53 protein-coding genes (2 of these 53 running past the window's edge) are annotated in these 56841 nt (G+C 66.4%); 35 read left to right on the top strand and 18 right to left on the bottom strand.

From position 1 onward, the window contains the following. On the bottom strand, positions 1-265 hold the start of the coding sequence (locus AB0F44_RS17175; protein WP_357357389.1) for a 3-hydroxyacyl-CoA dehydrogenase. It extends 1211 nt beyond the left edge of the window; the window shows 265 of its 1476 coding nt (coding positions 1-265); it begins with the start codon at positions 263-265; the stop codon falls past the left edge of the window. 154 nt (positions 266-419) lie between these two features. Between AB0F44_RS17175 and AB0F44_RS17170 the strand changes: the two genes are divergently transcribed. The 7 genes from AB0F44_RS17170 (at position 420) to AB0F44_RS17140 (ending at position 7842) form a co-directional block, all read left to right on the top strand. Then, entirely contained in the window at positions 420-1190 is a 771-nt protein-coding gene (locus tag AB0F44_RS17170) for an enoyl-CoA hydratase-related protein (RefSeq protein WP_357357387.1), read from the top strand. Beyond that, positions 1187-2122, top strand: coding sequence for an acyl-CoA dehydrogenase family protein (locus AB0F44_RS17165; RefSeq protein ID WP_357357385.1), 936 nt, complete (start codon positions 1187-1189; stop codon positions 2120-2122). Before AB0F44_RS17170 ends, AB0F44_RS17165 begins: the two co-directional genes overlap by 4 nt. Before the next feature lie 73 nt (positions 2123-2195). Next, a complete protein-coding gene (locus tag AB0F44_RS17160) occupies positions 2196-3401 on the top strand; it encodes a CoA transferase (RefSeq protein WP_357357384.1) in 1206 nt (401 codons plus the stop codon). Next, positions 3389-4168 carry an enoyl-CoA hydratase/isomerase family protein gene (locus tag AB0F44_RS17155; protein WP_357357382.1) on the top strand — a complete coding sequence of 260 codons (780 nt, stop codon included), beginning with the start codon at positions 3389-3391 and terminating at the stop codon, positions 4166-4168. The genes AB0F44_RS17160 and AB0F44_RS17155 overlap by 13 nt, the downstream gene beginning before the upstream one ends. Beyond that, the gene (locus AB0F44_RS17150; protein WP_357357380.1) at positions 4165-5343 is read left to right on the top strand and encodes an acyl-CoA dehydrogenase family protein; all 1179 of its coding nucleotides are present in this window, start codon (positions 4165-4167) and stop codon (positions 5341-5343) included. The genes AB0F44_RS17155 and AB0F44_RS17150 overlap by 4 nt, the downstream gene beginning before the upstream one ends. Beyond that, positions 5340-6551, top strand: a complete 1212-nt coding sequence (locus tag AB0F44_RS17145; RefSeq protein ID WP_357357379.1) for a CoA transferase — start codon at positions 5340-5342, stop codon at positions 6549-6551. The genes AB0F44_RS17150 and AB0F44_RS17145 overlap by 4 nt, the downstream gene beginning before the upstream one ends. Positions 6552-6612: 61 nt before the next feature. Then, on the top strand, positions 6613-7842 hold the full coding sequence (locus tag AB0F44_RS17140; protein ID WP_357357377.1) for an MFS transporter: 1230 nt from the start codon (positions 6613-6615) through the stop codon (positions 7840-7842). Positions 7843-7870: 28 nt separating this feature from the next. Here the strand turns inward: AB0F44_RS17140 and AB0F44_RS17135 are convergent, their stop codons facing one another. After that, positions 7871-8593, bottom strand: a complete 723-nt coding sequence (locus tag AB0F44_RS17135; protein ID WP_357357375.1) for a FadR/GntR family transcriptional regulator — start codon at positions 8591-8593, stop codon at positions 7871-7873. A gap of 194 nt (positions 8594-8787) precedes the next feature. Here AB0F44_RS17135 and AB0F44_RS17130 point away from each other — a divergent pair, with 194 nt between their 5' ends. Both AB0F44_RS17130 and AB0F44_RS17125 read left to right on the top strand, forming a co-directional pair. Next, the gene (locus AB0F44_RS17130; RefSeq protein ID WP_357357373.1) at positions 8788-9783 is read left to right on the top strand and encodes an acyl dehydratase; all 996 of its coding nucleotides are present in this window, start codon (positions 8788-8790) and stop codon (positions 9781-9783) included. Further along, positions 9780-10631 (top strand): CoA ester lyase, encoded by an 852-nt coding sequence (locus AB0F44_RS17125; RefSeq protein ID WP_357357371.1) that lies wholly within the window; start codon positions 9780-9782, stop codon positions 10629-10631. The genes AB0F44_RS17130 and AB0F44_RS17125 overlap by 4 nt, the downstream gene beginning before the upstream one ends. Here AB0F44_RS17125 and AB0F44_RS17120 read toward each other — a convergent pair whose 3' ends face one another. Then, a complete protein-coding gene (locus AB0F44_RS17120) occupies positions 10632-11396 on the bottom strand; it encodes a helix-turn-helix transcriptional regulator (protein WP_357357369.1) in 765 nt (254 codons plus the stop codon). Between the two features lie 230 nt (positions 11397-11626). Between AB0F44_RS17120 and AB0F44_RS17115 the strand changes: the two genes are divergently transcribed. From AB0F44_RS17115 to AB0F44_RS17040, 16 genes are all read left to right on the top strand, one after another. Further along, positions 11627-12382 carry an SDR family oxidoreductase gene (locus AB0F44_RS17115; RefSeq protein WP_357357368.1) on the top strand — a complete coding sequence of 252 codons (756 nt, stop codon included), beginning with the start codon at positions 11627-11629 and terminating at the stop codon, positions 12380-12382. A gap of 69 nt (positions 12383-12451) precedes the next feature. Then, positions 12452-13597, top strand: coding sequence for a substrate-binding domain-containing protein (locus AB0F44_RS17110; protein ID WP_357357366.1), 1146 nt, complete (start codon positions 12452-12454; stop codon positions 13595-13597). A gap of 23 nt (positions 13598-13620) precedes the next feature. Further along, positions 13621-15105 carry a sugar ABC transporter ATP-binding protein gene (locus tag AB0F44_RS17105; protein ID WP_357357364.1) on the top strand — a complete coding sequence of 495 codons (1485 nt, stop codon included), beginning with the start codon at positions 13621-13623 and terminating at the stop codon, positions 15103-15105. A 13-nt stretch (positions 15106-15118) separates the two neighbouring features. Continuing rightward, positions 15119-16156: an ABC transporter permease gene (locus AB0F44_RS17100; RefSeq protein ID WP_357357362.1), complete on the top strand. Its 1038-nt coding sequence runs from the start codon at positions 15119-15121 to the stop codon at positions 16154-16156. A 42-nt stretch (positions 16157-16198) separates the two neighbouring features. Then, a complete protein-coding gene (locus AB0F44_RS17095) occupies positions 16199-16981 on the top strand; it encodes an N-acyl homoserine lactonase family protein (RefSeq protein WP_357357360.1) in 783 nt (260 codons plus the stop codon). Between the two features lie 50 nt (positions 16982-17031). After that, the gene (locus AB0F44_RS17090) at positions 17032-18516 is read left to right on the top strand and encodes an aldehyde dehydrogenase family protein (protein ID WP_357357358.1); all 1485 of its coding nucleotides are present in this window, start codon (positions 17032-17034) and stop codon (positions 18514-18516) included. A 38-nt stretch (positions 18517-18554) separates the two neighbouring features. Next, positions 18555-19937, top strand: a complete 1383-nt coding sequence (locus AB0F44_RS17085) for an MFS transporter (RefSeq protein WP_357357356.1) — start codon at positions 18555-18557, stop codon at positions 19935-19937. Then, the gene (locus AB0F44_RS17080; protein ID WP_357357354.1) at positions 19934-21082 is read left to right on the top strand and encodes an SMP-30/gluconolactonase/LRE family protein; all 1149 of its coding nucleotides are present in this window, start codon (positions 19934-19936) and stop codon (positions 21080-21082) included. Before AB0F44_RS17085 ends, AB0F44_RS17080 begins: the two co-directional genes overlap by 4 nt. Before the next feature lie 228 nt (positions 21083-21310). Further along, positions 21311-22687, top strand: coding sequence for an MFS transporter (locus tag AB0F44_RS17075; protein ID WP_357357352.1), 1377 nt, complete (start codon positions 21311-21313; stop codon positions 22685-22687). Then, positions 22681-24219 (top strand): aldehyde dehydrogenase, encoded by a 1539-nt coding sequence (locus AB0F44_RS17070; RefSeq protein ID WP_357357350.1) that lies wholly within the window; start codon positions 22681-22683, stop codon positions 24217-24219. Before AB0F44_RS17075 ends, AB0F44_RS17070 begins: the two co-directional genes overlap by 7 nt. A 17-nt stretch (positions 24220-24236) precedes the next feature. Beyond that, entirely contained in the window at positions 24237-24941 is a 705-nt protein-coding gene (locus tag AB0F44_RS17065; RefSeq protein WP_357357348.1) for an SDR family NAD(P)-dependent oxidoreductase, read from the top strand. Positions 24942-25175: 234 nt separating this feature from the next. Continuing rightward, positions 25176-26231, top strand: coding sequence for an extracellular solute-binding protein (locus AB0F44_RS17060; protein WP_357357346.1), 1056 nt, complete (start codon positions 25176-25178; stop codon positions 26229-26231). A 72-nt stretch (positions 26232-26303) separates the two neighbouring features. Next, entirely contained in the window at positions 26304-28019 is a 1716-nt protein-coding gene (locus AB0F44_RS17055; protein WP_357357344.1) for an iron ABC transporter permease, read from the top strand. Positions 28020-28049: 30 nt separating this feature from the next. Beyond that, positions 28050-29267 (top strand): ABC transporter ATP-binding protein, encoded by a 1218-nt coding sequence (locus AB0F44_RS17050; protein WP_357357342.1) that lies wholly within the window; start codon positions 28050-28052, stop codon positions 29265-29267. Positions 29268-29324: 57 nt separating this feature from the next. Beyond that, positions 29325-30782, top strand: a complete 1458-nt coding sequence (locus AB0F44_RS17045; protein ID WP_357357340.1) for an aldehyde dehydrogenase — start codon at positions 29325-29327, stop codon at positions 30780-30782. A gap of 94 nt (positions 30783-30876) precedes the next feature. Further along, positions 30877-32295 carry an MmgE/PrpD family protein gene (locus tag AB0F44_RS17040; protein WP_357357338.1) on the top strand — a complete coding sequence of 473 codons (1419 nt, stop codon included), beginning with the start codon at positions 30877-30879 and terminating at the stop codon, positions 32293-32295. Between the two features lie 85 nt (positions 32296-32380). Here the strand turns inward: AB0F44_RS17040 and AB0F44_RS17035 are convergent, their stop codons facing one another. Both AB0F44_RS17035 and AB0F44_RS17030 read right to left on the bottom strand, forming a co-directional pair. Then, positions 32381-33355 carry an NAD(P)-dependent oxidoreductase gene (locus tag AB0F44_RS17035; RefSeq protein WP_357357337.1) on the bottom strand — a complete coding sequence of 325 codons (975 nt, stop codon included), beginning with the start codon at positions 33353-33355 and terminating at the stop codon, positions 32381-32383. A 36-nt stretch (positions 33356-33391) separates the two neighbouring features. Further along, on the bottom strand, positions 33392-34774 hold the full coding sequence (locus AB0F44_RS17030) for an MmgE/PrpD family protein (protein WP_357357335.1): 1383 nt from the start codon (positions 34772-34774) through the stop codon (positions 33392-33394). Between the two features lie 240 nt (positions 34775-35014). Here AB0F44_RS17030 and AB0F44_RS17025 point away from each other — a divergent pair, with 240 nt between their 5' ends. From AB0F44_RS17025 to AB0F44_RS17005, 5 genes are all read left to right on the top strand, one after another. Next, complete coding sequence (locus tag AB0F44_RS17025; protein WP_357357333.1) at positions 35015-35905, top strand: NAD(P)-dependent oxidoreductase; 891 nt, start codon at positions 35015-35017, stop codon at positions 35903-35905. Between the two features lie 32 nt (positions 35906-35937). Next, positions 35938-36705 (top strand): SDR family oxidoreductase, encoded by a 768-nt coding sequence (locus AB0F44_RS17020; protein ID WP_357357331.1) that lies wholly within the window; start codon positions 35938-35940, stop codon positions 36703-36705. A 69-nt stretch (positions 36706-36774) separates the two neighbouring features. Then, a complete protein-coding gene (locus tag AB0F44_RS17015) occupies positions 36775-38136 on the top strand; it encodes an MFS transporter (RefSeq protein WP_357357329.1) in 1362 nt (453 codons plus the stop codon). A gap of 28 nt (positions 38137-38164) precedes the next feature. Then, positions 38165-39175 carry an alcohol dehydrogenase catalytic domain-containing protein gene (locus AB0F44_RS17010; protein WP_357357327.1) on the top strand — a complete coding sequence of 337 codons (1011 nt, stop codon included), beginning with the start codon at positions 38165-38167 and terminating at the stop codon, positions 39173-39175. A gap of 56 nt (positions 39176-39231) precedes the next feature. Continuing rightward, positions 39232-40818, top strand: coding sequence for an AMP-binding protein (locus AB0F44_RS17005; RefSeq protein ID WP_357357325.1), 1587 nt, complete (start codon positions 39232-39234; stop codon positions 40816-40818). 27 nt (positions 40819-40845) lie between these two features. On the opposite strand, the gene AB0F44_RS17000 is transcribed toward AB0F44_RS17005, so the two are convergent. From AB0F44_RS17000 to AB0F44_RS16975, 6 genes are all read right to left on the bottom strand, one after another. Beyond that, positions 40846-41340, bottom strand: a complete 495-nt coding sequence (locus AB0F44_RS17000; RefSeq protein ID WP_357357323.1) for a hypothetical protein — start codon at positions 41338-41340, stop codon at positions 40846-40848. Then, positions 41340-42044, bottom strand: a complete 705-nt coding sequence (locus tag AB0F44_RS16995; protein WP_357357322.1) for a DUF6152 family protein — start codon at positions 42042-42044, stop codon at positions 41340-41342. Before AB0F44_RS16995 ends, AB0F44_RS17000 begins: the two co-directional genes overlap by 1 nt. A gap of 123 nt (positions 42045-42167) precedes the next feature. Continuing rightward, positions 42168-42716, bottom strand: a complete 549-nt coding sequence (locus AB0F44_RS16990) for a cyclophilin-like fold protein (RefSeq protein ID WP_357357320.1) — start codon at positions 42714-42716, stop codon at positions 42168-42170. A 24-nt stretch (positions 42717-42740) separates the two neighbouring features. Beyond that, entirely contained in the window at positions 42741-43685 is a 945-nt protein-coding gene (locus tag AB0F44_RS16985) for an SDR family NAD(P)-dependent oxidoreductase (protein WP_357357318.1), read from the bottom strand. Between the two features lie 56 nt (positions 43686-43741). Next, positions 43742-44803, bottom strand: a complete 1062-nt coding sequence (locus AB0F44_RS16980) for an alpha/beta fold hydrolase (protein WP_357357316.1) — start codon at positions 44801-44803, stop codon at positions 43742-43744. A gap of 8 nt (positions 44804-44811) precedes the next feature. After that, positions 44812-45312, bottom strand: a complete 501-nt coding sequence (locus AB0F44_RS16975) for a lipocalin-like domain-containing protein (protein WP_357357314.1) — start codon at positions 45310-45312, stop codon at positions 44812-44814. Positions 45313-45614: 302 nt separating this feature from the next. Between AB0F44_RS16975 and AB0F44_RS16970 the strand changes: the two genes are divergently transcribed. Then, on the top strand, positions 45615-46844 hold the full coding sequence (locus tag AB0F44_RS16970) for an MFS transporter (RefSeq protein WP_357357312.1): 1230 nt from the start codon (positions 45615-45617) through the stop codon (positions 46842-46844). 51 nt (positions 46845-46895) lie between these two features. On the opposite strand, the gene AB0F44_RS16965 is transcribed toward AB0F44_RS16970, so the two are convergent. The 4 genes from AB0F44_RS16965 to AB0F44_RS16950 are packed head-to-tail and all read right to left on the bottom strand — an operon-like array spanning position 46896 to position 51242. Beyond that, the gene (locus AB0F44_RS16965; protein ID WP_357357310.1) at positions 46896-47906 is read right to left on the bottom strand and encodes an NAD(P)-dependent alcohol dehydrogenase; all 1011 of its coding nucleotides are present in this window, start codon (positions 47904-47906) and stop codon (positions 46896-46898) included. Positions 47907-47959: 53 nt separating this feature from the next. Next, a complete protein-coding gene (locus AB0F44_RS16960; protein WP_357357308.1) occupies positions 47960-48859 on the bottom strand; it encodes a carbohydrate ABC transporter permease in 900 nt (299 codons plus the stop codon). Further along, positions 48856-49776, bottom strand: a complete 921-nt coding sequence (locus AB0F44_RS16955) for a sugar ABC transporter permease (protein WP_357357307.1) — start codon at positions 49774-49776, stop codon at positions 48856-48858. The genes AB0F44_RS16960 and AB0F44_RS16955 overlap by 4 nt, the downstream gene beginning before the upstream one ends. Beyond that, entirely contained in the window at positions 49773-51242 is a 1470-nt protein-coding gene (locus tag AB0F44_RS16950) for an extracellular solute-binding protein (protein ID WP_357357305.1), read from the bottom strand. The genes AB0F44_RS16955 and AB0F44_RS16950 overlap by 4 nt, the downstream gene beginning before the upstream one ends. Before the next feature lie 190 nt (positions 51243-51432). Here AB0F44_RS16950 and AB0F44_RS16945 point away from each other — a divergent pair, with 190 nt between their 5' ends. The 3 genes from AB0F44_RS16945 to AB0F44_RS16935 all read left to right on the top strand — a co-directional run bounded on the left by AB0F44_RS16945 (position 51433) and on the right by AB0F44_RS16935 (position 53302). After that, on the top strand, positions 51433-52329 hold the full coding sequence (locus AB0F44_RS16945) for an AraC family transcriptional regulator (RefSeq protein ID WP_357357303.1): 897 nt from the start codon (positions 51433-51435) through the stop codon (positions 52327-52329). 209 nt (positions 52330-52538) lie between these two features. Next, on the top strand, positions 52539-52697 hold the full coding sequence (locus tag AB0F44_RS16940; RefSeq protein ID WP_357357301.1) for a hypothetical protein: 159 nt from the start codon (positions 52539-52541) through the stop codon (positions 52695-52697). After that, positions 52697-53302 carry a CGNR zinc finger domain-containing protein gene (locus AB0F44_RS16935; RefSeq protein ID WP_357357300.1) on the top strand — a complete coding sequence of 202 codons (606 nt, stop codon included), beginning with the start codon at positions 52697-52699 and terminating at the stop codon, positions 53300-53302. The genes AB0F44_RS16940 and AB0F44_RS16935 overlap by 1 nt, the downstream gene beginning before the upstream one ends. A gap of 79 nt (positions 53303-53381) precedes the next feature. Here AB0F44_RS16935 and AB0F44_RS16930 read toward each other — a convergent pair whose 3' ends face one another. Continuing rightward, positions 53382-54158: an SDR family oxidoreductase gene (locus AB0F44_RS16930; protein WP_357357298.1), complete on the bottom strand. Its 777-nt coding sequence runs from the start codon at positions 54156-54158 to the stop codon at positions 53382-53384. A 102-nt stretch (positions 54159-54260) separates the two neighbouring features. Beyond that, positions 54261-55055 carry an enoyl-CoA hydratase/isomerase family protein gene (locus AB0F44_RS16925; RefSeq protein WP_357357296.1) on the bottom strand — a complete coding sequence of 265 codons (795 nt, stop codon included), beginning with the start codon at positions 55053-55055 and terminating at the stop codon, positions 54261-54263. A 311-nt stretch (positions 55056-55366) separates the two neighbouring features. Between AB0F44_RS16925 and AB0F44_RS16920 the strand changes: the two genes are divergently transcribed. Then, on the top strand, positions 55367-56155 hold the full coding sequence (locus AB0F44_RS16920; protein ID WP_357357294.1) for an enoyl-CoA hydratase/isomerase family protein: 789 nt from the start codon (positions 55367-55369) through the stop codon (positions 56153-56155). Between the two features lie 118 nt (positions 56156-56273). On the opposite strand, the gene AB0F44_RS16915 is transcribed toward AB0F44_RS16920, so the two are convergent. Next, positions 56274-56841: the 3' portion of an enoyl-CoA hydratase/isomerase family protein gene (locus tag AB0F44_RS16915; protein ID WP_357357292.1), read on the bottom strand. It continues 230 nt past the right edge of the window; 568 of the gene's 798 nt are visible here — the last part of the coding sequence; the start codon falls outside the window, past its right edge — the gene reads right to left on this strand; the stop codon is at positions 56274-56276.

The following is a 56841-nucleotide window of genomic DNA, read 5'->3' as shown; positions in this document are numbered from 1 at the left end:
CCAGCACCGCCTCGATCACCAGCGTGTCCGAGTCTGGTGGGGTGGCCTCGATGGAGGTGAAGGTTCCGAGGTGTTCGCCCAATGCGGCGGCAAGTTCGGGCCGGCGTCGCGCGAGTCGCTTCGAGATCTCCTGTCGTGCTGCGTGGAGTTGATCCTCCTGGGGGTCGACCAAGCTGACGCGATGCCCGGCAGCCAGGGCGATCTGGGCGATTCCGCGCCCCATCGTCCCGGCACCGACCACGCAGATCGGGATGGTTGTCGTCATGCTCTCGCTCCTCGCCGTGGCGCTCGCCCGATCTCCGGTTGAGCTCTGCTCGGGTGCTTGCCCGTATGTGTAAGACAATGTACGTTGTTGTCAACTAATTGCCAATCGGATTGGTTCGCCACGACGGTTCGGCCCGAGTGTTGATGGAGAGCGGATGAACTACGAAGACATCGTCGTCACTGTCGAGGACGGAGTGGCGACGATCGTGATCAACCGGCCCGAGAACGCGAACAAGCTCCGGTTCCAGACGGCGCGTGAACTTCTCGATGCGTTCCGCATGGTCCGGGAGACGCCAGCGATCGATGTCGCCGTCCTGACTGGCGCTGGGGAGAAGTTCTTCTGCATCGGCGGGGAGCACGAGGAGCTGGAGTCGCTCGACTACTCCAGTGTCATGCCGGTGATCGATCTCTACGAGTTCATCGACACCATGCCGAAGCCGGTGATCGCCGCGGTCAACGGCTTTGCGGTCGGCGGTGGCAATGTCCTGCACGTCGTCTGTGACCTGACAGTCGCAGCACCGCACGCGGTGTTCCGGCAGGTTGGCCCGATGGTCGGCAGCTTCGACGCCGGCTACGGCACGTGGTATCTCGAGGAGACGATCGGCCGGCGCCGGGCGAAGGAGATGTGGTACCTCAACCGCAAGTACTCCGCTGATCAGGCTCTCACCATGGGCCTGGTGAACGATGTCGCCGACGATCCGGTCGCCCATGCACTGGAGCTCGCGCAGACGCTGCGCCTGCGTGGGCCGTTCGCGTTGAGCGCGCTGAAGACGGCGTTCTCCGGGCGCCACACGGGAGTGGCGGGCCAGGCTCGCCTCGCCCACGACCTGCTGCTCACGGCGTATCGGAGCACCCAGGAGGCCGATGAGATGTCGAAGTCGTTCGAGGAGCGTCGCGAGCCCGACCGGTCGAGGTTCAACCAGTGAACTCGTCCAGCAGTGAACTCGACAGCTTCCTGGACGTCGTCGCGAAGGTGGCTGCCTCGGTGGCCGACGCGCCGGGTCCGCTTGCCGACTCCCGCAGCGCGCTGGCCGGTGCCGGCCTGCTGGACCTCGGGCGCGACACAGCTGATGAGCCCGATGCTCTTCACTGGCTGACTCACACCGTCCGAGTCGCCGCCGAGTCGTCGCCGTCACTGGCGTACGTCCTGGCCGCCCGCTACGCCGCCGATCTGGTCCACGGCTCACTCGGCGAGGCATCCGAACCCGCGTTCGCACTTGCAGTGCCCCCGTCGGCGCCGGTCGTTCCCACGGCGCTCGGGCCGCGGCATGTGGTCGTGCTCGACGCCGATGCCGGAGAGGCGAGAACGATGGCCTGGGAGGACGTGGCCGACTCGGCCGACGCATCGCCACGAACCGGCCTACGACTCGCCGGGCTGGTCACGTTGAATGTTCCTGAAGCCGCCGCTGGGGAACCACTGGCCTCCCCGGAGGCACTGGGGCACTGGGACCTGCTCACCAGCGCAGTCCTCATCGGGACTGCCCGCCGAGCGGTTCGCGAATCCGAGACCTACGTCGTGGAACGGCACCAGTTCGGTGTGCCGATCGGTTCGTTCGCGGGCCTACGTGCACTCGTCGCCGACATGGATCTCAAGGTCAAGGGTGCCCGGGCCCTCTTGGACGCCGCCCTTGACCGCGGATCGACCGAGACCGTGTCGGCTACGGCGGGTCGGGCAGCGGTCGAGACCTGCATCGCGGCCATCCAGGCACATGGCGGTTACGGCTACATCGATGAGTATCCGCTCGCCGAACTTCTGCGCGACGCGATCAGCGTCCAGGCACGGGCGGGCGGGCGCCGTCTGCACATCGCTCGCGTCGCCGCGCGCGCCCTGGGCCCTCGCGACGGGTCGCCGTCATGACCGCGGGCCATCAGTGGCCTCACCCCGAGCACGCGTGGCGCTGCTCGACCGAGAACCGAAGGACGGACAAGACATGAACACAGGCACGGGACCACTCGACGGGGTGCGTGTCGTCGACATCGCCTCCTCGTACGCAGCGCCGACCATGTCCATGTACCTCGGCGACATGGGGGCCGACGTCGTCAAGATCGAGCCGCCGCGAGGCGATGACGCGCGCGGCTGGGGACCGCCGTTCCTCAACGGGGAGGCGGCATGGTTCCTGTCCGTCAACAGGAACAAACGCAGTCTGTGCGTCGACATCCGCGATGAAGAGGGTCGTGAGGTGCTGTTCAAGCTCCTCGAGACCGCGGACGTGTTCGTTGAGAACCTCAACCCGGCAAAGCTCGAGAAGCATGGTCTCGGCCTCGATGAGCTTCGACGTCGCTTCCCCCATCTGGTGATCTGCGCGTTCTCAGGCTTCGGACTGGACGGTCCAGACGCCGCGCTCCCTGGATATGACCTGATCGCCCAGGCTCGGTCCGGACTCATGAGCGTGACCGGCGTGGACGGCGTCCCGCAGCGAGTCAGCACGGCGCTCTCCGACGTAGCAGCCGGCACTGTCGGGGCCTTCGCCGTGGCCGCCGCTCTGGTGCGCCAGCAGCGGACCGGCGTCGGCGAGATCGTCGACGTCTCGTTGCTGGAAGCAGACCTCGCCTTCATGTCTCCGCGCGTGGCGAGCTTCCTCGCCGGCGACCCCGAGCCAAGCCCGTGCGCCGGCACCGACTCTGTCGTTGCGATCTACCAGTCCATGCGCACCGCGGACCGCCCGATCGTCGTCGCGATCGGCAATGACCGTCATTGGCAACGATCATGTGCCGCGCTCGGCCTCGCCCATCTCGCGGAGCGCGAGGATCTGGCCACGAATGCGGGACGACGGGCCAAGCGGGAGGAAGTGGTCGGTGCGTTCCAGGAGCGTTTCGAGACGATGCCCTCAGACGAGGCGTTGAAGGTCCTCCAGGACGTGGGCGTGCCTTGTGCCCCGATCAAGTCGCTCTCCGAGGTGGTCTCCGATCCGCAGGTGCAGGCGCGTCGGTCGATCGTCGACTACGAGCACCCCGTGGCAGGTGTGTTCCGAGGCGTGGGGGCGCCCTGGCGGCTCTCCACCGACCCCGAGGATCGTCAAGCCCGGCTCCCTGCCCCGATGCGCGGTGAGCACGGTCGCGACATTCTGAATGACATCGGCCTCGCTAGCGAGGACATCGCACGGTTGAAGGAGAGCCAGGTCGTATGGGTGCCCTGATCGAAATCACACAGGACGGACGAGTGCTCACGCTCGAGCTCAACCGTCCGAAGCAGATGAATGCCCTCAACTCGGAGGTGCTGCGGCTCCTCCTCGGCGCGTTCGAGGACATCCAGGACGACTCCTCGGTGGGGTGCGTCGTGATCCGCGGGGCGGGAGAGCGTGCCTTCAGTGCCGGGGCCGATCTCGACGAGATCCGGGGCCTCCGCGTAGAGGAGGCGCAAGCGTTTATCCAGACAGGTCATCGAACGATGTCAGCGATCGCGTCGTCCTCCGTCCCGGTGATCGCGGAGGTCGATGGATTCGCACTGGGCGGCGGTTTCGAGATGATGCTTGCGTGCCACCTCGTCATCGCTTCGGGCCGTAGCCGGTTCGGGCTCCCCGAGGCGCGGATCGGCTGCATTCCTGGCTTCGGGGGGACCCAGCGTCTGGTTGCCTCGGTCGGAAGGCCGGCCGCCATGCATCTCATGCTGAGCGGGGAGCCCATCGACGCGGCCCGTGCCTGGCAGATCGGGCTGCTTTCGGTGCCACCTCTGGAACCCGGCGAACTGCCGCAGGAGACAGGACGTCTGGCGTCTCTGATCGCTTCCGGCAGCCGGACCGGTCTCGCCAACATCCTCGACGCGGCACGGCCTGCCTTCGCCCCGGCGGCACTCGCGCAGGAAGCCGCCTTGGCGGCGATCTCCATCGCGTCTCGTGACGGTCAGGAAGGCATCACCTCCTTCGCCGAGCGCCGCGACCCCGACTTCCACAAGGAGAAGCCATGAACACGCCATGGGCCACGGTCGACGCGGACGTGATCGAGCGCGTCGACGAGGTGATCGGGCGAACGATTCGTCCGATGGCGGCCGACGTCGATGGCGCCTCGGTCTTCCCTGCCGACGCTGTGGCTGATCTGGCGGCTTCGGGGCTGGGCGTGATGCTCATGCCGGCCGAGCTGGGCGGCACCGCCACCAGCACCTCGACGTACGCCGAGGCGATGATGCGCATCGCTGCGGAGTGCGGAGCGACATCGACGGTCTACATGACCCAGATGCACTGCGCCCATCCGATCCATCTGCAGGGCAGCAAACCGCAGATCGAGAGCTGGCTGCCGCGGATCTGCGATGGGTCGGCGATCGGCGCCATCGCGCTGACGGAGCCCAGCGCGGGTTCCGACGTGGGAGCGATGAGGACGGTTGCTCGACGGGACGGCGACGCGTACGTGGTCAATGGGGAGAAGACATTCATCTCCAACGGAGACCGGGCCGATGTCATCGTGCTGTTCGCGACGGTGGATCCGGCCCAGGGCAAGCGCGGCGTGACGGCGTTCCTCCTGGAGACGGCGGGCCTCGAGGGGTTCGAGGCAGGGCTGCCGATGAAGAAGCTCGGTCAGAAGGGTGCGACGACGGTCACACTGGCCTTTCAGGACTGCCGCATTCCGGCGAGCGCACGGATGGGCGCCGAGGGGGAGGGCTACCCACTTCTGCTCCGATCCGTGGTCAGATCACGGATCAGCGCTGCGGCGCAGGGAGTCGGGTTCGCCACGGGAGCCTTCGATGCCACCGTCGCCTGGGCGGCCGAGCGCGACATGCTCTCGTCTCGCACCGCCGCGGCCCAGGACCTTCAGTTCGAGCTGGCGAGGCTACGCGGTGAGATCACGGCGGCGAGGGCCATGCTGCTCTCCGTCTGTGACCTGGTGGACGCCAGGGGCGACGACGAGCCGGTGGCCGAGGTCTCGCTGGTCAAGATGCACTGCACGGCTCTCGGGACGACGGTGGCGGCCGCGTGTGTCGAGCTGCTCGGTCCTGACGGTGACCTGGTCGCAGCCGGTGCCGAGCGTAGGCTGCGCGACGCCAAGATCGCCGAGATCTATGACGGGACCAACCAGATCCAGAGCATGCTGGTCGCTCGGGACATCAGACAGTCCGTGACCGCCGCCGCGGCCCCAAGGGCGACGTGACGGGAACGAGCGCGGCGCCGTTGAGGGGCGTACGGGTCGTCGAGGCCGCCACCTTCGTAGCAGGGCCCTTCGCCGGAATGGTGATGAGCCAGCTGGGGGCTGACGTCATTCGCGTCGATCCGCCGGGCGGCGGCAGCGACTTCGGCCGGTGGCCGCTGGCCGCAACCGGTGCCAGCCTGTTCTGGGCGAACCTGAACCGGGCCAAGCGGTCCGTCACGATCGATCATCGCCAACCCGAGGGACGTGAGCTGCTCCTCGAGCTCATCTGTGCCCCAGGTCCGGCCGGAGGCGTGTTCGTCGACAACATGGTCGGCGGCCGGAGAATCAAGAACGAGGACCTCGCCGCCCGCCGCGCCGACGTCATCCACGTCCACATCGAGGGACGCCGTGACGGCAAGCCTGCAGTCGACTACTCGATCAACGCCGAGGTCGGCGTGCCGCTGATGACCGGCCCGAGCGACGCCGCCGTCCCGATCAACCATGTGCTGCCGGCGTGGGACCTGGTCACCGGGATGCTGGCGACCACGGCGGTGTCGGCCGCGTTGCTCCAGCGGGATCGCACCGGAGAGGGATCGTACGTCGAGGTGGCCCTTGCCGACGTAGCGCTCGCCGGCGTCGCCGGGATGGGCTGGGTGGCAGAGGCCGGGGAGAGTGGATCGGCCCGGGATCGCATGGGCAACCACATGTTCGGCTCCTTCGGGGTCGATTTCGAGACCTCTGACAGACGCCGGGTCATGGTGGTCGCGCTGACGGAGGGGCAGTGGAAGTCGCTGCGGAAGGTGACCGGAACCGAGGCCGTCTTCGAGGCGCTGGAGAACACGGTCGGTGCCGACCTGGACAACGAGGGTGACCGGTTCCGGCTCCGCGAGACGATCGCGTCGATCCTGCGCCCGTGGTTCGCCTCGCGTGACTACGCGACCGTCAAGGGGCTGCTCGACGAGGCCAAGGTGCTGTGGAGTCCCTATCGCGACATGGCCGAGGTGGTCGAGGCAGAGCTCAGCGATCCCGCGTCGATCATCGAGGAGATCGAGCAACCCGGGGTTGGTCCGATGCTCAGCGCAGCGTCTCCCTGGCGCTGGGGTGGCGAGCAGACGAGGCCGACCCCTGCGCCTTCGATGTCGGCCGATACGGACGATGTCCTGAGCGAGTTGCTGGGGCTGTCTCAGCGCGACCTGGGCCGACTGCGCGACGCACGGATCATCGGCTGACTACTTCGAGAAGACAGGGGACTGATCCCGCAGTGAGGGTCGAGACGACGAGAACGCCGGTATGAGCGGCTGGTTTCCACGGCTGCTGGTGGTGACGGCGACCACCATGATCGTCGTCTTCATGCTGCGCCCCCTGCTCACCTACCAGGCGCTAGCGGTCGGAGCCTCGACCGCGCAGCTGGGACTGGTCGTCGCGTCGTTCTCCGTCGTCTCGCTGGCGGCATCGATTCCGATCGGACGGGGCATCGACCGGCGGGGCGAGCGCGGCTATCTCCTCGTGGGCGCCGCCCTCATCGCACTGACCGTGCTGTTGCTGGCCGCTGCGTCCGAGCTGTGGGTCATCGTCGTCGGTAGCGCCGCGATCGGTCTCGGCCAGCTCCTGGCGATGATCGCCTGCCAGACGATCATCGCCAACGGCCGCGACGAAGTGAGGCGGGACGCTCGCTTCGCCACCTTCACCCTCGTCACTTCCTCGACCCAGTTCGCCGCTCCGGCCATCGCCGGCTTCCTGATCGCTGACAGCGTCGGAGGCGAAAGGGGCTCGGGGATGAACCTGACCGGGGTCTATCTCCTGATCGCCACCGTTGCGTTCGTCGGAGTGGCGGCTGCGGGCACACTCTTGTGGCGTCCCGGCGCGTTGTCGGTTCGGCCCCAGCACTTCGGCAAGGCGGCTCCCGGAGCAATCCGTGAGGTGGTCGGCGAGCGAAGCGTCGTCGTTGCGCTCGTCGTGGGCTTCGCGGTGCTCTCAGCCGCGGATCTGCTCGTCGCGTTCATGCCTGCCTACGGCGAGGAAAATGGCGTGGCACCGCAGATCGTAGGCATGCTGATCGCAGCCCACGGTCTCGCCTCCGTGGTCGTACGCATCTTCCTGATGCCGCTGCTACGTCGATACACCCGGCGCGCGCTGCTCACAGTGTGCTTGGTCTTGGCAGCGCTCAGTCTCGCCTGGGTGCCCTTTGTCACCTGGATGCCCGGGTTGTTCCTGCTCATGTTCCTGAGCGGAGCCGGAATCGGCCTCTGCCAACCGATCGCGATCGGCTGGGTGGCCGGTGCGGTGAGGCCTGAGGTGCGCGGCACGGCGATGAGCGTGCGGATGGCCGGCAATCGCCTGGGGCAGACTCTGGTCCCACTCGGGGTGGCCGCGCTGGCTGGCGCCGCGGGTGTTGCCGCGGCGTTCGTGGGGCCGGCCGCGCTTCTCCTCGGGGCTGGCGGGCTGGTCTTCTGGGCCCGCGCCGAGGAGAACCGGAACGTCGTGTCTGGCGAGCCCGCGGTGCCCCCTGAAGAGCGATGAGACGGATAGAACCGCCGATGTCTGGTGCTCAGTGAGGCAACGAGTACTGAAGTACGAAGTCGAGGTGCTCACGCATGGCCTCACCGCTGCGCTCGGGATCGCCCGACTCGATGGCGGCGACGATCTCGATGTGCTGCCGCACCGTCTTCTGGGCGACCTCAGGGGTCACGTCGAGGAACTGCGCCGGATGCGTGGCGTCATGGACGGAGGCGATGAACGCGGCCAGCAAGCGGTTGCCGGATGCGTAGCCGATCGCGGTGTGGAACCGGAGGTCGTACTCGGGGATGTCGGGGTCGTCGATCGTGGTGGACTTCTGCTGCGCGACCACGGCCTTCATCGCGGCCAGGTCGGCATCGCTTCGGTTCTTGGCAGCCTGCTCGGCAGCCGGGATCTCCAGGACGCGACGCACCTGAGTGATCTCCGCGATGTCGAGGGCTCCTATCCGGACGATGGTGTCCATCGACTCGCTCAACATCTGACTCAGTGAGTCGGGAGTGACCGTGTTGACGAAGCTCCCGCCGGCGACGCCCGGGATCTTGCGGATCAGGCCAGAGCTGACGAGCGCGCCGAGTGCTTCACGAACCGTCGGTCGACTCACGCCGAACTGTGAAGCCAGTTCGGTCTCAGGCGGGAGCTTCGCCCCCTGGGCGAAGTGCCCGTCGAGGATCGCATCGCGAAGCTGCTGCTCGACCTGGTCCCGTGGCCGCATGACCTGTCGTGCCTTGAATTCCTTGCTGTTCGCTGACGCCATCCCGTTCCCCTGTCCCTCGGCAACTTGCCACGGCGGCCTGTCTGCCGCCGAGACAATTGTCCTACATTCTGTCCTCGTCAGCCGTGTGCGGGGCTGTGTCGAGGTCCATATCTCGGAGATTCCCCCGATTAGGTGAATATTACTGCACCATTGGAACAGTCTGACAATGTTCAACGTGGTCGAGGAGGAGTCAAGTGCGCGACATACGCCGGACGACGGCGAGGAGCCCGTACTTCGATGAGCTGGAGGTCGGCCAGGAGTTCGTGACGGCACCGCCGGTGACGTTGACCTCGGGCCTCCAGGCAACGCATGGGGCGATCGTCGGGAACCGGGTCCGATTGACATTGGACCACCACCTGGCCACCGAAGTCGCTGGAGCGCCTGTCGCCGGCCCGGCACTCGTGTGGGACGTGTCGATCGGCCAGTCGACGGTGGCCACACAGCACGTCCGCGCCAATCTCTTCTACCGCGGCCTGTGGTTCTCGCGACAGCCTCGGATCGGCGAGACACTGCACACGACGACCACAGTGGAGGCGCTGCGGGAGAACTCCCGCCGACGGGACCGTGAGCCCACGGGCCTCGCGGTGCTCCGGATCACGACCGTCGACCAGCTTCAGCGGACCGTTCTGGACTATCGGCGCTGCGCGATGCTGTTGTTGTCGCCTGGGGTGGGGCCGACCGGTCGCGACGACGAGATCGAAGTCCCTCAGTCCCGTCCCGACGCCGCCGGTCTCTTCGAGTCCGTCGCCGACTGGGACCTCGGTGCACTCGCTGGATTGCCCAGCATGTCTGTACACGCCGGCCAGCGCTTCGACGTGCTGGGAGGGGACGTGGTCTCGAGCGCCCCGGAGCTCGCCCGGCTCACCGGAAACCTGGCCCGGGTCCACCACGACGCCGGTGCCGCCGGCGGAGATCGCCTGGTGTACGGCGGCCACACGATCGGTCTCGCCTTCCATCACGTCTGTCAGGCAATGCCCGGCGTCGTCACCGTCGCCGGGTGGCACGCCTGCGACCACCTGGCTCCAGTGCACGAAGGTGATGTCCTCACCTCGTCGCTGACGGTCGAAACAGTCGATTCCCACCCATCGGGCATGTCCGCCCTGGGCCTGCAGGTCACGACATCGCGGATGGCACCCAGTGGGGAACAGGAAGCAGTTCTCTCCTGGAGTCCGGTGGTGATCGCCGCATGAGTGCCCAGCACCTCATCGAGTCGGCACGAACCTTCCTGTTCGTCCCGGCGACGCGGCCCGACCGCTTCGTCCGCGCTCACGAGTCCGGTGCCGACGTCGTGATCCTCGACCTCGAGGACGCGGTTGCGCCGGACGAGAAGCCGGCGGCGCTGGACGCGGCACTGCGTTGGCTCGCCGGCGCCGATCCGCGGCCGACGACCATGGTCCGGATCAACGGGTCGGACACCGTGTGGCACGACGCCGAGGTGGCGGCACTGGCCGGCACCGGTGCCCCGCTGCTGCTGCCGAAGGCGGAGTCGGCCGAGCAGGTCGAGGATCTACATGCCCGAGCGGGCAGCGCACCGGTGGTCCCGCTCATCGAGACCCCGGGAGGCGTGATCGAGGCGACGTCGGTCGCCGGTGCGGCCGGAGTGGTGCGTCTGGCGCTCGGCCACCTGGACCTGGCGGCGGTGCTGGGAGTCGATCCCGACTCCTATGAGGCCTTCCGTTGTACGCGGTCACAGCTCGTGCTGGCCAGTGCGCATGCGGGGCTTCCCGCGCCGGTGGACGGAGTCACCACTGCGCTCGACGATGAGGAGCGGCTCGTTCGAGACGTACGCCATGCGGTGACGCTGGGTTTCGGCGGCAAGCTCTGCATCCACCCGCGGCAGGTGGGCGTCGTGCACGACGCGCTCCGTCCGGCGGACGACGAGGTCGCCTGGGCCAGGCGAGTGGTCGGTGCCGCGGCGGGCGGGGGAGCGGTCAGCCTCGATGGTCGGATGGTCGACCCGCCGGTGGTCGCGCGAGCGCACAGAGTTCTCCTGCGGGCGCGTGTCGACCCGAACACTGGTGATGGGTCCGGTTGCTGACTATGCGAGTGGGCCCTGCTGGTTGATCACCAGCTGTGCGAGCCGAGACAGGCCCGCCGATGAAGCCGAGCCGGGCTCGGCGGCGTAAGTCACCATGGTGAGCCCGGGGTCGGCTGCGATGTTCATTGCCTCGAGGGCGAGCAGCAGCGTGCCGACGTCGGGGTGTTCGATGAGCGTGGTCTCGGCAGGGGACTCTCGGACATTGTGTGCCGCCCAGAGTCTCCGGAACGTATCGCTGCCTTCGGCGAGCCGATCGATGAGTTGGTTGACACCCTCGTCGTCGGGGTTGCGGCCGAGCTCTGCTCGTAACAGCGCCATCATTCCCTGCGCCACTGCGGACCATTCTGGAAAGAACACTGGCGCCCGCTCGTCCAGGAAGCAGAAGACCGCAAGGTTCGGCGGCTCGTCGGCGCGGTCGAATGCCGGCGCGTACAAGACGCGGCCCATGGCGTTCGAGACCAGAACGTCCAGCTTGGCGTTGCGTACGTAGGCCGGACACGGGCTCATCGCGTCGAGCATCCAGGTGAGCGCCGGCCGCACGACGACGCTCTCTGCGTGCGTCTGTCGATCTGCTGTCTCTCCCCTGGCGGCGCGGGCCAGGTCGTGGAGATGGGCGCGCTCTGCCGGGTCGAGCTGGAGTGCTCGTGCGATCGCGTCGAGAACCGGTGCGGAAGCCGTCTTGAGGCGTCCCTTCTCGAGTCGCGTGTAGTAGTCGACGCTGATTCCGGCGAGGAGCGCCACCTCCTCGCGTCGGAGTCCGGACACCCTTCGCCGGGTGCTCGTGGCGTTCAGGCCGCTGCTCTGAAGACTCAATCGGGCGCGCCGGCTCTGGAGGAACTCTCTGGCTTCGGTCCGCAGGTCCACCTGCTAAGAGTAAGGCCTTTTCCGTCGGGTTACAGCGGGGTTACGACATACCCTGGAAAAGTTTGACCTTTCGCAAATAGCCAAGGGGAACGAGACTTCCGTCACACGCAGTCGAGAGAACGGTTGAAGACATGGGAAGTCTCCAGGGCAGGTCGATCATCGTGACCGGCGCAAGCAGCGGGATGGGCGCGGCCACCGTCAAGCGAGCATTCGCGGAGGGCGCGTCGATCGTCGCAGCCGACCTCAACAAGGCGGGCCTCGACATCCTCGCGGAAGAGCTCGGCGACCCGTCACGGGTGCTGACGGTACCGACGGACGTGACCGATCCGGAGCAGACCGAGGCGCTGGCCGATGCTGCGGTGGAGCGCTTCGGCACTCCGTACGGCCTGGTCAACTCTGCGGGCATCACGTGCGTCGGATCGGTGCTCGATGTCGACCCCGACGACTGGCGGCGCGTCATGGCCGTCAATGTCGATGGGACGTTGAACACGACCCGCGCGGTCGCGCGACGGATGGTCGACGCCGGGGCACCCGGAGCGGTCGTCAACTTCTCCTCAGGCGCAGGCGTCCGTGGCGTCGCCAACCGGGTCGGCTACGTCGCATCGAAGTTCGCGGTCACAGGCATGACGTACACGATGGCACTCGATCTGGCGCCGCTCGGCATTCGGGTCAACGCCGTCGCGCCGGGGATGGTCCGGACGCCGTTCACCGCTTACATGCTCGACGACGAGGAGAGCGCCCGCCGGATCAACGCGGCACAGCCCATCGGCCGCGTCGGCGAACCGCACGAGATCGCGAACGCCGTGGTGTTCCTCCTGACCGACGAGGCCAGCTTTGCCGTCGGGTCCGTGGTGTCGATCGACGGCGGCCAGACGGCCGGCATCTGAGGCTTCCGGGAGCCAGCGCATTTCATTGGGGCCGCAGCTCGGACGGCGAGTTCATGAGAGAGGACGAACATGAGGTCACATCGTAAAAACACCGCGACGATCGCGGTCGCCGTCGGCGCGCTGGTCTTCACCGCTTGTGGAACCGCCTCGACGGGGGCGTCGTCGGGAGATGCTCTGAACGACGCCGAGCTCGCCTCGCATCAGAAGGTCGTCGACGAAGCGACGGCGCCGGTGACGGAGTGGGACGGCCCGGCGTCGGCGCCAGCTCCGGTCAAGGACAAGGAGATCGCGGTGATCGAGTGCGCTGCAGTCGTCTCGGGCTGCGTACGCCAGGCGGAGGGAATCAAGCAGGCGGGCGAGCTGCTCGGCTGGAGCGTCTCGGTCTATGACGGCAAGGGTGACCCCGTCGAGTGGAACAGGGCCGCCACCCAGGCGATCAACAGTGGTGTCGACGCGATCATCCTGGCCGCGGCCGACCCGGTGCCGATGAAGTCCTCTCTGGACCTCGCGGCTGAGAAGGGAATTCCCGTCGGCACCACCGGTGTCGGGATCGCCGCAGGGGGCGGCGTCGCGTTCGACGTCGGCGCCGACTACGGCTACTGGGGCGAGGCCCTGGGTAGCTGGATCGTGGCCGACTCGCGGGGTTCGGCGAAGGTTCTCCAGACGGTGGACAAGGAGTTCGCGAGCCAGGGCGACATCCAGACCGAGATGAACCGCGTCATCGACTCATGTGCCGGGTGTGAGGTTGTGGCAACGGAGCAGTTCGTGGTGACGGATATCGGCAACGGCCTGGGCCAGCGGATCGCGAACACTTTGCAGCGAAACCCCGACATCACGTACGTCAACGGTGCCTTCGACTCCGCGGCCGCCGACATGATCCCCGCCATGAAGGCGATCGGGCTCGGTGACCGGGTGAAGGTCGTGGCGAGCGTGGGTGCCACCCAGAATCTCGGGTTCGTCGCGAGTGGCGACATGCAGAAGGTGGACGTCGTCCAGGACGACCTCTACCTCGGGTTCGCCGCGGTGGACCAGCTCAACCGACTTCTCGCCGGTCAGCCCCTGTGGAAAACGCCCGGCGAGACCAACGAGAAGCTTCTCTATGCGCAGGGAGCGCCGAGCAAGCTCCTGACCGAGGAGAACGTCGGCGATCCCGAGAAGCCGTGGGTGGCGGAGAACGACTATGTCGCTCAGTACATGAAGATCTGGGGCGTGTGATGGTGGCGGGGACCCGGTTGGCGGTGCGTGATCTCACCGTGTCGTACGGGGCGCATCAGGTCGTACGCCAGATCTCGTTCGATGTCGCGGCCGGCTCCACATCGGCGCTTCTGGGCGCCAACGGGTCGGGAAAGTCCACCACCGTCAAGGCGCTGACCGGGATCAACAGAGCGGGCGAAGGCTCCTGTGTCAGCTTGAACGGCGACACGATCAAGGCACGGGACCTCACTCCGCGCGAAACGCGCCGAAGGGGGATCCGGGTCGTCCATCAGGAGGCTCCGCTCATCGCGAACCTGACGGTCGCGGAGATGATGGCGCACCACACCGGGTTTCCTGTGACCGCAGGGATCGTCAAACGGCGTGAGCTGATCCGCGACGCTGCGGAGACCCTTGGGGAGTTCGACGTCCACGTCGATCCGAACCGATTGTGTGGCGAGCTCGACGCCGGCGACCGGGCACTCGTGTCGCTTGCCATCTCCATGGCCGGCATCCCGGTCGACTCGGCACTGCTGATACTCGACGAAGCCACGGCCTCACTCAGTTCCGCCGACGCCGATCGACTGTTGCGCCGTGTGCACGACGCGACGCAGCGCGGTCTCTCGGTGCTGATGGTGACGCACCGGCTCTCTGAGGTGTCCTCCTATGCCGACGAGACACTGGTCCTGCGCGACGGCCACATCGCCCGCACCTTCGTCCGCGAGGACTTCTCGGAGGACGAGGCGATCGCCGCGATGGTCGGGGTCAAGCACATCGAGGGCGAGGTCGACCGCCACGGCGCACATGCTGCCACGAGGATGCCGGCAGACGCCGACCTTCGGGTGGAAGGCCTCTCGGGACGCCAGGTGCGCGGGGCGACATTCGGCTGCGCGGCCGGAGAGATCCTGGGTGTCACCGGTCGCAACGGGGCAGGCGCCTCCGAGCTGCTTCGCCTCGTGGGGGGCGTCGCGCAGGCGACGGCTGGTCGCGTCACGATCGGCGGCGCGGAGCTCGAGCGCGGTTCCCCGCGCAGCGCCATCTTGGAAGGCGTCTACTTCCTGTCCTCGGACCGGATCAACGAGGGTGGGGTTCCGCTGATGACAGTCGGCGAGAACATGCTCCTCCCGCGGGTGGAGCGTTATGGGCTGGGTCGGCGCCAGGCACGGGCCGATGTCGACCGGCTCATGGAGGAGCTGGCGGTGAGTCCCGACGACCCGACGGTGCCCTTCGGCAGCCTGAGTGGCGGAAACCAGCAGAAGGTCCTGCTCTCACGCTGGTTGTTGATGTCGCCCCGCGTGATGCTCTTGGATGACCCCACCGCAGGCGTGGACCCGAAGACCCGAGAGGTCATCTTCGGCCAGCTCAAGGCACTCGCGGATCGAGGAGTCTGCATCGTCATCCGCTCGAGCGAGCCTGAGCACCTCGCCCGACTGTGCGACCGCGTCCTGGTGATCCGGGACGGACACATCGCAATGCAGCTCGACGGAGACGATCTGACGTTGGAGGAAGTAACTCATGCAACTTTCGCGTGAATCATCGAGCCCCGTGGGGGCCACCACGACCGCGGCCGGGATCCCCGACGCGACGGCGGTGCCTACACAGGGTGCCGGGTCCAGGACGAAGCTTCTTTCCGGCCTGCTTCAGCGTCACAGCATCCTGCTGCTCATCGTTGTCCTGATCATCGTTTTCTCCGTCCTCGCCCCGGATACGTTTCCGACCGTCGCCAACTTCCAAGGACTGGCGCTGCAGAACTCGGTCGCCACTCTGCTCGCCCTGTCCGTGCTGATGGTGGTCGTGATCGGCGAGTTCGACCTTTCGGTCGGCTACACCTTGGGACTCGCGGCGATTCTCGCAGCCAAGCTCTCGAGCGAGCTCGGGATGAGTGTTGGGATGACGCTCCTCATCACCATCGGAATGGGCACACTCGTCGGCTTGGCCTCGGGGCTCCTCGTCGCTCGGCTCAAGGTGGTGTCCCTGATTGCGACCTTGGGCGTGGGTCTCGCGGTGAGCGGAATCACGGTGGGGGTGAGCGGGGGGCAGACGATCTCGATGAACATCCCGCCGTTCTTCTCGGATCTGGTTCAGACCAGGATCCTGGGCGTGGCGTCGGCCGTCTGGATCGTCATGGCAGTCGCAGCAGTCATCTACATCGCACTGACGAGAACCCCGGCCGGCAGCAAGATCTACGCGACCGGAGGCTCCGAGCGCGTCGCAGAGATGGTGGGTATCCGGGTCCCGTTGCTCAAATGTGCGATGTTCGCCCTCGCCGGCGCGACAGCGGCACTAGCCGGGATCCTGCAGTTGGGCCTTGCTGGAGCGGCGAACCCATCGTTCGGTGCCAACCTCCTGCTGCCGGCGTTCGCGGCCGTCTTCCTCGGTTCCACGACCGTTCGCCCAGGCATCTTCAACGTCGTGGGAACGCTCTTGGCGGTGACGCTGCTGGCCGTGGGCTTCTCCGGGCTGAGCCTTCTCGGCGCACCGTTCTGGCTGCAGCCGGTGTTCAACGGGGGCGCGCTCATCGTGGGAGTAATCCTGTCGAAGCTGGTCGCGTCGGCGCACGGCCAACGCAGTCCCCGGCGCTAGTCCCTCACGGACGTATTCAGGGAAGGAGAGCAGCCGCGCATGATGACCACGTTCGAAGTCCACACTCTTCGGCTGGGCACGATCCGAGCCGACAAGAGCGGGACGGTCTATGGACATCCGGAGGGGACCGTTCTCGATGTCCCGATATGGGCCGCCGCGATCGAGGGTGGCGGCCGCAGGATCCTGGTCGACACCGGGATCCGCGATGCCGACAAGTGGTCGCGGATCCAGCCCCACACGATCGCTCCGGAGGAGACGATCGACGCGGCGTTGGCAACGCTCGGCTGGCGCCGGCGCGACGTCGACATCGTGATCAACTCGCATCTTCACTACGACCACGCCGAGAACAACCTCGCGTTCCCGCAGGCGCAGTTCTACGTGTCCGACGAGGAATGGCGCTGGGCGTCTGACCCGAGCAGCGAGCAAGCGTGGGCCTATGACATCGAGTGGACCGGCGACGACGTCACCTTCATGAACTACTGCCTCGTCCAGCGTGACCACTACGACGTCATGCCGGGACTGCGGATCATCCAGACGCCGGGGCATACGCCCGGCCACCAGTCCATCCTGGTCAACACCGAGGAAGGCGTTCTCTGCGTGACGGGTGACGCCGCCTGCATGATGGACAACTTCACGCTACCGACCCCACCCGGAACGCATGTCGGATCGGCCGTCTCGCTGGCGTCGCTGAAGAAGATCTCGAATCTCTCCGACCGCGTGCTCATGAATCACGACCCCGAGCTGTCCAGCTATCAGAGCTCCGGGTTTCCGGTCGCTCCCGAGATGGGCGCTCCGAAGCCCGTCGGCAAGACAACACACCACTGAAACACAAGCCCCGAGGCGGGATCACCCGATCTCGGGGGAGGAGGAAGATCATGACAAACATCGACGGTCGACACCGTATTGGCTACATCTCCGCGCGAGGCAACATCGTCCCGGACAAGGGGGAGTACCTGCCTCTCGAGAACCCGGCGACGGGCGAACAGATCGGGGAGGCGCTCGAGGTGGATGCGGGGACGCTTGGCGAGATCATCGCCGATGCGCGGGCGACGTACGAGAAGACCTGGCGCAAGGTCGCTCCCGACGTACGCGGCGCGATGATGTTCCGATGGGCCAACCTGATCGAGCAGCGCCGTGACGAGCTCGCCGAGCTCGAGATCACCGACGTCGGTCACCTGCGGAAGGAAGCACTGGGTGACATCGACACCAGCGTGCGCCTGATCCGCTACTACGCCGGGATGGCCGACAAGATCCAGGGCAACACCTACTCCCAGTTCCCCGACCGGATCGCCTACGGAGTGCCGGAGCCATACGGCGTCGTGGGCGCCATCACCCCCTTCAACGCGAACGCGGTCATGGTGGGCCTCAAGGCGGCTCCGGCGATGGTGGCCGGCAACTGCATGGTGCTCAAGGTTCCCGAGACCTCGCCGTTGCTGATGTTCAAGCTGATCGAACTGGCTGTCGAGGCGGGGATCCCGCCGGGCGTCCTCAGTGTCGTCACGGGCCGCGGCCACGTCGTGGGGCCGATGCTGATGGACAACCGCGGGATCGCAATGATCTCGTTCACCGGCAGCGTGGGCGCGGGGCGGTCTGTCATCAAGCAGTCGGCGGAGAACATCATGCCGGTGGTCCTGGAGTTGGGCGGCAAGAGCCCGGTCATCCTGCTGGACGACGCCAACCTCGACTTCGCCGTCCCGTCCGCCGTCCACTCGAACTTCGTGAAGAGCGGTCAGAGCTGCGTGGCCGGCTCGCGCATCCTGGTGCACAGCTCGATCTATGACGAGGTGTGCGCGCGGGTTGCGAAGTTCGCGAGTGAGATCCGCGTCGGGCTGCCCACCGACCCCGAGTCCCAGATGAGCACGCTCATCAGCAAGCCCCAGCGCGACCACGTCGACGCCCTGGTGTCATCGGCGGTATCCGCCGGCGCCACTCGTCTGGCCGGTGGTGCCCCCGCCGACTGGGCGCCGCTCGACGGCGGCGCCTTCTACCAGCCGACGGTGCTCGCCGACGTGGAGGACGACAACCCGGCAGCCATGCAGGAGGCGTTCGGTCCGATGGCGAGCCTGCTCAGGTTCGACACCGTCGACGAAGCGCTCGCCCGTGCGAACGCGTCCGACTTCGGTCTCAGCGCCCAGGTGTGGGGCAACGACGCGATGGCCTTGCAGCACCTGGTCCAGAACATCGAGGCCGGCGCCGTCTGGGTGAACACCTACCGAGCAGCACACCCGACGCTGCCGCTCGGCGGCATGAAGCACAGCGGCTACGGGGTCGAGTACGGCTTCGAAGCCGTACTCGCCTACACGAGGCCGAAGTCCGTCATGTGGGACCTCACGACCGAGCGCACGCTTCCGTACGCCTGACGTCCAACCCCATCCCATCGCGTTCAGAGAGAATCGCCATGACCAACCAGACGAACGACAAGCCGGGAACGCCCCCAATCGGGGGAAGCCCGAGTAATGGCAACGAGGTCACCTCGGACGTCCCCATGATCAGGGTCGCGGTTGCGAGCCTGATGGGGACCGTCATCGAGTTCTACGACTTCCTGATCTTCGCCGCCGCGGCGGCCCTGGTCTTCGGCCACGTCTTCTTTCCGGCTCTTGGCGAAGCCGCCGGAACCGCTGCCGCCTTCGGCACCCTGGGCGTCGCCTTCATCGCACGTCCCATCGGCGCGGTCCTGTTCGGCCACGTCGGTGATCGCCTGGGCCGCAAGCGAACCCTGATCGTCACCATGCTCGTCATGGGATTCGCCACCGTGGCGATCGGACTGTTGCCGACCCCGGCCACCATCGGAGCGGCCGCGCCGATCCTGCTCGTGACCCTACGTCTGTGCCAAGGCCTCGCGGCGGGAGGTGAGTGGGCCGGGGCGGTTCTCTTCACCTCTGAGCACGCGCCGGCGGGCAAGCGCGGCTTCTGGTCCATGTTCACCAACCTCGGCGGTGCCATCGCGAGCCTCCTTGCGCTTGGCACGTTCTTCATCGCGGACCTCGCCATGAGCGATGCCGACTTCCGGTCGTACGGGTGGCGCATTCCGTTCCTGCTCAGCGCCCTGCTTCTCCTCTTCGGGCTCTGGATCCGGCTGAAGACGAACGAGACGCCCGTATTCGAGCAGGATCGTGCTCGCCGCGAGAAGACGGAGCTCCCTGTCATCGAGGCCATCCGGCGTCAGTGGCGCGAGATCCTGCTCGGCGGTGGAGCTCTGCTCATGCCGTTCGCGCTGTACTACATGGGTGCGTCGTACCTGGTGAACTACGGTACGTCGGCCCTCGACCTCGGCTCGTCGTCGGTGCTGGGCGCCGCCGTGGTCGGCGGGCTTACCCTGGCTGCCGGGGTGGTCGCCGGTGGTGCTTTGTCCGACCGCATCGGTCGACGCCGGGTGATCCTCACGGCCAGCTGTGTCGCTGTCGGCTGGTGCCTGGTGCTGTTCCCCCTACTCGACACGCGGTCGCTCCTCATCTTCTGGGTGGGACTCTGTATCAGCACGCTGATCTCTGGATTCGCCTACGGAGTGGCGGGGTCGTACCTCTCGGAGCTCTTCGAGACGCGCTACCGATACACGGCCGCGGCGATCGCCTACAGCCTGGGAGCGATCTTCGGAGGCGCGCTGCCTCCGCTCGTCGCGGCTCCGGTCACCTCGACGGAGGCCCTTGGCAGCTACGGGATGTCGCTCCTGCTCGCCTTGCTGTGCCTGGTGAGTGCCACCTGCACGTTCGTGGTCAAGGACACCAGCAAGCGCGATCTCACCAACATCACCGCGGTGGTGGTCGCCGGGAGCCGCCCATGACGAACCCCCCCCGACCCCGGGGCACGCCGCCGTTAAATCCTGTTTACCTATTGACGTCGGCACGGAAGGTCAATAGTTTGACAAATAGCAATGGTGTTCATTGGGTGACAATTAGTGAGGTGCTCGTCGAGGCCGGCAGCAGCGAGCTCCGTCGCCGCCAGCGTGAACCGATGACCGTCCATGGACGCCATGTCGGGCTTGTTGATGCCACGCCGAGCAGATTGAGGAAAACGATGAACGCTCCCGCACGCACGGTCATGCCAGACCTGACCTTCACAGAGGGGGCGCGGTGGCGTGACGGCCGTCTGTGGTTCTCGGATCTGTACACGTACCAGGTGCTGTCGTGCCTCGGGGACGGCAGCGACCTTCGGGTCGAGGCGACTGTTCCGCATCAGCCGTCCGGACTGGGCTGGCTTGCCGACGGGCGTCTGCTGGTGGTCTCGATGATGGATCGCACATTGATGCGCCGCGAGCACGACGGGACGATGGTGGTCCATGCCGACCTCGCGCAGCACGCCGCAGGATATCTCGGTGATCTCGTTGCCGATGACCATGGCCGTGCCTACCTCGGCAACTTCGGATTCGACATCTACGCCGATGAGCCCATGGCTCCGACGTCGATTCATCGGGTGGACCCCGACGGCACCATCACCGAGGTGGCCAGGGACGTGTGGTTCCCCAATGGGTGCGCGATCACTCCGGAGGGCTCCCTGCTGGTCAACGAGACGTTCGGGAACCGGATCACGGCCTTCGACCTCACCGAGGGTGGTGATCTGGTCAACCGTCGGGTGTGGGCGCAGTTTGGTCCGCTGCCCACCTCGACCCGGCCTGACGAGGCCCTGAAGGAGGTCGCCGTCGCTCCCGACGGCTGCTGCCTCGACGCCGAGGGCGGTCTGTGGATCGCCGACATCAGGAACAAGCGGGCGGTACGTGTCGTGGAGGGCGGTGCCATCACGGACGAGGTGCGACCCGGCGAGAACACGAATGTCTTCGCCGTCGCCCTGGGCGGCGAAGACGGTCGCACACTCTTCCTCTGCGCGGCCCCTGACTTCGACGTCGAGACTCGCCAGAGCACTCGTGCCGCGAGCGTGATGGCGGTACGCGTCAGAGTGTCCGCTTGGCCCGACCTCCACGTTGCGCCGTAGAGCGAGGGGCTTGGCGCCCCTCGTCGCCCTGTCGCCGGTCGGGCCCGTGATCGCCGGCGCAACGGTCGGTCGCACTCGTCATAGTTCAGTCAGATAATTGTCCACTTGCCATTGTTCGTTTACGTCGTATAGATGCTCGGGGTCACATCAGTGACGGCATGACGCCTCAGATGATGCCGGTCTGACGCACCGAGTTCGGTGCGACGCCGCCAATCCGAGGAGAATGTGATGACGACAGGTTCACCCCCGCACAGCCGTTCGCAGTCGAGCGGGCGAGGATCATCGCAACAGGTCAAGGCCGTCGCGAGCGGGTCTCTGGGCAACGCGCTCGAGTATTTCGACTTCGCCATCTACGGTGCGCTCGCTGCGACGATCTTCCCGAAGCTCTTCTTCGGTGGGATGGGCGAGACCGGCGCTCTGCTGGCTTCGTTCGCGACGTTCGGAGTGGGCTTCGTGGCGCGCCCTGTGGGCGCACTGGTTCTCGGGCACCTCGGCGACAAGTTCGGTCGCAGGCCGATCCTCTTCGCCACCCTGGTCATGATGGGCGGAGCATCGATACTGATCGGTCTTCTGCCCACGGATCAGGGGATCAGTATCGCTGTCGTGTTGGTGCTGTTGCGCGCGATCCAAGGCTTCTCGCTAGGTGGTGAGGTCACCGGGAACAAGCTCATCGTGATGGAGCATTGCGATGCGACGCGTCGCGGCTTCTTCGGATCCATCATGACCATCGGCTCGCCCATCAGTCAGGTCCTCGCCAACCTGACGATCGTGGTACTGAGCGCAACCCTGACCGACACCCAGTTCGAGAGCTGGGGATGGCGCCTGCCGTTCCTCGGCAGCATCGTCATCGTGGCCGTCGCGTTCTTCATCAGGCTGCGGGTCTCGGAGACGCCCGCCTTCGAAGCGAGTGCGAAGGAGGGTCGCTCCGCGCCGGATGCCGAGTCGAAGGGGTGGCGAGTGCTTCTGACTCATCCGCGCCAGGTCGCGCTGCTCACCATGGCTTGGGCAGGAACCACGCTCAGCTTCTACCTCGTCGCCGTCTACGGCCTGAGCTTCCTGACGTCATCGACCATCGGGATGTCGTCTCAGGCTGCGTTCCTGATTCTCATGATCGCCCACGCCGTCTCTGTCGTCGCGGCCCTGCTCGGAGGCCTCACCTGCGACCGGATCGGGCGAAAGCGGGTCTGGTATCTCGGGCTGACTGGCTGTTTCGTCGGCGTCGCACTGTTCTTCGGCGTCGCAAGCTCGAGCCCGATCACCATGGGGCTGATAGTGACGCTCATCCTGTCGTCCATCCAGTTTCTCAGCGGGGCTGAGCCGGCTCTGTTCGCAGAGCAGTTCCCGACGAATGTCAGGTTCTCCGGGGCGGCGCTTTCTTACACGATCACGAACCTTCTCTTCTCCTCGCCGGCGCCGTTCATCGCCGCGGCGCTTGCGGCCGTCGGTGGCACGTCACTGGTCGCGTTCGCGAGCTTGATCGTGATCGTGTTCTCGGCGGTCGCCGTATCCAAGCTCGAAGAGGGAGGCGGGCGCGACCTCGCCGCCTTGGGCCATCCGGGCAGGGAATCAGCCGTGCTGGAGGGGGCGGATGCCGAGAGATGGTGAGTGGCCGTAGCAAGACAGAACCAAGAGATCAGATCGTAGATGGGATTCAGATGACGAAGTACCGCCTGATGATCGATGGAGCGTGGGACGAGCCCGAGGGTGGCGAGTGGCTTGCCTCGACTGACCCGTACAGCGGGGAGGAGTGGGCGCAGATTCCTCGAGGGAGTGTCGGTGACGTCGATCGTGCAGTTACCGCGGCGAAGCGGTCGATGACGACCGGCCCCTGGTCGAGTCTCAGTGCGTCCGGACGTGGCCGCGTACTCAGGAACATCGGTGACGCCATCGCGGCGAACAAGGACCGGCTGACTGACATTGAGGTGCGCGACAACGGCAAGCTGCTCGCAGAGGTCCAGGGGCAGCTGACCGCCGTCGCTGAGGCCTGGTACTACTACGCGGGCCTTGCCGACAAGATCCAGGGGACCACGATCCCGCTGGAAAAGCCTGACTCCTTCGCGTTCACTACGCGGGAACCGGTCGGCGTCGTGGCGGCGCTCACTGCCTGGAACTCGCCGCTCTGGTTCGCCACCGTGAAGTCCGCTCCCGCAATGGCTGCAGGGTGCGCCGTTGTGGTGAAGCCGTCGGAGTACGCCTCGATCAGCACACTGGCGCTCGCCGAGATCATGGTGGAAGCAGGTCTGCCGGCCGGGGTCTTCAACGTTGTGACCGGCCTCGGGCCGGAGGCTGGCTCCGCTCTGGTGGATCATCCCGACGTCTCCAAGATCGCCTTCACCGGCTCGGAAGGAACCGGGCTCGCGATTTACGCGCAGGCGGCCCGGACTGGAAAGCGCGTGGCATTGGAACTGGGAGGCAAGTCGCCGAACATCGTGTTCGAGGACGCTGACCTGGACCTCGCGGCCACCGGAGTGATCTCGGGAATCTTCGGCGCCGCGGGACAGATGTGCGCCGCCGGTTCGCGGCTGCTCGTACAGCGCTCGGTCAAGGAGGTGTTCCTGGCCAAGTTGGTCGAACTGGCCGGCGACATTCGACTCGGAGACCCGCGGGACCGGAGCACGAACGTCGGGCCGATCGCTACCGCGCCCCAGTATCAGAAGGTGTTGAGCTATCTCGACGTGGCGCGGGCCGACGGTGCTCGTTGTGTGCTGGGTGGCGGTCCCGCGACTGCTAGTGGCCTGTCCGGGGGCCAGTTCGTCGAGCCGACGATCTTCGTTGACGTGACCAACGATATGAGGATCGCGCGCGAAGAGGTCTTCGGTCCGATTCTGTCGGTCATGGACTTCGAGGAGGAGACCGACGCCGTGCAGCTGGCGAACGACAGCGAGTACGGGCTGGTGGCCGGGGTGTGGACCACCAATGTCGGTCGCGCCATGCGCATGTCGAAGGCCCTGCGGGTCGGCACCGTGTGGGTCAACACCTATCGGACGTACAGCTACATGGTCCCGTTCGGTGGGGTGAAGCGCTCGGGCATCGGGCGCGAGCACGGTCTCGACGGGATCGAGGAGTTCCTCGAGACCAAGAGCACGGTGATCGCCACCAACGAGACGGCGCCCTCCAACCCCTTCGTGATGCGATGACGGCGGCGAGACAAGGCATGGGGGGTCGGCGGATCCTGGTCACCGGCGCTGCGGCGGGGATCGGGCGGTGCACGGCGAAGCTCCTCGCCGAGGACGGGGCAACGCTAGGGCTCCTCGATCGCGACGAGGAAGCGCTGGAGGAGGTGGCGCGTGACACCGGCGGCGCTGCGCTCGAGGTCGACATCACGGACGAGCAGGCTGTCCGTCGGCGCGTCCAGGACTTCGGGGCGTCCGGTGGCATCGACGGCCTCGTCAACGCCGCCGGGATCATGTTCCGGGGCGCTGCAGCCGACGTGCCGGCGGCGGAATGGCGTCGCGTGCTCGACGTCAACCTGACTGGAACCTACATCGTCGCGCGAAGCTCTCTTCCCTGGCTCTCGCGAGAGGGTGGCGCTTCGATCGTGAACATCGCCTCGGCACAGGGACTGCTTCCGAACGCGCCCGGCTACTCCGCGTACGCAGCATCGAAGGGTGGCGTCATCGCGCTGTCGAAGGCACTGGCCGCGGAGCTCGCGCCAGCGGTTCGAGTCAACGTGATCTGCCCCGGGATGGTCGACACTGCGATGGCTGATGGGCATCGTGGCAACGTCGAGAACTACGCGTTGAAGAGGCTCGCTGACCCGATCGAGATCGCGCACACCATCCGGTTCCTGCTGTCCTCGGACTCCTCCTACATCACGGGAGCGGCGTTGGCGACCGACGGCGGGCGCACATTCCACTGACCTCCGCGGGCGCGGTCTGAGCAGTTCGCAGGAGAGGACCTGGTTGTAGGGAAAACTCCTCAGTGCTATCAGTCAGACAGTTGTCACGCTGGACAATCGAAGGTACGTTGTAACCACTGTGCTCGGGGTCACATTCGATTGTTAGGAGACACCATGGCCTGGAAGAAGAGTCGTGCACGACGCAGGGCAGGACGACCGACCTTGGTATGTGCGGTGGTCGCCAGCCTTAGCGTCATGGCTGCAGGCTGCGCCGGTTTCGGTGGCGGCGGAGGTGGCGAGGTCAGCGCGGACGTATCGGACACGCAGAAGGCTCTCTACCAGGATGCGGTTGATGCCGGTGGCGAGCTCAGCGTCTTCGTCGGCACCTCAAGCAACACCGAGCTCGACCAGCTGGTCGAGCTCTTCAACGAGGAGTTCCCGGGGATCAACGTCAGCTACGTCTCGGGCACGGGCGACGAGGTCTCTGAGCGCGTGCTGACCGAGAAGCGTTCCGGCCTGTCGAACGCAGACGTCCTGCTGCTCGCCGGTATGTCGGCGTTCGAGCGGATCAACGACGAGGGCTACATCGAGAAGTTCACTCCTGAGGACGTCGAGCTCTTCACCCAGGACAAGTCGGCCTACATCCCCGATGCGGTCTACTCCTTCAGCGACCTGGTCAGCGGCGCGTGTTACAACCCGGACAACGTCTCCGAGGAGGAGGCGGCTCTGCTCAAGACCTACGAGGGCTGGACCGACCCAACGTGGAAGGGGCGCGCGGCGGTTGTCAATGTCGACGGTTTCGGCTACCGCTTCGCGATGACGGAGTGGGTCTATGGGGACAAGTCGCTGGGGAAGCCCTGGCTCGAAGACCTCGCGGCTCTGGACCCCACCGTCTACAACAGCGGAAACGTCGCCGTGCCGCAGACCATCGCCGGCGAGTACGACGTCGTGTACAACGTGATCACGAGCTACGGAGCCCGCGCCCATGCTGGTGGCGAGCCGCTCGAGTGCGTGACCGCAGAGTACGCGCCGTTCTACACCTTCGGTTCCGCGCTGGTGACGGAAGCACCGAACTCGGCCGCCGGAAAGGTCTTCCTCAACTGGCTCTACTCGGAGTCAGGGCAGTCGGCGATCCAGGAGACGCTGGCATGGACTGCTCGGCGGGAAGGGTTCGACACCCCGGTCAGCGACGCCCCTTGGTGGCAGGACTCCAAGGACCCGCGCCTCGTGGAGGAAGACGTCGTCGAGAAGAACTACGACGATCTCTACCAGACCTTCAACGACGTCATGGGTGCCGCCGAGGAGAAGTGAGCCAGTCGGTGGCGCCAGGGCGATCCTCCTGGCGCCACCGACCAGCCAGTCTCCCACTCGCGAAGGAACGAGATGTCTGCATCAACACCCACACTCATCGACAGGGTCCGCGGAAAGTCGGACGTCACACTGTCGACTCCCGTATACATCGTCACGCTCGCCTTGATCGTGCTTCCGCTCGGCTACCTGGTTTATGCCGCGCTCCAGACCGACTCGCCAGGTTCGCCTACGTCCGAGTTCACCTGGGACAACATCACGACGGTGGCGACCACCGCGTCGTATTGGACCGCTCTGCGCAACTCGCTCTGGCTGGGCTTCCTCGTCAGTCTCTTCTCCGTGATCCTGGGTGTCTCGTTCGCCTGGATCCTGGGGCGGACCGACGTTCCGTTCCGCGGCCCGCTCTCGGTGCTCGTCTCGCTCCCCATCTTCCTGTCGCCCTTCGCGGGTGGCGTGGCCTGGGTGCTGCTGGGGTCGAAGAAGTCGGGCCTCATCAACGGATTCCTGACCAAGTGGTTCGGTGAAGGCGCCGGGATCGTGAACATCATGAGCTTCTCGGGATTGGTCTTCGTGATGGTGCTTGCGTTCGCGCCGCTTGCCTACCTGTTCACGCTCGGGCCGATGCTCAACATGGACGGCAGCCTCGAAGAGGCCTCGCGCGTGGGTGGGGCCTCGGTGTTTCGCACGATGCGCAAGATCACGCTTCCTGTGGTCCTTCCGGGAATCCTTTCGGCGGCCCTGATGGTGTTCGTCCTGGCGGCGGAGATGTTCAGCATCCCCGGCCTCATCGGAACCGCGGCCGGCTACCGGACGCTGCCGTTCTTCATCTACCAGAACACGACCGCCGCGCCCCCGAACTGGGGCGGTGCGGCGGCCGCCGGACTCGCGCTCCTGCTCATCATGCTGGTCGGCACGCTGTTGCAGGCGCGGGCAACTAAGACCAGTTCGCGGTTCGTCACCATTAGCGGCAAGGGGGCGCGCCCCGTCACCCTCAAGCTGGGGCGTTGGCGGTGGGTGGCGTTCCTGATCCCTGCCTTGTACGTCCTTGTCGGGGTCGTTCTCCCAGCTGCCGCGCTGCTCCTGACCACCTTCTTGCAGTACTACACGCCGAATCTCTCCTGGGATCTCTTCACCCTGCAGAACTGGGAGACCACGCTGGCGTCGCCGCGGTTCCAGATCGCGGTCCAGAACACCATCTTCGTCGGCTCGGCGACCCCCACCATCGCGGTGGTGATCGCGTTCGCGCTGTCCTACATCCGTAACCGGACCCACGCGCCGTTCCGGGCCACGATGGAGGCGGTCGGCATGCTGCCCGTGGCCATCCCCGGCATCGTCTTCGGGGTCGGGGTCCTGTGGGCGTACGTCGGCAGCCCGGTCTACGGCACCGTGTGGCTGCTGCTGATCGCGTACTGCGCCAGGTTCCTGCCCCACGCCCTTCGCGTCATCTCATCGGGCATCGTCCAGGTCGACAAGGGGCTCGAGGAGGCATCTCGCGTGGCCGGCGCCGGCGTCACCAAGACGATGCGGTCGATCACGATCCCGCTCCTCAAGCCGACCGTCCTGTCGGGGTGGTTGCTCCTCCTCATCTACTGCACCCGCGAGCTGAACGTCGCGATCATGACCTACACCAGCAAGTCGGTCGTTGTACCGGTCCTGATGTGGAACGAGATGAGCGCCGGGGCGTACCAGAAGGCCGCAGCGCTCGCGATCATCGAGTCCACTCTCATCCTCGCGGCGGTGACCATCGCGGCGCTGGTCTTCCGAGTCAACCTGTTCCCGCGCGGCAAGTAACGTGTTCCCCGCTTCTGAGAGGCAAAGCTGATGTCCAACATAACCATTGATGACGTCGTCAAGGACTACGGCACCTTCGTAGCGCTGCGCGGCATCTCGCTCCACGTCGAGGAAGGCGAGTTCGTCTCCCTTCTCGGACCCAGCGGATGTGGCAAGACCAGCCTGCTCCGATCCCTCGCCGGGCTTGAGGACATCCAAGGTGGAAGCATCACCATCGGTGAGAAGGTGCTGTCCCGTGAGGGCTACACGGTGCCGCCCGAGCGCCGTAACGTGGGGCTGATCTTCCAGTCCTACGCCCTGTGGCCGCACATGAGCGTGTTCAAGAACATCGCGTACGGCCTTAGCCTGCGCAAGTGGGACAAGAAGCGCATCAAGGCGCGTGTCGCCGAGGTCCTGGGCGTGGTGGGCCTCGAGGGTCTCGAGGACCGGTTACCCGCCCAGCTCAGCGGCGGCCAGATGCAGCGCGTGGCGGTGGCCCGCAGCCTGGCGGCGGCACCTGGGGTCCTGCTCTTCGACGAACCCCTCAGCAACCTGGACGCCAAGCTTCGCGAGACCATGCGCTTCGAGCTGCGACGGATCCAGAAGAGCGTAGGAACAACGGCTGTCTACGTCACCCACGACCAAGCTGAGGCCATGGTCATCTCGGACCGCATCGTCTTGATGAACGGTGGTCAGATCGTTCAGCAGGGCACCGCTCGGGAACTGTACGAGACCCCGGAGTCGGAGTTCGCGGCCAAGTTCGTCGGGTTCAGCAACCTACTGCCGGCTCGCATCGAGTCCGTTGGCGCGACCGGAGGAATCTCGACATACCGACTCGACTCCAAGGACTCCCAGCTGGTCGCTGGTCGTGTTCGGCACGGGCTTGCAACCGGTGAGCAGGTGATGCTGTCGGTCCGGCCGGAGTGCATCCGAATCAAGCGCCTGTCCGAGGTCGACTCCAACGACTCCGTTGTGGCGCTGCCGTCCAGGATCCGCGACATCGTGTACGCCGGAAACCTGTGTGACGTCTTCTTGACAGTCGGTGAGTTCAAGGCTCGTGCCCAGGTCCTTCCCACTGAGATCGAGGGCTTCTCCCCGGGAGAGGAAGTCTGTGCCGTGTTCGACAGCCGCAGCGTGTGGCCGGTGCCCCGCGATGTGTCCGCTGAGGATCTGGACGACACCCTGCCGGCGCCGGCGGCCGCCGTTGCCAGCGACGAGGCGGCCAGTGCAGCGCCGGGTTTGGAGACGACCGTGCTCGGGCAGAAGTAATTCGCGGGTGGTGTTCTCGAACCTCACACGCAGACAACGCATCAGAGAGAAGGAAGCATGGTTTGGCAAGGCCGTTCGGATCTGTTCATCGATGGGACCTGGGTCTCAGGTTCGGGGGAGGCGCTGGACGTCGTCTCCCCAACGACGGAGGAGGTGCTCGCCCGCTTCAAGGCGGGGTCGCCTGCCGACATCGATGCGGCCGTGACCGCGGCTCGGCGTGCGTTCGATGACGGCCCCTGGGCGCGGACCTCGCTCGAGGAGCGCGTCGCCCTGATCATCGAGCTGCGTCGGCTGCTCCAGGAAGAGCAGGAATCCAGTGCGCAGCTCATGACCGACGAGATGGGCTGCCCGATCACTCAGTCGCGCACCATCCTGGCAGGTGCACCCCTCGACATCATCGATGCCTATCTCGACGTCGCTCGCGACTTCCCGTTCCAGGAGATCCGCAGCGCACGGACGGGCAGGGCGCTCGTGTCCCATGAGCCGGTCGGCGTGGTCGCAGCGATCGTCCCCTGGAACTCGCCACTGGGGATCAGCGTCCAGAAGGTGGTGCCGGCGCTCCTCGCCGGATGCACCGTGGTGCTCAAGCCCGCACCCCAGACGGCGCTCACCGGTTTCCTCTTCGCGGAGCTCATCGAGCGTGCGGGCTTTCCCCCTGGCGTGGTCAACGTCGTGCCGGCCGATCGTGAGGCGAGCGAGGCCCTGGTCGTGCACCCCGGCGTCGACAAGGTCACCTTCACCGGTTCGACGGCCGCAGGCCGTCGCATCGCCTCGCTGTGCGGGCATGACCTGCGCAGGGTGAGTCTCGAGCTCGGCGGCAAGTCAGCGGCGCTCGTGCTCGACGACGCGGACCTGGACCAGACGGTCGAGGCCCTACGGATGGGTGCGTTCCGCAACAGCGGACAGGTGTGCACCCTCAAGACCCGCGTCCTGGTTCCCGAGCGTCATCGAGACGAGCTCGTTGGCCGTCTCGAGGCGATGGTGGCGTCCCTGTCGGTCGGGGATCCGCACGACGAGGAGACCCAGATCGGCCCCATGGTCACCGAAGCGCAGCTGCGTCGCGTCGAGGGGTATATCGCCGCCGGATGCGAGCAAGGAGCCAAGCTCGTCACCGGGGGTGGACGTCCGGCCGGTCAGCCGCGGGGCTGGTTCGTCGAGCCGACTCTCTTCAGCGATGTCGGTCCGAACATGTCGATCGCCCGGGAGGAGATCTTCGGGCCGGTTCTCTCCGTGCTCAGCTACGCCGACGAGCGTGACGCCGTCGCCATCGCCAACGACACCTCCTACGGCCTGAGCGGCGCCGTGTTCTCCACCGACGTCGAGCGCGGGCTCACCATCGCCCGGCAGCTGCGTACGGGAGCCGTCGAGCTGAACGGCTCCGCAATCGGGCTCGGTGCTCCGTTCGGCGGGTTCAAGGAGAGCGGTCTCGGGCGAGAGAACGGCCCGGAGGGGCTCTCGGCCTACACCGAGATGCGCTCCATCGGGCTGGCGCCCGATGTGGAGATCGCTCTGTGAGCAAGCGGTCCTGTAGTGCGCTGGCCCCACCGGGAGCGCCTGTCAACGTATGTGCACGCCGGTTCCACGTCGGCCGAAAGAAAGAAGACATTTGATGACCGCCACCCAGCCACTCACCGAGATCGCGGACTCGGTGGTCCGTGACTTCACCTCGTTCGTCACCCAGGTGAGCTACGCGGACATCCCCGAGACTGCTCGCGCGGCGGCGAAGCGCTGTCTCCTCGACGCGATCGGATGCGGTGTCGCAGGAGCGCAGACCGACGTCGTACGGGCGCTGCGAACCGTTGCGACGACGGCGACTAGCACGCGTCCGGCCACGCTGTTTGGTACGTCGATCCAGACGACCCCCGAGATGGCGGCATTCGTGAACGGGTCGGCCATCCGATGCCTCGACTTCAACGACGACTACTTCGGCACTGACGAATCGAACGCCCATGGAGACACCGGCCCGCACCCGAGCGACAACATCGGGGGAGTGCTGGCCGCCGCCCAGATCGCCGGTGCCACCGGCGCAGAGACGATCCTCGGCCTCGTGATCGCCTACGAGGTCTGCGGCCAGCTGGTCGACGAGGTCGTGATCCGCGGCAACGGCTGGGACCACCCGACCTTCCACAGCATCGCCACCGCCGCTGCGGCCTCCAGGCTCCTCGGCCTCTCGTCCGAGCAGGTGGCCAATGCGCTGCGCCTGGCCGTCGTTCCCAACATCTGCCTCTACCAGTCTCGGGTCGGTTCGATCTCGAACTGGAAGGGCTTGGCAGGCCCCAACGGGAGTCGCAACGGCCTCTTCGCCGCTCTGTTGGCAGAGGCGGGAGTCACCGGACCGGAGATGGCCTTCGAGGGCTCCCGCGGGTTCATGCGCCAGCTTGATCACCAGTTCTCCCTCGGCCCGTTCGGTGGACCGGATCATCAGTTCCGGATCGAGAACACCTATTTCAAGCACCTACCGCTGCGCTACGAAATGCAGCTGCCGGTGCAGATGGCCATCGAGGTGCGCGAGACGATCGACCCGCTCCAGATCGCGGCGATGAAGGTCTACATGGAGAGCAAGTCGGTCGTCACGCGGGAGTCGGAGCCGGCGATCTGGAAGCCGACGAACCGCGAGACCGCGGATCACAGCGGTCCGTACCTGATCGCTGCGGCGCTGCTTGATGGCAAAATCACGCACGAGACGTTCGAGCCCACTCGATTTCAGGCCGAGGACGTGCTGGGAGTGACCGACACGATCGAGCTCATCGAGGACCCGGGCTACACCGCCAGCTTTCCGTGGAAGATGGCCTGCCGCTTCGAGATCCAGCTGAAGGACGGCAAAGAGGTGGTCCTCGAGGGAGTGAACCCCAAGGGCCATCCTCTGAGGCCGATGAGCGAGGAGGAGTTCGCGGGCAAGTTCTTCGGTCAGACGCAGTCGCTGTTGGGGCAGCAGCAGGCGGACGAGCTCTTGCGGGTCATCGGCCGCCTCGAGGCCGAGTCCTCCCTGGACCGGATCTTCGCGCTCACGGCGCCGCGCACGCCCTAGGCCGAGCTCCAACGGATCCCCGGCGAAATCAGAAGCGGTCCGAGTCGCCCCACGAGGGATGACTCGGACCGCTCCGTCGTTCACATCACTTCTGCTCGCGGTACCAGTCGATGACGGCGCGAAGCCCCTCATCATGTGTGGTCTCGGGGGTGAAACCCAGCACTTCCCGCATGCGATCCTGGCTCACCCGCTGGTAGCGGGTGCGCTCACCGCGCCAATCGATCTGTGACGGGTCGTGCCCGTAGAGCTCGATCAGCCGGCGACAGAACTGCTGGGTCGTCACTGGTGCTCCGACCACGTTGACCGCCAGATTGGCCTGCTCGGCGGTGAGGGACGCCAGGATCGCCTTGGCCACGTCGTCCACGTACACGAACGAGTGGATCGAGTCAGGGGTCCAAGCCAGTGACGGCCGCTCGCCGGCGTCGAGGGCCTGGAGGATGTCGATCGACATGGACCCGTTCGAACCGGGACTCACCCGCGGGCCGTAGATCGGGCCGATCCGCAAGGCGAGGTACGACGGCCCCCCGAGCCCGGTGAATGCCTCCAGGTAGGCCTCGCTCGCCAGTTTCGTCGCGGCGTACATGTTGATGCCGCGGCACACCCACGGTTGGTCCTCGCTGAACGGGGCGGCATCGGGGTTGTCGTAGGGACCGTAGAGCGTGTTGGTGGATCCGAAGACGAACCGCGAGTGACCGTGCCGCGTCGCGAGTGTGAGCAGGTCATAGGTCGTGCCCACGTTCACGTCGTGCGCGTCCTTGGGGCGAGCCGCGGCCGCTTGGGTGCGTACGGCCGCCATGTGGACGATCGCATCGGCCTCACCGACGATCGGATCGAGGGCTTCGACGTCTCGCAGGTCCGCGGCACGGAACTCGACGTTCGGGAGTCGAGAGATCTCCTCGGACCGGGCGTTCTGAGCTACGTCGAGCGCGATGACTCGGTGGTCGGTCGTCTCGGATAGGAGTTCTACGACCCTTGAGCCGACGAAACCTGCACCGCCGGTGACCAAGACGGTCAGCGGTCGGGCATCCGACGCCGTGTCGGGTGATGGGGCGGGTGACATTCTGGATCCCTTCATAGGTGGCGAGGTCAGGTGCGGCTAGACGCGGCGAACGATCGCGGCGACATCTGGGACCGACTCGAGGTCCCGGACGAGGTCGATCACGGACTCCACGTTCGCTGGGGTGGGCGGGTGCGCGGCGACCCCCGCGCACTCTCGGAACTTCTGGGCAAGCTGGTCCCAGGTGGTCGGCGCCTGCGGGCTACCCGGATAGCCCGAGCCTTCCCGTTGGAACCTGCGGCCGTCGTTGGTGACGACCTCCACGCGTCCGGGAGGGAGCTCGAGCTTCCAGTCCAACGACGTGTCCAGGACCGGCGTCACCTTGACGGCGAGTGATCGGACCCGATCATCGTGCAGGCCGGCGTCGGTGAAGTGCGCCACCCGTACCGACCGGTGAACCGCTGCCAGAGCCACCAGGAAGGGAAGGCTGAATTTCGCGTCGACCAGCGTCTCGGGCGCCCGTCGATCATCGAGCGGAGTGCACATCACCTGGTGATAGTCGCCCACGAAGACACGGATCTCCTCGATGTCCTCAGGCTCGAGATGGTGTTCTGCCAGGAGCTCGATCGTTGCGTGGATATGGCTGTGTGATGTTCCCACCGATGGCCACAGCTTGTAGAGGGTGCCCGCTCCGCGAAAGTCGGTGCCGAGGTCGGCGAGCATCGCATCACGGTCGTGGCGACCGCCGAAGTAGGTGTTGAACACGCCGTACGGCCCCTCGAACAACAGGTCCACTCCGGTGAGACCCCGCTGGGCCAGGAGCGCCGCGGTGACCGCCCCGCGCGCGGCGAAGCCGGCATACACGCACCGCAGGTCGCTGCCGGTGCCAGTGATCACCTCCGCAATGCCCGCCGACTGCTGACTGGCGATTCCGAGGGCATGATGCAGCGTGGTGCTGGGCAGGTCGAGCACCCGGCTCGCGGCCGCGGCGGCGGCATATACGCCAGCGACGCTGGACAGGTTCCAGTCCTTACGCCAGCCGACATGACACCGCAGGCGGGCGAAGATGTCCTGTCCGGCCGCCACAGCCGCGATCAGGTCAGCTCCGGTGACGGTACCGGCGCGCTCAGAAGCTGCCAGTGCAGCTGGTACGACGGAGCTGGAGGCGTGCTGGCCCCACGGGGTCTGGTCGTCGAAGTCGAGGCAGTGTGCCATCGCCCCGTTGGCGAACGCGGCGTTGGTTGCGGGCACTCGAATGCCACGGCCCCAGACGGTGGACTCCTCTCGCCCTCCGTCCTCGCCGACAAGATCCACGAGGCCTTGCACAGCGGGTTCGGCACCACTCGCCGCCAGGGCCACGCCGAGAGTGTCGAGGATGCTCATCTTGGCCGCCTCCAGTGCCGGTCCGCTCAGCGCGTCGAGCGTGACGGTTGCTGCCATCTCCGCCATGGAGCGGGAGACGTCTCGTGCATCTGCGGCCATGCCTTGCCTCGATCCTGTCTGGTGCGTCACTTCACAATGTGACTATAGTCTGACAGTATACGAGATGTGACGACAACCACTGCTTCGGGGAAAGATGCCGGACATACCGTTCGTGACAGGGCCGCCGCCCGAGCACTTCTTCCTTGCTGTGGGCCACGTGCTGCTCGTCGACCGCAGAGGCGCCGCTTGGTTCCGGCCAATTCGGCGATGTGAGACATATTGGAAAGGGACGTAATGGGCATGGACACGATTGGGTTCATCGGCGTGGGCGCGATGGGCGCCGCGATCGCCAGCCGGTTGCTCAAGCACGAGCTCCTGGTCAACGATCGCAACCCGGATGCTGCTGCGGAACTGGTGGCGGCAGGTGCCCGGTTCGCGGACACGGAGGAGATCGCCGAGAAGTGCCGGACGATCTTCATCTGCCTTCCGGGTCCTCCGCAGGTGACCGACCTGCTGCTCGGCCCTGATGGACTCGCCGCGGGGCTTGCTCCTGGCACCACCATCATCGACAACACCAGCGGAACGCCGACGACAGATGTCGAGCTCGTCGCGGCGTTGGGGGAGCGTGGCGTCACCTACGTCGACTGCCCCATCGCCGGTGGCGTGCCGCGCGCGTACGAGGGCACGGCTCTGCTCATGGTCGGGGCGGATCAGGATGTGTTCGCCCGCGTCGAGCCCCTGTTGAAGGAAGTGACCGACGAGGTCGTTCACGTCGGGCCTGTCGGAGCCGGACATGCCATAAAACTCGTCAACAACCTGCTCAACGCGTGCAACCGGTTCGCCGCATTGGAGACGATCCGTCTGGGAGTCGCGGCCGGTGTGGCGCAGGAGGTTGTCGTCGACGTCATCAACAAGGGCAGCGGCCGCAACTATGCGACAGAGGTCACTTATCCACGGCTGCTGCTCTCCGGCGAGGGGTACAAGCCCCAGAACTTCACGCTCGAGCTCATGCTCAAGGACGTACGCCTGGCCACCGAGCTGGCGGAGTCCCTGGGACACGAGATGCCGGTCGGGAACCTCGTCCGCAGGTCGACCGAGCTGGCAGTAGAGCGATTCGGGCCGAAGGCCGACCAGAGCCAGCTGATGGCCGAGTGGTACGTCGAGAGTGCCGACGACCAGACGGACAGCTAGGCACGCGAACTCATGGAGAGGTAGGAACCGTTGTGGATCTGAATCTGAGTGGTAAGACCGCGCTGATCTCAGGCGCGAGTGCAGGCATCGGCCGGGTGACGGCGAAGACGTTGGCGCGCGAGGGTGTGCAGACGATCGTGGTGGCCCGCAAGGCCTCCGCCCTCGAGGAGCTGGCGGAGGAGATCAGTGCGGACGGTCACCGGCCGCCGTTGGTGATCGTCGACGATCTTCTCGACGGAGACTCCTTCGAGCGGGTCACGGCGAAGGTCATGGGGGAGTTCGGCGGTGTCGACATCGTGGTCAACAACCTCGGACAGGCCAGGCCCTTCGACCTCGATACGACGGAGGAGGATTGGAGCGAGGCCTTCAGGCTGAACTTCGACACCCCTCGACGGCTGACGACGCCCTTCATCGCGGGGATGCAAGAGCGGGGCTTCGGACGGGTGATCTGTCTGACCGCCACCTCCGAGCCCTCGCACGTCAGCGGGTCGCTGACCTCCAAGGGTGCCGTTCTGATGTGGGCGAAGGGGCTTGCGCGCATGGTGATGAAGGACGGGATCACCGTCAACTGTGTATCGCCGGGCTACCTGATGACCGAACAGATCAGGAACAACTTCATTCCTCAGTTCGTGCCCACTGCAGAGGACCAGCAGGCGTGGCTCGAGCGAGAGATTCCTGCTCGGCGCTTCGGGGATCCGGCCGACGCAGCGAATCTGATCACCTACCTGGCCTCGCCGCTCGCCGGCTACGTCACAGGTCAGCGGGTCTACGTCGATGGCGGCTGGAACCGGCACGTCTGATCACTCCCGGCCACGCAGGAATGCGCCTGGCCGGGGAGGCAACGAAGACAGGTATCGAAGGAGTATCACGTGAACGCGAAAGTTGTCAGTGACCGTCGGAAGCTGATGGGAGGTGCTGTCGGCAACTTCGGTGAGCAGTTCGACTACACGGCGTACGCTCTCCTGGCGCCGACGCTGGCCGTCCACTTCTTCCCCCAAGCCGATCCCGTCGCGGCGATGCTCAGCACCTTCGCTGTCTACGCGCTCTCGTTCGTCGCCCGTCCGTTCGGCGGAATGATCTTCGGCTATGTCGGGGACCGGTTCGGCCGGCTCTCGGTGCTGCAGTGGACCGTCGTCCTGATGGGTGGCGGGACGATGTTGATGGGCCTTCTCCCCACCTATGCCAGCATCGGCCTCGTTGCGCCGGCGCTACTGGTGTGCTGTCGGCTCCTCCAGGGTCTCTCGATCGGAGGGGAGACGACTGGAGTCGAGAGCTTCATCACCGAGTCTGCGCCCGACGGTAGGCGTGCGACCTGGATGACCAGGGTCATGGCCTGGGCGTACTGGCCGGCCGCGATCGTCGCCGTGGTCATCCTCGGTATCCGACTGATCCTCGGCGACCAGGCCTTCGAGGAATGGGGCTGGCGCATCCCATTCCTTGCTGGTGGCCTTGTGGCGGGTATCGGCTATTACCTGCGACGCACGCTGGAGGACCCTGAGGAGTTCGTCGAGGCGATGGCCGAGGCTCGGTCCAAGGACTCTGCTGGGTCCGACCAAGGGGGTCAGGGGCTCGGCGCCGCGGTTCAGGTCCGGCGCTCGGTATTGCTCGTGACCCTGCTGCAGCCGCCCATGGCGGTCGGAGCCTACCTGCTCACCGGGTACATGTATACGTTCGTTGCGGTCGAGGGTGGACTGTCTCCGACGCGGGCCCTGCTGTCGAACGCGGCCGCTGTGGCCACCTTGGCGGTCCTACTGCCGTTGATGGGACGGCTCAGCGACCGGTTCGGGCGCCGCGCGATGTTCGCCGCCGGGGCCGGATGGCTCTTCGTGATGGCCGTGCCCGCCTTCCTGCTCGCGGATGCGGGGAGCCTGGCGACCGCGTTCCTCGGTCAGGCGCTTCTCGCGATCGGTGTCGCTATGTACGGTTCGGCCGCATTCGTCGGCTGGGTCGAGCTCTTCCCGACCGCGATGCGATGCCGCGGCCACGGCATCGCCTACAACGTGTCAGTCGCCCTGTTCGGCGGCACGACGCCACTGATTGCAACCGCACTCATCGGACTCACCGGAAGCCCCGTCGCCCCGGCGATCTACGCGATGGCACTCATCGGGACGTTTGGTCTGGCTGGTGTGCTCCTCGTCCCGGAGACGAAGCATCTGAACCTTCGGTCCTCGATCTACGACGAGTCCGCCTCGCGAGGAGCTGCTGCGCAGACGACTGTGGCCCAGGGCTGAACCAAGAGCGGGAAGTGAGAGGAAGATGATGAAGGGCATACTGTTTCACGGCGAGCGAAAGATCGAGGTTCGGGAGTTCCCCGACCCCATACCTGGGGACGGCGAGGTCGTCATCGAGATGCGGGCCTCTGGCATGTGCGGGTCGGACCTGCACACCTACCGCGGTCCTCGACGTGAGCAACCACTGATCGGCGGTCATGAGCCGGCCGGCGTCATCGCGAGCGTGGGCAGGGGCGTACCGGATGAGTGGATCGGCCGCGCGGTCATGGTGCACCACTACTTCGGATGCGGCCGATGCGACCAGTGCCGGTCCGGATGGACCCAGATGTGCCGTGAGGGCGCGACGGCGATGGGCGCGACCGCCCAAGGCTCGCACGCCGACTTCATGACAGTCCCGTTCACCTCGGTTCTCCCCATGCCTGAGGGGCTGTCGTTCCTCGCGGCTGCCGCCATCGGCTGTGGGACGGGCACGGCCTGGGGCGCGCTCCGCCGGCTTCAGTTGGCTGGCGAGGACACGATCGCCATCTTCGGTCAGGGCCCGGTCGGCCTGGCAGCGACGCAGCTGGCCTCGGCCATGGGCGCGCGGGTGATCGCTCTGGACATCGCACCGTCGAGGCTCGAGAGGTCGCGTGACTTCGGTGCCTCCCTGACCATCAATCCAGCCGAGGTCGACTCCGTCGCCGACGCCGTCCGCGACCTCACGGACGGGCGCGGAGTCAGCAAGAGCCTGGAGACCTCGGGGGCCTCGTCCGCGGCTCGGGACGCCCTGCACGTCCTCGACCTCTGGGGCACCGCCTGCTGGGTCGGAGTCGGATCAACGATCCAGTTCGACCTGACCGAGCATCTCTACAAGCAGATCAAAGGCGTGACCTCGTGGACGATGTCGATGGCCTCGATGGAGGACTGTGCGCGATTCGTGGTCCAGCGCGGCATCGATGTGGACGCGCTGTTCACCGAGACGTGGCAGCTCGCCGACGCGGTCGAAGCCTATGAGCTCCTCGACCGCCAGACCTCGGGCAAGGGCGTGTTCGTCCCCTGACCATGGCACTGGAGAGGATGGAGGACCCGATGTTCGAGCAGGGTGAGGAAACACAGGTGGTTCAAGCCGACCAGCGCCGTGTCAACACGCTGTTCGGCGCACTCGAACGGTGGGGCGAGCACGCTGAACCGGGCCGACGGACACTCACCGGGCTCCGTAACGGCGAGGTATGGGTCGAGCTGTCGTACGAGGACCTGCTCTCGGACATCGTCCGCGTGAGCGCTCATCTCGCGGACCTTGGGCTCGGCAGAGGCGACATCATCTGTCTCGTCCTCCCGAACTGGACCGAGGCCGTGATCTACACCTACGCAGCGTCCCGGATCGGAGCGGTCGTCTGTCCGGTCACCACCATCTACCGCCGTCGCGAGCTCGGGTTCGTCCTCGAGCGCACCCAGTGCAAGGTAGTCGTGGTGCCGTCGGTCTACCGCGGCTTCGATTACGCAGCGATGGTGAGCGAGATGGCCGCTGACCTTCCGGACCTGACGACCATTGTGAGCGTCGGAGATAGTCAGGAACCCGGGGTGGTGTCGAGCAAGGAGCTGTTGGCGACGACGCCGACCCCGGTGGAGCCGGCAGATGTGACGGTCGATGACGTCGCTGTCCTCGCGTTCACGTCCGGGACGACGGGCGAGTCGAAGGGCGTGATGCATTCCCACGCCACGATGCACGCGGTGATCGACGACCTTGTCGAGCACGCCGGGTTCGGCGGCGGGCTCACCTCGCTGGTGATGTCGCCATTCGGTCATCTGACCGGCTTCACCTGGGGCATCCTGATGCCCCTGCGAGGCGGCGGTGACGTTGTTCTGCTCGAGTCGTGGGACCCGGAGAAGGCACTCGATCTGGTCGACCGATACAGGGTGACCTTCACGATGGGAGCGACCCCGTTTCTCAGCGACCTGCTCGAGCATGCGGGCAAGCGTGCGCGTGTGGTGTTCCCCGAAGTGTTCGTGTGCGGCGGTGCCCCGATCCCGCCGTCGCTGGTCGAACGTGCCGTTCAGCGCTTTGGGAGCCGGGTCGTGGCGGTGTGGGGGATGAGCGAGTACTGCGTCGGCACCGCCACCACCGTGCAGGACGAGTCGGTGCTTGCCAGCACGAGTGATGGCCGCCCCGTCGGGTCCGCCGACGTCAAGATCGTGGATCCCGAGGGCAATCCGGTAGCAGTCGGCGAGGAAGGTGACCTGATCATTCGGGGACCGGGCCGTTTCCTCGGCTACTACAAGCGCCCTGACATCGACGCCGGGAGCCTCACCGCGGATGGCTATCTGAAGACGGGCGATCGCGCGCGACTTCTCGATGACCGAGGGCACATCCGCATTTGCGGACGCACCAAGGACATAATCATCCGAGGCGGTGAGAACATCCCGGTCGTCGAGATCGAGAACATCCTGGTCACCCACCCTGACATCAAGGATGTCGCTCTCGTCCCGCTTCCGCACGAGCGACTCGGCGAGACGGCGTGTGCTTGCGTGGTCCTGCAGCCGAACGCTTCAGGCCTGACCGTCGAAGACTTGGGGGCGTTCCTCGGCGCCCACGACGTGGCCAAGCAGTTCTGGCCCGAGGTGGTTCGGGTCATGCCCGAGTTTCCTCGTACTCCGAGCGGGAAGATCCAGAAGTTCGCGTTGCGGGAGCGAGCGCTGCGCTAGGCTTTCGCGCGCCGCCGGGCGCATCAGTCACGTGTAGGCCAACAACCTGCCGGCGACCGTGACGCATGACCAGGATATGAGGGAGACGACCGCGGCGAACCGGGCAGCTGCAGGCGTTGACCGGTTCACATCCCAGTCGGCCACGCTGCGGTAGGTGCGCAGATGGAAGATCAGAATGTTCAGACCCGCCAGCACGATGAGGCCGAGCTTCCACGGAGCGCTGCCCCGGTCGGCGATGAGACTGGCGCCAGGCAGGAACATGGCTACCCCCGTGACCGCCGCAATCATGAAGCCGAGGTGCGACAGGGGGAGAAGGTAGTCCGCCGCGGTCGACACCCGTAGCGCCCGGCGGCCGAGACCCAGCAACCGAAGATCGAAGGCTGCGGCGGGGCCGATGAGGAGGGCGATGCCGATGATGTGGACGCTTTCAAGTATGGGATACAGGTAGGCCGTGCCACGGATGGCCTCGGCCAACCCGGTGTTCTCCATCCAGGAGAAGATGCCACCCATCTCGAGCGCCATCACTCTCGGCGCGATCGTGCGCGCAGGTAGACCGCGCCACCAGCGACGACGGCGACCAGCGCAGCGCCGAGTCCGGCCCAGATCGTGGCCGGTGACGTTGTGTCGGATCCTGATGCGGTCGGGGCAGCCTGATCGTCGCCTGACGATGACGCGGCAGGTGCGTCCCTCTCGGGATAGGGGGTCGGCAGTGGGGTTGCGGGGAGCTCGCTGCCGAGCACCTGGTTGACCGGGTTGCCGTCCTCGAACCAGAACACGACCGGACGGAACTCGTCGTCGTGGCTCTCACCGACATAGCCGACGGCCTCGACCCGTTCTCCGTCCTCGAGCGGGCGGTCGAGGCCCCACATTCCCGTGAAGCTCGGCGGCGCGATGGTGACCGCCAGTGCGTCGTGAGAGCCGCTGTAGGACGGCGCTGCGTCGATGGGGCCGCTGTCCTCGGGGGCCTGCAGTTGCTCAGGGAGGTCACGCTCGGGCGTGTCAGTGGGCATGTCGCTGTCGACCGTCACGGTGAAGTAGGAGTGAGGCTCGCCCCAGCGGACATCCGAGACGGTGCCCGAGATGTAGTAGAGGCGGCCGGTGTCGTAGTCGTCGAAGCCGTGATGCGCGTGCGCGGCACCGGGCGCGAGCGTCAGGAGCGCTGTCGCGGAGGCCAAGGAGGCAGCCGCCAGTCTGAGGTGGCGGGAGTTGACGGTGATGAAGCGCATGTCGAGTCGTTCCTTCCAAGGTTTTGAGATCGGCTCCAGAAAACTGCATCTCGCAGGAGGCGGGGAGTCCCTGTCCTGAGGTGTACTGAGAGGGCAACCTTCTGCGGGAGCCTCGGTGCAGGGTCACTCGAGGCGGTCGACGTCGACCGTGACATCGCCATCCGTGCGCGCGAGGCGTTCGGGGGCGCCACCTTCGAACTGGCCGAGGACGACGATGCCGTCATAGTAGGACTGGTCGCCGTAGTAGAGGACGAGGTCGTTGCCAGGGGCGTAGTAGCCGACGTCTCCTACGTCGGGGTCGGCACCGGACGGCTGTCCGTCCAGGGAGAGCTCTGATGGAAGAGCGCCGGTCTTTTCGACCCCGCCGTGATCGGTCATGTCCAGAGTCAGCGGCAGTTGGGCGATCAGGTCGCGGCTGGCGGCGCTGTCAGTGAGCGTGGCCTGGAAGCGCTCGCCTTCAACGCTGATCTCGATTCTCATGTCAGCCTCCTGAGGAGCAGTCGCAGTTGCCGTAGGGCTCTGCTGGTTGGGGGTGGGGCTGTCGGCGGTGGTCGGTGCGCCGGTTGCCGTGCTGGGCCGGCTTTCGGGCGCGTCACCGGTTCCGCAGGCGGTCAGCCATCCGCTGCCGATCGTGACCAGAAGCGCTGCGGTGGTGAGTCGGGTTGTGATCATGGTTTCTCCGTTCGGGTCCGGGCCTCACGTCAAGGTGGTCCCCGTGCGTTGGGCATAGGCGGCGAGCAGGTCGTCCTGCGCCTGTGGGTCGTGAACCGCAGTATGGACCTGGGTCTCTGGTTTCTGATGGAAGAGGAAGTTGCCGGTGATCCGACGCGCTCCTTCGTTGCCTTCGGCCAGCCAGACCTGGGTCATGTAGCCGGCGCGCAGGTCGTCGGGGGCGTAGGGGCCGTTGTGGAATCCCATCTTGGTCGGCACCCAACCAGGTGCGACCGCATTGACCCGGATGTCGGGTCGGCGGCGAGCGACAGCCATCGCGAGCGTCGCCACGTGGAGCTTGCTGTCGTCATAGGTGATGTCTGCGCCGTCGCCGCGAAGCTCATCGAGCTCGAGGTCACCGCCGAGGTGCAGGTCCGAGGTGAGGTAGACCAGCGCATCCGCGGACGGATTGACCAGACTCGTCAACAGGTAGGGCGACAGCGAGTTGGCGTTGAGGATCTCGCGATTTGCGATGCCGTACTCGCCGGCGTTGTGGATGATGACGTCGAACCGTGGCAGCTCGTTGATCTGAGTCGCGAGTGCTCGGGTCTGATCGAGGTCCAGGAGGTCACCGATGACGACATCAGCGACGGCTGGCAGGTCACGGCGTACGTCGGCCGCGCGCTGTTCGTTGCGGGCGTGGGCGACGACGCTGTGCCCACGGGCGAGGAGGTAGGCGGCGGCGAGCTGACCGATTCCCCCGGTCGAGCCGGTGATCAGAATGCGCTTGGTATCAGTTTCGGTGGACGGGCGGATGTTCTCCTCGACGTAGCGCAGCTCGTCCGCGACCTCCTGTGTGTTGTAGGTCCCCACACCGAACCTGTCACTGCGCGCGGTCGCCTTCCCGCCGTCGGACTGCGAACTAGTGCAGGCCGCCATGGCTCCGGCGCCCAGCGCGGCGGCGGAGATCAGGAGCGTACGTCTAGTCATGGTGTTCACGGTGGTCTTGCTTCCTGTCTTCGAGGCTGAAAGAAACGCAACGACGCTCAGCCGGCGTGCGTGCGGAGGAACCTCGTGCTGCGGTCCATGGAGTCTTCGAAGCGGGGCCCGAAGGCGTGACGCTCGCCTTCGTACCACTCGATCTGCGCGTCAATGCCTGCGGCTTGGAGGGCATCGAAGGTCGCGCCCGCCCATGCTTCTGGGCACTGTTCGTCCTCGGTTCCGTGGATCATGAGCACCGGCTCCGTGATCCGGCTGAACTGGGGACGGGTGGAGATGCCCGTCCAGAACTCGGGGTTCTCCTCGGGCGTTCCGTAGAGGTCGGCGGCTTCGGCGGCGTAGTCGGAACCAGGGCCCGCCCAGCGGCGGTAGTTGTCCGACTCGAGGGATGACTGGCCGGAATAGACGATTCCGGCCTGGACCAAGCCGGGGGAGATCTCGAGCGCCTGGAGCACGACGTTGCCTCCCATGCTGCGGCCCATCAACGCCACGCGGGCAGGGTCGATCGGTAGGCCACTGCCACGAAGAGCGTGCACCGCGTTGACGGCGTCGACCGCATAGCCGAGGTACATGTTGCGCACCAGGTCTGGGTCGCGGTCGGAGTCGGCGTGGTTGCGGTAGTCGATATGGAAGGCGATGAATCCCTGGTCGGCGAGGTGGCCGCGTTCGCGTGTCATCCCCTGACCGCTCGCGTAGGCGTCTGGCTCGATCCAGCCGTGTGCGAGGACCACAGCAGGGAACGGACCGTCGCCGTTCGGGACGTTGATGACCCCGGAGACGGTCAGATCCTCGCTGCGGTAGGTGGCGTCATAGGAGGTGTAGCCGGCTGCGCGTTCCCTGACGTCGCCGAGGCGTAGGCGTGTGCCGCTGTACTCGCGGTCGAAGTAGTCGCGCAGCGCGACTGGTGTCTCTGTCGGTTCCCCGGACCGGGCCGGCGCGGATGGGCCAGACGGTCCGGTCGACTCGGGGGCCGAGGCGGCCGTCCCGTTGCCCTGGCTTGCGGGGGATGAGTGATCCGTCCCGGGAAGCGAGCAGCCTGCCAGCAGAGCGGCAAGGAGAGCCGTGTGCAGCAGTCTTCCGACCGGTGCGCCTCGGATCACGGATGTCATCGAAGGTCTCACAGGCGTTCGTACGTCGCGCGCCAGCCCTCAGCGGGGTTCGGCGGCGTCAGGACCAGCGTGTCCCCACTTACGTCATAAGATCGGGTCAGGCTCTGCCCGATCAGATCGCGCACCAGGGACGACTCGACCGTCACCTCGAACGTCCCGGCCGGCTTGTCGACGACGAAGTCCCCGTAGAAGGCCTCGTAGCCGTTTCTCGTATAGGGGGTGTCCGGGGCGTTCGGGTCAGGGTTCATCGCCTGCACCGACATGGTGCCGGCCTTGGAGAAGACGATCTGGCCCGAGTAGGGAACCGGCTCGAGGTTGCCCTCGGTGCCCGCCTCCAACGAGGTCATCCGCCACACTCCCACCAGGGATCCCGCACCGGCGGCCGTTGTTCGGCGGTCGCCTCCACGCTCTGCCGCACTCGACTTGGTGAACGGAGCAGCAGCCACCAGCAGTGCGATGATCAGCGCCAAGGCCAGCGCGAGCGGGGCGATCCTGAGTCTCTTCGTCATGCTTTCTCATCTCTTCCTTGGTTGAAGTTCCATGGAACTCGATCTGAGAGAGATGAGGGAGTCTCGATCGTGAGGTGTACTGGCAGGGCATCCCAGCGTCGCGTTCGCGCCCGTAGCGTCGATCGGGTGTCACTCCCGCAACTTGCCCAAGGTGCGGCAGGACCTCGACGCACACCTGGTCGCGTTGCCTCGCCGTCCTCGGCGCGCCCGTGGCCTCGCCCACAGTTCCAACCGCGCATCGTCAGGCCATGGCGCATGGCGATGTGCCGCCCGACCCCGCCAACCGCACCCCCTGAGGAGCCATGCACCAACCTTGTGCAGCCACCAGCGACACCTTGCCGAGCACGACCGTTCGCGCCGGGCGTCCCTCCAGTGACGCGCTCCCTTGGTCGCCGCTGCTCGCGCTGGCGCTTGCCGGCTTCATCTGCATCATGACCGAGACTCTCCCGGTCGGCCTGTTGCCACAGATTGCGGACGACCTCGACGTCTCGCGAGCTGCCGCTGGACAGTGGGTCAGCGTATATGCCGCGGGCACCGCCATCGCTGTGCTGCCGGTCATCGCCTTGACGCGGGGCCTGCGCCGCAAGCCGCTGCTGTGCGTGGGCGCTGCAGGATTCCTCGTCGCGAACGCCTTCACGGCAGCCGCGCCGACCTATGAGCTCGCGCTCGTCGCTCGCGCTACCGCGGGTGCGTTCTCCGGTCTGGTGTGGGGGATGCTGGCCGGCTACGCCCGTGGCCTGGTTCCCAGCCACCTGTCCGGCAGGGCGCTGGCGGTCGCGCTCCTGGGCACGCCGCTGGCCCTGTCGCTGGGCACGCCGTTGGGGACACTTCTGGGCGGCCTGGCGGGTTGGCGCTGGGCGTTCGCCGCGATGTCGGTCGTGGCCATCGGCCTGATCGTCTGGACGGTGCTCGGAGTGCCTGATCGTCCCGGCCAGGGTCGTGCCGATCGAATGCCGGTGTGGCGTGTGATGGCTCTGCCTGGCGTCGTGCCCGTGCTGCTGACCACCCTGGCGTGGCTGCTGGCCCACAACATCCTCTACACCTACGTCGCGCCCTACGTCTCCTGGGTGGACATCGGTGCCCGGGTCGATGTCGCGCTTCTCGTCTTCGGTGTATCGGCGCTGGTCGGGATCTGGTTCACGGGCCGACTCATCGATCACGCGCTCCGGAGACTGGTCCTGGGCAGCCTCCTGGCGTTCGCCGCTACCGGCTTGGCACTTGCGCTGGGCGGGCATGCACCAGCGATCTTCTGGAGCGCCGTCGTCGTGTGGGGTCTGACCTTCGGTGGAGCGGCGACACAGCTGACGACCGCGGCCGCGGACGCCGCCGGCACCGCGGTCGACATCGCCCAGGCGCTGATGGTGGTGGCCTTCAACGTGGCGATCTTCGGCGGCGGCGTGGTCGGTGGACTCCTGCTGGACACGGAAGGACCGGGATCGTTTCCCTGGGCAGTTGGAATCCTTTCGATCGCGTCCCTCATCGTGGCCTCGCTCGCACGTCGGCACAGCTTCATTCCTGGACGACGCAGCTGAGTGACTGCTGGGCGAGCTGATCCCGGTCAGAAGGGAATCAACCGCTCCCATTCAGTCTTCCTGGATGCCAACGACCATGGCCTTGAGCGATTCGGGCACACGGCGGGCGAGGGTGAGCGCCGCCTCCGCTTCCTCGACACTGAAGCGATGCGTGACGATCGGCTCCGTCGCTACTGCGCCGCTGGCGATGAGAGCCAGAGCGGCGGGATAGGTGTTCGCGTACCTGAACGTGCCCGTGAGGGTGATCTCCCTGGACTGCACTAGGGGTACGTCGATCGGCACGGAATCGGCGCCCATGCCGACGAGCACCGCACGGCCGGCCGGCGCGAGCGCGCGCAGCCCACCGGCGATGGCCGGTGCCGCTCCAGAGCACTCCAGGAGCACGTCGTAGGTTGCCTCGAGCTGCTCCTGGGCGCCGCGCGCGTCCAGCGCGAGCCCTCGTGCGGCCTCGAGCCTGAAGTCGTTGACGTCGGTGACTGTGACGGCAGCGGCTCCGACTGCTCGAGCGACTTGCGCGGCCAGCAGGCCGACCGGTCCGGCACCCGTCACCAGGACCCGGTCGCCGGGGGCGACCCCGGCCTTGCGGCATGCCCAGACACCGACCGACACAGGCTCAGCCATCGCCGCCTGCTCGTGGGAGATTCCCCTCGGTGCTGGGTGGGCGAACGCGGTTTCGATGGCGACGAACCGGGCAATGGAGCCGTCGACAGGTGGGGTCGCGAAGAAGACCACGTCAGGGCAGAGGTTGTAGCGGCCGACCAGGCACTGTGCACACTCGCGACATGGGACCCCGGGTTCGAGGGCGACCATCTCACCGATCCTGCCGGGGTCGATGTCGGCGCCGACGTCCACGATGGTGCCCGCCGACTCATGCCCGATCACCATCGGGGTGTCGAGCACGAAGTCACCGATGCGTCCGTGGTCGTAGTAGTGCACATCCGAGCCGCAGATGCCTGTCGCCCGGACCTCGACGAGGACTTGTGTCGGCAGCGGTGTCGGCACCGGGCGATCCTCGATCCGTAGATCATGTGGGGCGTGCAGCACGGCGGAGGGGTTCTTCACTCGGGTACTCCGATCAGGACTGGATGTCGGGGACGGGCGGCGGGGCAGTTTGCTCACTCGCCGGTGACGGCGCCGAGCGTGAGGCCGGTGACGAGCCAGCGGCGGACGGCGACGCCGGCGAGCATCATCGGGACGACGACGATGGTGCCGATCGCGGTCAGTTGTCCCCAGTCGACGCCGGTCTGGGTCACGAGCTGCGTACCGGCGATCGGGAGTGTCTGGGAGTGGGGTCCGGAGATGATGGTGGCGAAGGCGTAGTCGTTCCAGGAGAAGACGAGGCAGAGCACGGCCGTCGTCACCAGCCCCGACCGGGTCAGAGGGAGCGAGACATGCCAGAAGGTCTGCCAGGTCGTGCAGCCGGCTACCTTCGCGGACTCCTCGAGAGAGGGTGGGATCGCCTCGAAGAAGGAGCTCATGATCCAGATCGCGAACGGCAGGTTGAAGCTCAGGTAGGCGAGGATGAGGCCGCCCATGCTGTCGATCAGCCCCGCCACCCGGAACATCAGGAACAGCGGCAGGACGACGGCGGCGATCGGGGCCATTCGCGTCGAGATGAACCAGAAGGACAGTGACTTCTTCATCGTCAGCTTGGTTCGTGCGAGACCATAGCCGGCGAGCGTGCCGAGCACGGTCGCGATCAGTGCCGAGCCCACGGCCGCCACGACGGAGTGCATCAGGTAGGGGCTGAGGTCGTTCGCGCCCGAGAACAGGTTCCGATAGTTGTCGAACGTCGGGTCGAATGCCACTTGGGGCGTCGGTGAGGTCACGTCGGCGGCGGACTTGAACGACCCGAGCAGCATCCAGAGCAGAGGTACGACGGTCCAGCCGACGAGGACGGCGACGAACACGCCGATCCCGACCCTGCCGAGGATGCCGGAGCGGCGCGCTTTCGGTGCCGATGGTGCAGCAGCAGCGGGTGTGCTGTCGATCGGGGTTGCTGGGGCGATGGTCATGCGTTCTGTCCCTTCGTGGAGAGCACCCTGATGAAGAGCCGGGCGATGACGATCGTCAGCGCGAGCATCATGAGCCCGATGACGGCTGCGTAGCCGAGGTCGAAGAACCTGAAGCTCGCCTCGTACAGGCGCAGCGGCATGATCTTGGTGGCGTCTGCCGGGCCGCCGTTCGTCGTGACGCTGATGATGTCGAAGTAGCGCACCACGTCCATCGACCGGATCAGCAGGGCGACGATGATGACGTTCATGATCGACGGCAGTACGACGTGCCACAGCCTGCGCCAGGCCCCGGCACCGTCGAGGGCCGCGGCCTCCAGGATCGATGGGTTCACGCTGGTCATGCCGGCGAGCGTGATCAGGGCGATCAGCGGGGTCCACTCCCAAACGTCCATCAGGATCACTGCGGCGAGCGCCGAGCGTGGGTTGCCGAGAATGTCCTGGTCGATGCCGATCCCTTGGAGCGCCCGGGCGTAGAGCCCGAATGTGGGATCGGTGAGGTAGCGCCCGAGCAGACCAACGATCGCTGGTGCCACGAACATCGGCAGCAGTACGACGACCAGGAGCGGTCCGCGTCCGCGGACGAGCTGGGAGAGAACCGCGGCGATGGCGATGCCGAGAACCATCTCGATCGTCAGTGTGACGACGAAGAAGAAGAGGGTCAGGCCCCACCCCTGCCACAGGTCGGCATCCGTGAGTGCGCGGGTCCAGTTGTCCAGACCCACCCATTCCAGGCGTACGCCGCCCAGCAGCCGGACCCTGCTGAAGCTCATCGCGATCAGGGTGATCAAGGGGATGAGCGAGAGCACGCCGAGGAGGATCAGGGCCGGTGCCATCATCAGCTCATGGATGGTCAGACGCTCTCGCCGTGCGCGCGGAGCGTCCTGAGCGGTAGCGCTGCGTTCCATTGTGGTGCTCATGCGAACCATCCCCTGGCCACGATGTCGTCGATCCGGTCTGCGGCCCTGCCCATGGCCTCGCGCGGAGACTGCTGGCCGGCCAGCATCCGCGACAGTTCGGTGAAGAGCGCCGTGTCGCACTCGTTCCACATGGGGATCTTGGGTCGCAGCCCGATGTAGACGGCCTCCCAAGCGGTGTTGACCGCGGGGGCGGTGAGTATGTTCGGAAGCTGTGAGGGGCGATGGGTCGCCTGCTGGACCTCCGGCAGCTCATAGACGGAGGAGCGGGTAGGCGTGCCGCCGCCGACGCTCGACCGCAGGTTCGCCAGCTGTGTGGCCGGCGAGGTGGCCCAGTTCACGAAGAGCCAGGCGGCGCCCCGCCGCGCGCCGCCACTGCCGGCGCTGACCGCGATACCGGTGCCTCCGTAGATGTTCGCTGATCGCCGCGGACCTCGCGGCAGCGGCGCGTACTCCACCTTCCCGGGGAGGGCCTGCTCGTTGGAAGCGGCGTTCTCGTGCCAGCTCGGCGCCATCGCGATCTGTCCGGAGCGCAGCGCGACGGCGACCCCGTCCCAGTCCCAGCCGCGGGAGCCGGGATGGGCGATCCCGATCAGGTCGTTGTAGAACGTTGCCGCATCGACGGCGGCGTCCTCGCGCAGAAGGCACCTGCCCGGATCGGTCGTGCCCGCCAGGCCGACCTCGGCGCCGTTCTCGAAGTAGTCGCCTCCGTAGGCCCACAGCACGTTGGAGAAGTCGCACTGCAGAGAGTCGTGCTGCTTGGCCTGGTGGCCGGTGCCGTACGGAATCTCGTCGACGTTGTCGTTGATCCAGGCCGCGATGCGTCGGTACTCGTCCCAGGTGCGTTCGGCGCCAGGCGTCGGATCGAAGCCGAGATCGGCGCTCATCGCGTCGGCGTACTTCTCGAAGATGTCGGCGCGGTACTGCCAGATCATCGTCGGCGCGTCGTACGGCAAGGCGAACACTTTGCCGTCGTTCCCGAAGGTCCCTGCGGCGCGTAGCTGTGTGGGGATGAAGTCGTCCAGACCGTTCTCCAGCGGGGGAAGGCTGGGATCGTCGATGAACTCGCGCAGGTCGCACAGCCCCTTGCTGTACGGCGCGAGGACCTGGTACGGATCGGCGTAGACGACGTCGTACTGCGCCTTGCCGCCTGCCATGTCCAGCGCGACGCGTTGGACGAGGGCCTGCAGTTCGAGGTTGACGATGTTAACCGTGACGCCGGTCAGTTCCGTGAACGGTTTGAGGTTGGCGGCGATCGCGGCCGTCGGAGCGGTGTTCTCCGAGATGAAGTTGATCGTCGTCCCCGCGAAGCGTCGCCACGGGTCAGACCCAGCAGCCGCGTCGGGAAGCGGCGCCGGAGCGTCCGAGGCGCACCCGGCGAGGGAACCCGTGGCGAGCAGCCCGGCGCCCAGACTTCCGAACTGCAGGACCCTACGTCTGGTCAAGGTCGGTTGGGCTCGCTTGATCATGAGTTGGTCCTCACAGATGTCATCGGGCGGCGGAGTGGTGTATGAAGACAGTGACGGTCGTCACGTCCCGGCCAGGAATGACACTAGGTTCGGCAGGAACGATCGACTAGCGCCCCGGATGCTCGATTCTGGTACTTTCTTGCAGGTGCAGCCGCTGAGAGCGGGGTCTGGGGGAGGGAGGCGCGCAACAATGAGGACGAACGCAGCGCCGGATCGGATCGTCGGTACGCCGCCGACCCGCGAGGTCATCGAGCACGACCCGCGTCGGTCCACACGCTGGCACCAGCACGACTACCCCAGTCCGATCGCCCGCTGGAACTTCCACCCCGAGTACGAGATTCACCTGATCCGGCACACCTCGGGCAGCTACGTCATCGGCGACAGTGTCGGCCGCTTCGAACCCGGCCAGCTCTTCCTCGTGGGACCCGACCTGCCCCACGACTGGGTCAGCGATCTCGCTCCCGGCGAGGTGGCTGTGGGCCGCGACGTCGTGCTGCAGTTCCACGACGACTGGGTCCGGCAGTGCCAGGCCGTCCTGCCGGAGCTGAGCGACCTCGACCTGCTGTTGGCCAACTCGACTCGCGGGATCGAGTTCCTTGGTGAGACCGCCGTGGAGGGGGCTCGCCTGCTCGAGCTGATCGGGCGCACCGAGGGTGCCGCCCGCGTGAGCTGCACTTTCGACCTGCTTGGACTGCTCGCCCATGCGCCAGAGGAGGAGCGTCGGTCTGTCGCCAACGTCTGGGTCCCAGCCGCCGCCGACCCAGGGATCGCGGAGGCCGTGAGCCGCACGATCGGCTACATCTTCGACAACCTCACCGGGGACGTCAGGCTGTCCGTCGCTGCCGAGATGATCGGTATGTCGCCTTCTGCCTTCTCACGCTTCTTCAAAGTCTCGAGCGGCCACACCTTCAGCGACATGGTGCGCCGGCTCCGGCTCGCCCAGGCCTGCAAGCTGCTCGACACGACGACCAGCCCGGTGACCGACGTTGCCAGTGCGTCGGGGTATCGCAACCTGTCGAACTTCAACCGACAGTTCAAGGCCGAACTCGGCCTCACGCCGCTGCAGTACCGCAAGCAGCGGGGTTGAGCCCACGGTGGCGCGCGCCCGACGACGCCGACGCGCGCTGTTGCTCTCCTGGCCTATCGACCGGTCTGATTGATCGAAAGAAGTTACGAGCATATGGTTATTTCAATCAGAGTGGAGCTCGTCCCAGGGACGAGGCCGCCGACCGGTGGTCATGGCCTTCTGGAGGAGGCTCCCTCTGACGACCGGTACGCCGAAATCAGGAGCAGTCGATGTCCCATGTGACCCACTACGTCGAGGGCCAGGTCGCGGAGCAGAGCATCGCGAAGCCCCGGTTCGAAGCCGGCGACGCCGACATGTCGATGCGTAGCGCTCTGGAAGCGATGACCGCGGGACGGATGCGGCCAGCTTCGGCGCCCCGGGGGCGCTGATGAGCTGGCCGGCCACGACGCGTTACGGGCTCGAGACAGCGCCCGACAGCCTGGCTCTCGTCCAGGACTTTGTGAATACGATCGCTGCGGGAGTTCCTCCGGGCGCAGACCTGCTCGCCGACGTGCCGACAGCGCAGGATTGGCTCGGCGGCGCTCTCGCCGAGTGGTGCCGGATCCGCGGGATCTCGACAGATGTCGTCGTGCTCGACGAACGTGATCTTGGCAAGCTACGTAGCCTCCGAGCCGAGCTTGTCCAGCTCATTCGCGCCGGAAGCGATGACCCCGCTCCGAGCGAACACCGTCAGCTGGCAGTCTCGGTGACCAGCACGATGACTCTGGACGACACTGGCCAGGTTGATGTGCTGCCCAGGGGCAAGGGTTGGCGGTATGTGGCATGCGTGCTTCTGCTGGAAATGCGTGACGCCCAGCTCGGCGACAGCTGGCGCCGACTCAAGACCTGCCGCAACCGCCACTGTTCGGTGGCGTTCTTCGATCGGTCGCGCAACAGCAGCCGGGTCTGGCACGACGTCGCCACGTGCGGGAACCTCGCGAACCTACGATCGCATCGTGAACGGAAGCGGGCTGAGGTCGATCGGACATCGTGACTGGCCGCGGGGTGCCTGGCGTTGAGCCGAAGGGACCCTTCAGTGTCACGGGAACGAGCTGGTCGCGGGCTCGTCGAAGTCAGTGTGCCGCGCCTGTGGTGCTGAGCCCGCCGTCGACAGGGATGATCGCACCGGTCACGAAGTTTGCGGCGCGGGACGCGAGGTAGATGACCGCTCCGGCGATGTCGTCCGGCTCGCCCGTGCGTCCGACCCGGGTCATGGCGCGGATCTCGTCGCCGTGCTCGTCGAGGATCGCGTTCATCATCTTGGTGGGGAACGGCCCGGGTGCGATCGCGTTCACGAGGATCGTCGGGGCGAGCTCGGCAGCCAGGTGCACGGTGAGCTGATTGACGGCAGCCTTCGATGCGGAGTACGCGAAGCTGGGGAAGAGCGGCACCATGGTGGCGTCGATGGAGCTGATGTTGATCACGCGCGCCGGATCACCTGGAGCCGCCGCCTTGTCGAGCATCGGCCGAAGGAATCGCGTCATGTTGAACACGCCCTTGACGTTGAGATCCATCACTCGATCCCAGCCACTCTCCGGGTAGTCCTCGAGCGGCGCGCCCCAGGTGGCGCCGGCGTTGTTCACGAGGATGTCGACGGCGTCGGTGTGTTCAGCGACCTGCTCGACGAGCAACCGGCACTCGGCCTCCTGGCTGAGGTCGCGAGCGAACGCCTGGACGCGGCCGAGCTTTCCGAGCTCGCGTGCCGCCTCGTCACAGTTGTCGGCCTTTCGTGAGGAGATGAAGACCTCAGCGCCCGCCTTGAGCAGGCCCTCCGCGATCATGTATCCGATGCCGCGGGTGCCACCGGTGACGACGGCTTTCTTGCCCTCTACTGAGAAGAGCTCCTGCATGGTGCGATCCTTACTCTCTGGTGAGCTGCTCTGTTGAGCTGCTGCGTCTGCTTGCCGAACGGGGTGGTTTGAGGCGCGCTGGTCAGCCAGTAGCCGTTCACATCAGCGGCCTTCGAAGATGATCCGCTCGTGGTTCGCCTGAAACTTGCGGGCCCCGTGCTCCAGTAGGTATCCGACGGCGTTCTGCATGTCGTCGGTCTCGTACAGGCTCGTCGTCTCGTCGAGGACCAGGCGGTCGGCGGACCGGGAGTCATGGGCGAGGGCGTGCCTGACGAGGCGCTTGGTCTGCACGTGCGCCAGGGCTGGTCCCCGCGCGATCTTGTGGGCGACGTCGTACGCGGTCTTGTGGAGCTCGGCAGCGGGAACCACCCGGTTGACGATGTGCCATCGGGCGAACTGCTCCGCTGTGTAGCGATCAGCGGTGTACACGATCTCGCGGGCGATCGCCGGCCCACAACGCTCGGCCAGACGATAGGCGCCGCCGAGGAATGTGGCCGCTCCGATCAGTGCCTCGACCTGCGAGAACGTCGTGTCGTCTGCGGCGAAGATGAAGTCGCAGGCCAGCGCGACCTCGAGACCGGCTGCGAAGCAGAGTCCGTTGACCGCTGCGATGACGGGGAAGGGTGCGTCCTCGAGGTCGGCGATCATGTCCATGCCGTCGGAGAGCAGCTCTCGACCGTCCTGCTGCTTCTGCCCATGGAAGATGGAGACGTCGGCTCCTCCCGAGAAGAGGGGCCCGTCACTCTTGATCACCATCGCTCGAGCGCCACCTTCGGTTGCCAGGCGGACGGCGTCTCGCAGGCCTGCGATCTGTTCCCGGTCGAAGAGCTCGGCGGGCGGGTTGGACGTGGTTGCGATGGCGACATCGTCGCTCATCTCGAAAGTTACTTCGCTCATTGCTGCTCCTGCTCCGAGGGATCTGCGGCCATCAGCGGGTGCAATGACTCGGTCGATCGGTTACCGGCCACGCCACCGTACGAACTCCCACCCCACCGCCAATAGGACCTGTGCGCCCCGGACTGGTACCGAAACGCCTTGGTCGGACATGAGACCTGTGTTCGGGTTTCCTGCATATCGATGCCTCTCCGCCTATCGGTTGCGCGAAATAGGCAACAGGCTTATGGTCCTTTCGCAACGGCACAGAGGTGTACCGAATCACCTCTCGGAGGGCGCGCTCCAGTGGCCGGCACGCCGAACAGGAGCAGACCATGTCTCAGGTAACCCACCTCGTCGAGAACAAGATTGCGGTGCTGACGCTCGCGCACCCGCCGAAGAACCGCATCGGTGACCAGATGGTCGCCGAGCTCGCGGACGCGCTCGCCGCGATCGAGCAATCCGATGCACGGGTGGTCGTGCTGCAGTCCGAAGGCACCGACTTCGGAATGGGAGGCGACATCCGGACCTGGCCGGAGACGCCGAACCATCAGCTCCGCGCAGCGTTTACTCGCTACCTCGACGTCTTCAACCGGTTGGAGCAGATGCCGATGCCGGTGATCGCCGCGGTCCAGGGCATGTGCCTGGGCGGAGGTTTCGAGCTGGCGCTGCGGGCCGACATCATCATTGCGGGGGAGTCGGCGCACTTCGGCCACCCCGAGCAGGGCATCGCGATCACCACGATCATGGGCGGGATCTACCGCGTCGCCGAGCGTGCGGGCCGGGCCAAGGCGATCGAGTGGGCGTTGACGTCCGAGCGAGTTCCTGCCCACACGATGGCCGCCGCCGGGGTGGTCAACCGCGTCGTGGCCGACGACCTGGTGCGCAAGGACGCCATGGCGCTGGCAGAGACATTCTCGAAGGGACCGACGCGTGCGCACGCCGCCCACAAGGCGCTGCTACGTGCCTGGTCTGTCGGCGGTGTTGCCGCAGCTGACCAGGCGATGTTCGACATCTCGATGCCACTGTTCGAGACGGACGATGCCCAGATGGCCATGCGCAGTGCGGTCGAGGCGATGGCGGCTGGTCGGCCTCGCCCTGAGCTGGAGTTCCAGGGTCGCTGACGAGCTGCGACGAAGGCGGACCGTGCGTGAATCCACCCCCTGCCAAGTTGGCAGGGGGTGGCACCGGGTCAACGGCCATGGGCGTCGCAGCGAGGAGGACGGCTGTTGACCGGGCGACTCAGCTGAAGGCGGGTTTCCGCTTCGCGAGGAATGCGTCGACCCCCGCGATGCCGTCAGGGCTCGCGATGTTCCGTGCGATGGAGGCTGCCTCCTCATCCAACTGGTCCGCGTAGGCCAGGTCCCGCGACGCGGCCATAAGGCGCTTGGTGTCGGCCAGGGCGGTCGCCGCACCGTCTCGAAGGCCGGCGACGACGGCTTCGACGGTGGCAGCAAGCTGGTCACCCGGGACTGCCCGGCTGACCAGGCCCCAATCGGCCGCTTCGGCGCCCGTGATCAGGCGGTTGGTGAGCGCCAGATCCATGGCGCGCACCCAGGAGACGCGATGGGGGACGATCGAGGTCAGGCCGCAGTCGGGGGTGAGGCCCGAGGCGGTGTAGGCGAAGACCAGTTTCGCCTCTTCAGCCGCAAGGACTATGTCACCGCAGAGCGCGATGCCAAGGCCACCGCCGGCAGCAGTCCCGTTGATGACGGACACGACCGGCACCGTGAGTGCGCGCAGCGTGGCGAGTCCGGCGTGCAGGCCGTCCGCTGTGGCCTTCACCTGCGCACCGCGGTCGGGCGAGCTG

The organism is Nocardioides sp. NPDC023903 (genome assembly GCF_040639295.1).
GTDB lineage: Bacteria > Actinomycetota > Actinomycetes > Propionibacteriales > Nocardioidaceae > Nocardioides.
This window is presented reverse-complemented; position numbering and strand designations above follow the sequence as displayed.

Bases quoted from the DNA above. Each gene is read 5' to 3' on its own strand.
- AB0F44_RS17170 (WP_357357387.1), top strand. From the start codon at position 420: ATGAACTACGAAGACATCGTCGTCACTGTCGAGGACGGAGTGGCGACG.
- AB0F44_RS17160 (WP_357357384.1), top strand. From the start codon at position 2,196: ATGAACACAGGCACGGGACCACTCGACGGGGTGCGTGTCGTCGACATC.
- AB0F44_RS17155 (WP_357357382.1), top strand. From the start codon at position 3,389: ATGGGTGCCCTGATCGAAATCACACAGGACGGACGAGTGCTCACGCTC.
- AB0F44_RS17150 (WP_357357380.1), top strand. From the start codon at position 4,165: ATGAACACGCCATGGGCCACGGTCGACGCGGACGTGATCGAGCGCGTC.
- AB0F44_RS17140 (WP_357357377.1), top strand. From the start codon at position 6,613: ATGAGCGGCTGGTTTCCACGGCTGCTGGTGGTGACGGCGACCACCATG.
- AB0F44_RS17135 (WP_357357375.1), bottom strand. From the start codon at position 8,593: ATGGCGTCAGCGAACAGCAAGGAATTCAAGGCACGACAGGTCATGCGG.
- AB0F44_RS17125 (WP_357357371.1), top strand. From the start codon at position 9,780: ATGAGTGCCCAGCACCTCATCGAGTCGGCACGAACCTTCCTGTTCGTC.
- AB0F44_RS17115 (WP_357357368.1), top strand. From the start codon at position 11,627: ATGGGAAGTCTCCAGGGCAGGTCGATCATCGTGACCGGCGCAAGCAGC.
- AB0F44_RS17110 (WP_357357366.1), top strand. From the start codon at position 12,452: ATGAGGTCACATCGTAAAAACACCGCGACGATCGCGGTCGCCGTCGGC.
- AB0F44_RS17095 (WP_357357360.1), top strand. From the start codon at position 16,199: ATGACCACGTTCGAAGTCCACACTCTTCGGCTGGGCACGATCCGAGCC.
- AB0F44_RS17090 (WP_357357358.1), top strand. From the start codon at position 17,032: ATGACAAACATCGACGGTCGACACCGTATTGGCTACATCTCCGCGCGA.
- AB0F44_RS17085 (WP_357357356.1), top strand. From the start codon at position 18,555: ATGACCAACCAGACGAACGACAAGCCGGGAACGCCCCCAATCGGGGGA.
- AB0F44_RS17080 (WP_357357354.1), top strand. From the start codon at position 19,934: ATGACGAACCCCCCCCGACCCCGGGGCACGCCGCCGTTAAATCCTGTT.
- AB0F44_RS17075 (WP_357357352.1), top strand. From the start codon at position 21,311: ATGACGACAGGTTCACCCCCGCACAGCCGTTCGCAGTCGAGCGGGCGA.
- AB0F44_RS17070 (WP_357357350.1), top strand. From the start codon at position 22,681: ATGGTGAGTGGCCGTAGCAAGACAGAACCAAGAGATCAGATCGTAGAT.
- AB0F44_RS17065 (WP_357357348.1), top strand. From the start codon at position 24,237: ATGGGGGGTCGGCGGATCCTGGTCACCGGCGCTGCGGCGGGGATCGGG.
- AB0F44_RS17060 (WP_357357346.1), top strand. From the start codon at position 25,176: ATGGCTGCAGGCTGCGCCGGTTTCGGTGGCGGCGGAGGTGGCGAGGTC.
- AB0F44_RS17055 (WP_357357344.1), top strand. From the start codon at position 26,304: ATGTCTGCATCAACACCCACACTCATCGACAGGGTCCGCGGAAAGTCG.
- AB0F44_RS17050 (WP_357357342.1), top strand. From the start codon at position 28,050: ATGTCCAACATAACCATTGATGACGTCGTCAAGGACTACGGCACCTTC.
- AB0F44_RS17045 (WP_357357340.1), top strand. From the start codon at position 29,325: ATGGTTTGGCAAGGCCGTTCGGATCTGTTCATCGATGGGACCTGGGTC.
- AB0F44_RS17040 (WP_357357338.1), top strand. From the start codon at position 30,877: ATGACCGCCACCCAGCCACTCACCGAGATCGCGGACTCGGTGGTCCGT.
- AB0F44_RS17035 (WP_357357337.1), bottom strand. From the start codon at position 33,355: ATGTCACCCGCCCCATCACCCGACACGGCGTCGGATGCCCGACCGCTG.
- AB0F44_RS17030 (WP_357357335.1), bottom strand. From the start codon at position 34,774: ATGGCCGCAGATGCACGAGACGTCTCCCGCTCCATGGCGGAGATGGCA.
- AB0F44_RS17025 (WP_357357333.1), top strand. From the start codon at position 35,015: ATGGACACGATTGGGTTCATCGGCGTGGGCGCGATGGGCGCCGCGATC.
- AB0F44_RS17010 (WP_357357327.1), top strand. From the start codon at position 38,165: ATGAAGGGCATACTGTTTCACGGCGAGCGAAAGATCGAGGTTCGGGAG.
- AB0F44_RS17000 (WP_357357323.1), bottom strand. From the start codon at position 41,340: ATGGCGCTCGAGATGGGTGGCATCTTCTCCTGGATGGAGAACACCGGG.
- AB0F44_RS16995 (WP_357357322.1), bottom strand. From the start codon at position 42,044: ATGCGCTTCATCACCGTCAACTCCCGCCACCTCAGACTGGCGGCTGCC.
- AB0F44_RS16990 (WP_357357320.1), bottom strand. From the start codon at position 42,716: ATGATCACAACCCGACTCACCACCGCAGCGCTTCTGGTCACGATCGGC.
- AB0F44_RS16985 (WP_357357318.1), bottom strand. From the start codon at position 43,685: ATGACTAGACGTACGCTCCTGATCTCCGCCGCCGCGCTGGGCGCCGGA.
- AB0F44_RS16980 (WP_357357316.1), bottom strand. From the start codon at position 44,803: ATGACATCCGTGATCCGAGGCGCACCGGTCGGAAGACTGCTGCACACG.
- AB0F44_RS16975 (WP_357357314.1), bottom strand. From the start codon at position 45,312: ATGACGAAGAGACTCAGGATCGCCCCGCTCGCGCTGGCCTTGGCGCTG.
- AB0F44_RS16970 (WP_357357312.1), top strand. From the start codon at position 45,615: ATGCACCAACCTTGTGCAGCCACCAGCGACACCTTGCCGAGCACGACC.
- AB0F44_RS16960 (WP_357357308.1), bottom strand. From the start codon at position 48,859: ATGACCATCGCCCCAGCAACCCCGATCGACAGCACACCCGCTGCTGCT.
- AB0F44_RS16955 (WP_357357307.1), bottom strand. From the start codon at position 49,776: ATGAGCACCACAATGGAACGCAGCGCTACCGCTCAGGACGCTCCGCGC.
- AB0F44_RS16950 (WP_357357305.1), bottom strand. From the start codon at position 51,242: ATGATCAAGCGAGCCCAACCGACCTTGACCAGACGTAGGGTCCTGCAG.
- AB0F44_RS16945 (WP_357357303.1), top strand. From the start codon at position 51,433: ATGAGGACGAACGCAGCGCCGGATCGGATCGTCGGTACGCCGCCGACC.
- AB0F44_RS16940 (WP_357357301.1), top strand. From the start codon at position 52,539: ATGTCCCATGTGACCCACTACGTCGAGGGCCAGGTCGCGGAGCAGAGC.
- AB0F44_RS16935 (WP_357357300.1), top strand. From the start codon at position 52,697: ATGAGCTGGCCGGCCACGACGCGTTACGGGCTCGAGACAGCGCCCGAC.
- AB0F44_RS16930 (WP_357357298.1), bottom strand. From the start codon at position 54,158: ATGCAGGAGCTCTTCTCAGTAGAGGGCAAGAAAGCCGTCGTCACCGGT.
- AB0F44_RS16925 (WP_357357296.1), bottom strand. From the start codon at position 55,055: ATGAGCGAAGTAACTTTCGAGATGAGCGACGATGTCGCCATCGCAACC.
- AB0F44_RS16920 (WP_357357294.1), top strand. From the start codon at position 55,367: ATGTCTCAGGTAACCCACCTCGTCGAGAACAAGATTGCGGTGCTGACG.